The sequence below is a fragment of the Streptomyces sp. NPDC017056 genome (genome assembly GCF_044332485.1).
GTDB lineage: Bacteria > Actinomycetota > Actinomycetes > Streptomycetales > Streptomycetaceae > Streptomyces.
Genome location: NZ_JBIRPD010000004.1, coordinates 468,392 through 510,279, shown reverse-complemented (window position 1 = coordinate 510,279; position 41,888 = coordinate 468,392). Strand labels below are relative to the sequence as shown.

Below are 41,888 nucleotides of genomic sequence, written 5' to 3'. Positions count from 1 at the left end.
GCGGCGGCCGCCGCCGGCCGTTCCAGCAGCGGCAGCTCGGTGAACAGGATCGACAGGTTGACGTTGAAACGCGCGTCCGAGAAACCCATGAGGGAGAGCGCACCTTCCGTATTACGGAACTATCTTTCTGCTTGTTGGAACATTGCCCGCGGATCTCGTGACCTGTCAAGAGGCCGGGACGGAGGGCGGCCCGGCGGCGCTACTTTGGGGGCATGGTGCGATTGCGAGTGGAATTCACGACGGAACCGTTCGATCTGGACGAAGCGCCCGCCCACGCGGTCGTGGGGCGCGAGATCGTCACGGGCGCGGGGCTGGACGCCGTGGATGTCGGCCCGTTCGGCAACACCGCCGAGGGCGAGGGGCAGAAGGTGCTCGCCGCGGTGGACGCGCTGCTGCGCAGGTCCCTGGAGGCCGGCGCCACCCGGGTCTCCCTCCAGGTCAACGTGATCGCGCGGGACGCGGAGGACGCCACGTGACCGAGCCCGCCGACCACCCGTTCGTCCAGGCGGTCAAGCCGCTGGTGGACGCCATGGGCGCGGAGCTGGTCGCGCCGGAGCAGGCCCGGGGTGACGATGTGGTCCTGGCCTGGGAGGGGCAGGACCGGGTGGCCGTACGGCTGCCGCACCTGTCGGATTCCCTGGACCACCTCCTCGCCGAGCTCCGCCGCCGGCACGGCATGCCGCTCTCCGACCTGGACCGCAGGACCAAGCAGTCGGTGGTGCGGATCCTGGAGCAGCGCGGCGCCTTCTCCGTGCGGCACGGGGTCGAGACGGTCGCCGGCGCGCTCGGCGTCAGCCGCTTCACCGTTTACAACTACCTGAACAGGGACAACGCGGCGAAGGGTGCCGACTGACCCAGAAGTGGTGCCCGTTGGGCACTTGCGCACATGCCGCCGTCCGGGCGAACCGGACGGCGGCTTTCTTGTTGCCGACTTTTCAACAAAGTGTTGACGTGATGTTGCCGGAGGTCTTAGCTGTTTCCAGCCAAGCAGCGCCCGTTCAGCACCAGGCCACGGAGGCTTCCCGTGTCTTCGAATCCGACGCCGGGTCTCACCCGGTTCAACGCCGCCGCTGTCAGTGAGGCCCGTGCCGCACTGCGCGAGGCGTGCGCCAGCGAAGCGTGGGGGAGCAGGCTCCTCGCCCGGCGCCCGTACGCCACCACCGACGCCCTGTACGCCGCCAGCGACGCCGCCACGGCCGAGCTGACCGCGGCGGACCTGGCCGAGGCGATGGCCGGGCACCCGCCCATCGGCCGGCCCACGCCGGGCGACGCGACCTCCTCCCGCGAACAGCGGGGGATGTCCGAGGCCGGGGACGCCCTCAAGGCGGAGATGCTCGAACTGAACCTCGCCTACCAGGAGAAGTTCGGGCATGTCTTCCTGATCTGCGCCACCGGCCGCACCGGTGAGCAGCTGCGCGACGCCGCCCGTAACCGGCTGGACAACACGCCGGAACAAGAACGCGAGATCGTTCGCAGGGAACTGGGCATGATCAACCGCATCCGGCTGGGCCGCCTCGTCGACGACGCGGCGGACCCGGCAGACGCCGCAGAAGGAGCCAGACCATGAGCAGCGAGACGGCCGCGCACGAGACGTCGGTGTCCACGCACATCCTGGACACCAGCGTGGGCCGTCCCGCCGAGGGCGTCGCCCTCACGCTCTCGGTACGCGCCGGACGCGACGGGGACTGGAGCGCACACGGCGCCTCCAGGACCGACGCGGACGGGCGCTGCAAGGACCTGCCGGCGCTGCCGGAGGGCACCACCCACGTACGCCTGGACTTCGAGACCGAGGCGTACCTCGCCAGCAAGGCCGACCAGCAAGCCGAGGAACAGCAGGACGCCCCCCGCGTAAGGGACAGCGGAGCTTTCTTCCCGGAGGTGGCGATCACCTTTGCCGTCACACCGGGTGAGCACTACCACGTACCGCTGCTGCTCAACCCGTTCGGCTACTCCGTATACCGAGGGAGCTAGCACCGACATGCCCACGATTCTCGGCCAGAACCAGTACGGCAAGGCGGAAAACCGCGTCGTCCGCATCACCCGGGACGGCGACACCCACCACATCAAGGACCTGAACGTCTCGGTCGCGCTCTCCGGCGACCTCGAAGAGGTCCACCTCTCCGGCTCCAACGCCCACTGCCTGCCCACCGACACGACCAAGAACACCGTGTACGCCTTCGCCAAGGAACACGGCATCGAATCGGCCGAGCAGTTCGGCATCCACCTGGCCCGGCACTTCGTCACCAGCCAGGAGCCGATCCACCGGGCCCGCATCCGCATCGAGGAGTACTCCTGGGAGCGCATCGAGACCTCGGAGGCCAACGCCAAGTTCATCGGCGCCGACGAGGTCAGGCACTCCTTCGTCCGCAAGGGCCAGGAGACCCGGCTGACGCAGATCACCTACGACGGTGCGCGGTGGCAGGTCGTCTCGGGCTTGAAGGACCTGGTCGTGATGAACTCCACCAACTCCGAGTTCTGGGGCTACATCAAGGACAAGTACACGACGCTCAAGGAGGCGTACGACCGCATCCTGGCCACCGAGGTGTCCGGCCGGTGGCGGTTCAACTGGACCGACGACGACCAGCGCATGCCCAACTGGGAGCGCTCGTACGCCCAGGTCAAGAAGCACATGCTGGACGCCTTCGCGGAGACCTACAGCCTCTCGCTCCAGCAGACCCTGTACCAGATGGGCTCGCGGATCATCAACAACCGCGCGGAGATCGACGAGGTGCGGTTCTCGCTGCCGAACAAGCACCACTTCCTGGTGGACCTGGAGCCGTTCGGGTTGAAGAACGACCATGAGGTCTACTACGCGGCGGACCGCCCGTACGGCCTGATAGAAGCCACTGTCCTGCGCGACGGTGTCGAAGCCGAGATCCCCACGGATCTGACCAACCTCTGACGGCTCCCGACGCAGCGCCGTGCCTCGCCGCCCCCTCCCCGTCCCGCAGCGGGAGGGGCCCGCGAATCCTGAGGGGAACGACCCATGGCACAGCCACCGCACGTTGAGAAACACCCCGTCCCACCGGTCCACCCGGTGGACGAGAAGCCGGCCCCCAAGCGGCTCGTCCCCGCCGCCCTCCAGCACATCGCCGCCATGTACGCCGGCGTCGTCACCCCTCCGCTCATCATCGGCCAGGCCACCGGCCTGGACACCGCGGGCCGCACCCGGCTGATCGCCGCCAGCCTCCTGATCGCCGGGCTCGCGACCCTCCTGCAGACCCTGGGCGCCGGGAAGTTCGCCGGCAACCGGCTGCCGTTCGTCAACGCCGCCTCCTCGGCCGGCATCACCCCGATGCTCGCCATCGCCGAGACCACCGCCAAGGGCCACCAACTGCCCGCCATATACGGGGCCGTGATGGTCGCCGGCGCCTTCTGCCTGGCCGTCGGCCCGTTCTTCGGCAGGCTGCTGCGCTACTTCCCGCCGCTGGTCACCGGAGTCGTCATCACGCTCATCGGCGTCACCCTGATGCCCGTACCGGTCGGCTGGGCGCAGGGCGGCAACAAGGAGGCCGCCGACTTCGGCTCCATGAAGTACCTGGCGCTGGCCGCCTTCACGCTCGTGGTGATCCTGCTCATCCAGCGCTTCACCCGCGGCTTCGTCAAGCAGATCGCCCTGCTGCTGGGCCTCGTCGCCGGCACCCTCGCCGCGGTCCCGTTCGGCATGGCGAGCTTCGACGCGCTGGGCGAGGCCCCCGTCGTCGCGCTGCCCACCCCTTTCGCCTTCGGCGCGCCGGAGTTCCAGCCCGCCGCCGTGCTGTCCCTGTGCATCGTCATGCTGGTCCTGATGACCGAGTCCGCCGCCGGGATGCTCGCCCTCGGCGAGATCTGCGAACGGCGTACGACGGGGCCGACCATCACCCGCGGCCTGCGCACCGACGGCCTCGCCACCCTCGTAGGGCCGGTCTTCGGCGGCTTCCCCACCAGCGCCTTCGCGCAGAACGTCGGCGTGGTCTCGCTGACCCGGGTGCGCAGCCGCTACGTCGTCGCCGTCGCGGGCGCCACCCTGCTCGTCCTCGGCGCGTTCCCCGTCCTGGGCGCGGTCGTCAACCTCGTGCCGATGCCCGTACTCGGCGGCGCCGGCATCGTCCTGTTCGGCTCGATCGCGGTCAGCGGCATCCGCACGCTCGCCGAAGCCGGCCTCGACGACAGCTCCAACATCATCCTGGTGGCCGTCTCGCTGGGCGCGGGCATCATCCCGCTCGCCGCCCCGACGTTCTACGAGGACTTCCCCGCCTGGGCACAGACCGTGCTCGGCTCCGGCATCAGCGCCGGGGCGCTCGTCGCGGTCCTGCTCAACCTGTTCTTCCACCATCTCGGCACCCGGAGCACCAAAGGGGCGGCGGTACTGTCAGCCGCCGCACCCGGCTCCGGCACTCAAATCCCGTAGGGCCCTGCCGTGCCCGAACCCCTACAGGAAGCAAGAGGAAGCACCATGGCAGCCCCTGACCGCACGGTGAAGCAGCGCATCGTCATCGAGAACTGCGCCGTCGCGACCGTCGACGCCCGCGACACCGAGTACGCCTCGGGCCACGTCGTCGTTGCCGGCAACCTCATCGAATCGGTGGGCGCGGGCAAGGCACCCGAGGGCCTGGAGAACGTCGTCCGCCGTATCGACGGCACGGGCCACCTCGTCACCCCCGGCCTGGTCAACACCCACCACCACTTCTACCAGTGGATCACCCGCGGCCTGGCCACCGACCACAACCTCTTCAACTGGCTGGTGGCCCTCTACCCGACCTGGGCCCGCATCGACGCGCCGATGCTCGCCGCCGCCACCCAGGGCTCGCTGGCCATGATGGTCAAGGGCGGCGTCACCACCGCCTCCGACCACCACTACGTCTTCCCGCGCGGCTCCGGCGACCTGGTCGGCGCCGAACTGGCCGCCGCCCGGGAGATCGGCGCCCGGATCACCCTGGCCCGCGGCTCGATGGACCGCAGCCAGAAGGACGGGGGACTGCCGCCGGACTTCGCCGTCGAGACCACCGAGGGCGCGTTGAAGGCCACGGAGGAGGCCATCGACACCCACCACGACGCCTCCTTCGGCTCCATGGTGCACATCGCCGTGGCCCCCTGCTCACCGTTCTCCATCTCGACCGAACTTTTGCGGCAGGGCGCCGAACTGGCCCGCCGCAAGGGCGTGCGGATGCACACCCACGGCTCGGAGACGGTCGAGGAGGAGAAGTTCTGCCACGAGCTGTTCGGCATGGGGCCGACCGACTACTTCGCATCGACCGGCTGGCTCGGCGAGGACGTGTGGATGGCGCACTGCGTCCACATGAACGACTCCGACATCGCCGCCTTCGCCCGGACGAAGACCGGCGTCGCCCACTGCCCGTCCTCCAACGCGCGGCTCGGCGCCGGCATCGCCCGCGTCCCCGACATGCTCGCGGCGGGCGTACCGGTGGGCCTCGGCGTGGACGGCACCGCCTCCAACGAGAGCGGCGAACTCCATACCGAACTGCGCAACGCGCTGCTGATCAACCGGCTCGGCGCGCACCGGGAAGCCGCCCTCGACGCCCGCAAGGCGCTGCGCCTGGGCACCTACGGTGGCGCGCAGGTGCTGGGCCGCACGGCCGAGATCGGCTCCCTGGAGGCCGGCAAGCTGGCCGACCTGGTGCTGTGGAAGCTGGACGGCCTGGCCCACTCCACCATCGCCGACCCGGTCACCGCGCTGGTCTTCGGCGCCGCGGCGCCCGTCACCCTGTCCCTGGTCGACGGCGCGCCGGTGGTCGAGGACGGCCGGCTCGTCAACGTCGACGAGGAGACCGTCGCCCGCACCGCGCGGTCCGAGGCCCGGCGCCTGGCACGCATCGCCGCCGAGGGCTGATCCCCGCCCGGCGCTGCCCGAGACTCCGGCCGGGGGGACGGCCCCGGCCGGGCTTGTGGATCCGAGCGGGGACCCACAAGCGCCGTAACCCGGGGGCACGGAGGCCACTTCGTGCCCCCGGGCCGGCAACCCGCACCCACCCGTACACACATGACGAACCGTCATGCCGTATCACGCGCCACAAGCGCGGACCGCTGCCCCACCGCACCGACGCACGACCTCCGTGACAGCATCGCGCCGCCCCTCCCGGGCGGCGCAGGAATCGAAGGAGGCCCGCAGTGGCCGCAAGCCCAGGGCGGACGGCACAGGGCGACCGGAAGCATCCGGTCGACGCGACCCTCCCGCCCTTCAAGATGTTCACCAGCGGCCTGCAGCACGTGGCCGCGATGTACGCGGGCGTGGTGGCCCCGCCGATGATCGTCGGCCCGGCCTGCGGGCTCGGGCCCGCCGGGACCGCCTTCCTGATGGGCGCCAGCCTCTTCACCGCCGGCCTCGCCACCCTCCTGCAAACGCTCGGCTTCTGGAAGATCGGCGCCAGGCTGCCGTTCGTCAACGGCGTCTCCTTCGCCGGCGTCACCCCGATGGTCGCCATCGGCGCGGCGCAGGGCCCCGGGGACGCGCTGCCCGTCATCTTCGGCGCGGTGATCGTGGCCGGGGTCCTCGGCTTCCTCCTGGCCCCCTACTTCTCCAAGCTGGTGCGGTTCTTCCCGCCGGTCGTCACCGGCACCGTCATCACCCTGATCGGCGTGTCACTGCTGCCCGTGGCCTTCAACTGGTCCCAGGGCGGCAACGCGCGGGCCCGCGACTACGGTTCGCTGACCAACATCGGCATGGCGGCGCTCACGTTCGTGATCGTGCTCGTCCTGCGGCGGGTGCTGCGCGGCTTCCTCCGGCAGATCTCGATCCTGCTCGGCCTGGTCGCCGGCACGCTGCTCGCGATCCCCGTCGGCATCACCGACTTCGGCGCGATCACCCAGGCGGGCCCGGTCGGCTTCCCGACGCCGTTCCACTTCGGCGCGCCGCAGTTCGACGCCGCCGCCGTGATATCGATGTGCATAGTGATGCTCGTCTGCATGACCGAGTCCACCGCCGACATGCTCGCCCTCGGCAAGATCGTGGACCGGCCGGCGGACGAGCGCACCATAGCGGGCGGCCTGCGCGCCGACACCCTCGGCACCGCCGTAAGCCCGCTCTTCAACGGCTTCGCCAACAGCGCCTTCGCGCAGAACATCGGCCTGGTCGCGATGACCGGGGTACGCAGCCGGTTCGTCGTCGCCACCGGCGGGCTCATCCTGGTCGTGCTGGGCCTGAGCCCGGTCGCCGCATCGGTCATCTCCCTGGTCCCGCTGCCGGTCCTCGGCGGCGCCGGCATCGTGCTGTTCGGGTCGGTCGCCGCCAGCGGCATCCAGACCCTGGCCACGGCCGCCATGGACAAGGGCGAGAACGCGCTGATCGTCGCGGCGGCGGTCGGCATCGGCCTGATACCGATCGCGGCGCCGCGCTTCTACCACGACTTCCCCAAGGACATGCTGGTCGTCCTGGACTCCGGCATCAGCACCGGCTGCATCGTCGCCATCGTGCTCAACCTCGCCTTCAACCACCTCGGCAAGCGGCGCGGCGAACCTCCCCTGGAGGTGATCCCGCAGCAGCCGGAGCGCGGCACGCCGGACTCTCGACCGGCGCCCGCGCACTGACCGGGCCGCCGTCACCCGATGTGGAACGGCTCCCCGTACACCTTCCAGTCCAGCGGCGGGTTCAGGTTCAGGTTGCCCTTCTTGAGGAAGACGCGCTGCGCGGTGTCCACGCGGCTGGTGTCGCTGTGCGCCTCCTCCTGCTTCATCGCCCACACCCGGGCGTCCAGGAAGGCGTCGAGGTAGGTCTTCTCGTCGCCCCCCTGGGCGGGTGTCTTGGCCTTGGCCAGGGCCCGCTTGCGGATGTTGGAGAAGCTGGTCTTGTCGCTGCCGTCGCCGTGCATGACGAGCGCGTCGTAGTACGCGAACTGGCCGAGCACGCCGATCTTGTCGGCCTTGCCCTGCTTGACCGCGGGGTCGAAGTAGACCCGGTCGCGCTCGTCGTTCTGGGCCTGCTGGAAGGCCGGGTCCTGGGCGGCCTTCTCCCAGTCCTTCTTGAAGTTCGGGTCCAGGCCGGCGTGCGAGTCGCTGCCGTTGACCTTGCGCAGCGCGGGCAGGTACTTCGCGAGGATGTTGCCGGGCTTGCGCTTGGTGTACAGCTCGACGAGGTCGAGCATGTCGCCCGTACCGGAACAGAAGCCGATGATGCCGGCGGTGTAGCCGCGGCCGTCCTTGATGTCCTCGATGTACTTGTACTGCTTCTTCCACTCCAGCGAGGAGTTCTCGGCGCTGGAGACCAGCTGCATGGCGATCTCCTTCTTCGCCGGGTCGTCCAGCCCGGCCGCGGCTCTGGGGGCGCTGCGGGGCGCGGCCGCGGTCTGGCCGGTGGCGGGGGCCGCCGTGGCGGCCACGGCGGTCACCGGTACGGCGACCAGGGCGAGGCCGAGGGCGAGGCGGACGGCGGGCTTGCGGATCGCTTTGCCTATGGATCGGGCACGCATGGTGTCCTCCGGTCGGTAGCGGGCCGGGTGGCCGGGGTGACTGGGGAGGCTCCCCAATCGTTAGGAACCTTTCCTATCAGACTCCGCCGAGGACCGTAACCCGTCAGTTCCCGCCAACGTCCGGCGCGTTACCGGCCCTTGCCACCGCCGGCCGCCGGCTGCCAGGTGTACGGGACGGTCGTGGCGGCACCGACCAGCCCCAGCCGTTCGAGGATCGGGCGGCTGGACTCCAGGGCGTCGACCTGCACGTACCCGAACCCGCGCGCCAAGGCGAGCGCGGCCCGGTGCGCGACCAGGGCGCGGTAGAGGCCCCGGCCCCGCCAGTTGGGCAGCGTGGAGCCGCCCCACAGCGAGGCGAACTCGGTGTGCCGGTGGAAGCGCACCCACGCGGCCGACACCACCTCGCCCGCCAGCGACTCCGCCACGGTCACCGTGCACGGGTCGCCGTCCCGGCCCGCCACCCACTCCTCCATCGCCGGCGGCAGCCAGCTCCGGTCGTCGGCCCAGACCGTCTCGGACAGCTCCCGGATGCGCTCGAAGTCCTCACGCCCGGTCACGTCGCGCAGCCGTACGCCCTCGGGCAGCGGTACGCCCCCGTGCTGCGCGGCGACCGACGCCGCCTCGCCGACGACGACCGTCTCGCGCTCGCCCGGCGTGAAACCGGCCGCTGCCAGCCGCTCCGGCAGGTCGGCCGGCAGGTCGTGGCCGTGGTACTTCCACTCGACCGGCAGGCCGCGGGCGGCGAAGTGGTCACGCTGGGCGGCGATGAACGCGTCCAGCGCGTCCCCTTCCAGCCCGCCCAGGTCCCGGTAGAGGATCAGCCCGCCCTGCCCGGGGAGCGTTCTGCGCACGACGGGGCCGACCCGCTCGGTCCCCGGCGTGCCCGGCGCGAACCCGCGGCCGCGCAGCTGCTCGTCGTACGCCGCGCGATAGGCGGCGGCTCGTCCTCGCTCGGCTTCGTATGTGGTCACCGGCGCACTTCACCACAGGGGGCGGGCCGGAGGCCACGGAATTCGGCCACGGCGTGGCGCGGCGGCCGTCAAAGCTCCGCGGGCGGCTCCGCGGGCGAGCCGAGCAGTCGGGTGAGCAGTTCGCTGACGCCGGGCCCCGGGTCGAAGTCCGCTGCGGGGAAAGCGACTTGGTGGAAGGCGACGCCGTCGAGGTAGTCGAGGAGCAGCTCGCAGTGCCGCTGCGGCGTCGGCGACCCGAAGCGCCGCATCCACTCCGAGCCCCAGCCGGCGACGGCCTGCCGCCCGCGGGTGAGCGGCGCCCGCAGCTCGGGCCGGGCCGAAGCCTCCAGGTAGAGGGCGAAGCGGGCGGCGGTCCGCGCGCGCCCGGGGCCGGTCGCGTACCGGAGGAAGCGGGTGACGGTGTCGGCGAGTTCGGGTACGTCCGCCGGGTCGGCCTGCCGGGCGAACTCCTCCCAGTCGCGGCGCTCCCATGCCTGGAGGTGGTCGACGATGCCGTCGATCAGGGCGGCGCGGTTGCGGAAGTAGTTGGAGGTGGTGCCCGACGGCACTCCCGCCGCGGCATCCACCGCCTGATACGTCAGCCGCCGGGCCCCCTCGCCCCCCAGCACCCCGACCGCCGCGTCCAGCACCTGCTCCCGCCGTCGTGCCACCCTGCGCGCTCCCTTTACCGTGTTCGTAGTGGCGATCACTATAAACATAGTACCGCGTGGAAATGGAGCGGAAACCGTGTACGGCGGCCGTCGTCGGCGGCGGTACCGGCGGGAGTTGGGGTGCGCTCGGCGGGCGAGTCCCCACGTGGCGGCGGTGCTGCGTACGTATGATCATCGGCGGCGGACGACCGCCGGTCTGAGGGGCGTCGCGCCCTACGGGCAGCGGCGTTTTGCGCCGATATGCTGCCTTGGCCCTGAAAGTCAGTCAAGTGAGCGCCCGGCGCCACGGAGAGGGGTTCCGCGGTGGACCCGAACGCCCAGCAAGCGCACGACCGGCGGCCGGAGACCGGGCCCACGGGTGGCACGGTGCCGCCAGGAGCGGCCCACGACGACCTCGAAGCCACCGTCGAAGAGCTGATGTCCGACCTGTGCGACGACCTCAAGCGGCTCGCGGCGATTCCCTCGGTCGCCTTTCCCGGCTACCCGTCCGGGCCGGTCCTCGCGGCGCGCGACGAACTCCTGGCCCTGCTGCGCTCCGCCGGCGTCACCGACCTCGGCGAACTGAACCTCCCCGACACCGCGCCGGTCGTCACCGGCACCATCGCGCCGCCCACCCCGGACGCCCCCACCGTCCTCCTCTACGGCCACTACGACGTCCAGCCGCCGGGCGACCCGGCCCTGTGGGCCTCGCCGCCGTTCGAGCCCACCGACTTCGACGACCCGCACGGCGGCCCCGCCATCCGTGCCCGCGGCATCGCCGACTGCAAGGCCAACCTCCTCGTGCACCTCGGCATGCTGCGCGCGTACGGCGGCCGGCCCCCGGTCGGCATCAAGATCCTCTTCGAGGGCCAGGAGGAGTACGGCAGCCCCTTCGACGACTACCCGCCCACCGACCCCGAACGCTTCGCCTGCGACGCGATGATCATCGGTGACACCGGCAACCTCCGCGCCGGCACGCCCACCCTGACCACCGCGCTCCGCGGCGCCGCCGAGCTGACCGTCGAGGTCCGCACGCTGGACGAGGCCGTGCACAGCGGCGAGTACGGGGGTGCGGCGCCCGACGCGCTGCTCGCCCTCGTCAACGCCCTGGCCACCCTGCACGACGCGCACGGCAACGTCGCCGTCGAGGGCCTGCGCCGCGAGGAGTGGGCCGGCAGCGCCTTCACCGAGACGGAGTTCCGCGACCTGGCCGGCGTCCGGGCCGGCATGCCGCTCATCGGCTCCGGCGGCCTGGGCGAACGCCTGTGGAGCGGCCCCGCCGTCACCGTGATGGGCCTGGACGCGCCCTCCGTCGACCACGCCGCTTCGGCCGTCGTCCCCTACGCCCGCGCCAAGCTCAACCTGCGCATCCACCCTCGCCAGGACCCCGAGGAGGCCCTCGGCGCGCTCGTCCGGCACCTGGAAGGGCTGCGGCCGTTCGGCGTCGCGCTGACCGTGACGCCCGGCGACGCGGGCGCCGGCTTCGAGGCCCGCACCGGCGGCCCCGCCTACCGCGCGGCGGAGACCGCGCTGCGCCGCGCCTGGGGAGCGCCCGTCGCCCACGCCGCCACCGGCGGCTCCATCCCGCTCGTCAACGGCCTCGCGCGGGCCGTTCCCGGCGCCGAGATCCTGCTCTTCGGCGCCGAGGACAAACAGTGCAACCTGCACGCGCCCAACGAACGGGTGCTGCTCTCGGAACTGCGCGGCGCGGTGCTGGCGGAGACCGTCTTCATGCGCGAGTACGCCGCCGCGTTCCGCGCCGGGGGCGCCACATGAGCACACCGGCGCCCGACGGCGGAGCACCGGCGTCCCCCAAGCGCAGGTTCGCCTTCCCCAGCGCACTGACCGTCCTGGTCGTCGTGACCCTCGCGGTCTGGGTGCTGGCCTTCTTCATCCCCTCCGGCACCTACGACCGCGACGGCGAGGGCACCCCGCTCCAGGGCACGTACCACCGGGCCCCTTCCGGCCAGTCCTTCACCGACCGGCTGAACGACCTCTTCCTCTCCCCGGTCAACGGCCTGTACGGCGTGCAGGACGCCAAGACCGGGCAGGTCGGCCCGACCATGGCCGGCGAACTGTACGGCAGCGCCGGCGTGTTCCTCTTCGTCCTCGCCATCGGCGCGTTCATCACGGTCGTCTTCTCCACCGGCGCGCTGGACCGCGGCATCGGCCGCCTCGCCCACCGGCTGCGCGAGCGCGGCGCGCTGCTGATCGCGGGCGTGATGACGGTCTTCTCGCTCCTCGGCACGGTCGAGGGGTTCGCCGAGGAGACGCTCGGCTTCTACGGCCTGGTCGTGCCCCTGATGCTGGCGCTCGGCTACGACCGGATGGTCGCCACCGGCACGATCATCCTGGGCGCCGGGGTCGGGGTGCTGTGCTCCACCGTCAATCCCTTCGCCACCGGTGTCGCCTCCTCGGCCGCCGACATCTCGCTGGGCGACGGCATCGTGCTGCGGGTGGCGATGTGGCTGGTCCTCACCGGCGTCACCATCGCCTACGTCGTCCGCTACGCGCGCCGCGTACGGGCCGATCCGGCGCGCTCCCTCGTCGGCTTCCTGCCCGGCGACCGCGAGCACGCGCAGACCGGCGAGGACGCGGTGGAGCCGCCGCCGCTGACCGGGTTGCACAAGACCGTGCTGGTCACCGTGGCGCTGGTCTTCGCCTTCATGATCTTTTCGGTCATCCCGTGGGCCGGGGCCCTCACCGGGGATGCCGACGCCGCGCCGTACGCCTTCGAGCTGGACTGGTCCTTCCCCCAGCTGGCCGCCCTGTTCATCGCGGCCTCGGTCCTCGTCGGCATCCTCGCGCGGATGGGGGAGCGGCGGCTCAGCTCCACGTTCGTGCAGGGCGTCGGCGAGTTCGTCTCACCTGCCCTGGTGATCGTCCTCGCGCGGGGAGTGACGACGATCATGAACAATTCGCGCATTACGGACACCGTGCTGCATGCCGTCGAGGGCGTCGTCTCCGGTACCCCGTCCGCCCTCTTCGGCATCATGGTCTACGTCGTCAACCTGCCGCTGGCCTTCCTCATCCCGTCCACGTCGGGACACGCCACCCTCGCCATGCCGATCCTGGCGCCGCTGGCCGACTTCGCGCACGTCTCGCGCGCGGTGGTCGTCACGGCCTGGCAGGCGGCCAGCGGCTGGATGAACCTGTGGGTGCCCACCACCGCCGTCATCATGGGCGGCGTCTCGCTGGCCAAGGTCGGCTACAACAAGTACCTGCGGTTCGTCTGGCCGTTGCTGGCCCTGCTCGCCGTCCTCGTCTGCGCGTTCGTGGGGCTGGGAGCGGCGATGACGTGAACGGGGGCCGCCGGTCGCGGCCCCCGCGGCCCGGGCCGTCACATGAGGGCGGACGGCTCGGCCGAAGCGGGCCGCGGCCGGCAGGTGAACCCGAGCTGGCGCAGCGCCCGCACCATCTCACCGGCACTGAAATCCCGGGTGTCCTGGCCGGTCACGATCCGCCCGACCTGCTTGACGGGATAGGCGACCGATCCGATGAGCACGGAGTCGCCGGTGACGGGCTCCGGTACGACCGCGCTCATCTTCTGCTCCACCTCGTTCGGCTGGAGGTAGAAGAAAACGCCGGCGATGGTGACACGCATCATGCCTCGACAAGGGTGAGCAGGAATGGAGCCCGAGCCCCCACCCTCTCACGGGAACCGCGTGCCGGAGGGTCCCGATCACCGCTGAGTTCGCCGCCCGGGCATCCGTTCGGGTCACCGCGGCGGGTGCGCGTCCGCCTCGGACGTGCCGCGTATCCGCAGCCCGGCGATCTCGGTGCGCGGCGGGTTGTCACCCGCCAGGAGCAGTGTGGTGATCCGGTCGGCCGGGCCGGCGGCGAAGTGCACCCCGCCGCCGTCGAGCGGTACGACGGTGCCGTCCGCGTCCATCGGGACGCCGGTGAGCGCGCCCAGCCAGGCGGCGGACCGGCGCGGGTCGGGCGTCTCCACGACGATGCCGGCGAGGTCGAAGGCGCCGCGGTCGATGCGCCCGGACGCTTCGTGCTCGCGGCGGAGCGCGGGGTCGGTGTCGTACGTGATGAAGAACGGGGCCCAGGCCGGTGCGTCCTCCAGCATGGCTTCCTGGAAGGTGACGCGGCCTTCGAGGAACGAGAATGCGTGCACGTCGACCCGGTGGCCGTCGCGGCGCAGGCGTTCGGCGGTGGCGCGCGTGTCGGCGACCTTGACCGCGAAGTTCAACGGGCCGCCCCCGGCGGCCAGCAGCGCGTCGATGCGGGGCATCCACGCCGCGGTGGCCCGGCCGAACGCGGAGGGCGCGTAGGCCGCGCGGTCCACGACGGTGAGGATTTCGACGTACCGGTCGTCCAGCCGCCAGGCCCCGTTCTGGAAGCCCTCGTGCACCGGGTTGGTGTGCGCGGGCAGCCCGGCCTCCGTGTACTCCCGTACGACGGGGGACACTTCGGGGACGCAGTGCAGGAGATGGTCGAAGCGCGGCGCGGTCATGGACACCCTCCAGAGTAGGTTAGGTAACCCTAACTCAGGGTGGTGCGGGGCCCGTACGCGCGGAGATCCGGTACGCACGGGCCCCGGGGCGGGGAGCGGCGTCAGTCCAGCAGTTCGTACGCCGGCAGGGTCAGGAACGCCGCGTAGTCGGTGTCCAGGGCGACCTTCAGGAGGAGGTCGTGGGCCTGCTGCCACTTGCCGGCGGCGAAGGCTTCGTCGCCGAGCTCCGCGCGGATGGCGGCCAGTTCACGGGCCGCGATCTTGCGGACCAGGTCCGCCGTGGCCTGCTCGCCGTTCTCGAACACGACGCCCGCGTCGACCCACTGCCAGATCTGCGAACGGGAGATCTCGGCGGTGGCCGCGTCCTCCATCAGGCCGAAGATGGCGACCGCGCCGAGGCCCCGCAGCCACGCCTCGATGTAGCGGGTGCCGACCTGGACGGCGTCGACCAGCCCCTGGTAAGTGGGCCTGGCGTCGAGGGAGTCGACGGCGATGAGGTCGGCGGCCGAGACCGAGACGTCCTCGCGCAGCCGGTCCTTCTGGTGCGGCTTGTCGCCGAGGACCGCGTCGAAGGAGGCGCGGGCGACCGGCACCAGGTCGGGGTGGGCGACCCAGGAGCCGTCGAAGCCGTCGCCGGCCTCGCGGTCCTTGTCCGCGCGGACCTTGGCGAGCGCCTTCTCGTTGGCCTCGGGGTCCCGGCGGTTGGGGATGAACGCCGCCATGCCGCCGATCGCGTGCGCGCCGCGCTTGTGGCACGTGCGGACGAGGAGTTCGGTGTACGCGCGCATGAAGGGCGCCGTCATGGTGACCGCGTTGCGGTCCGGCAGCACGAACTTCTCGCCGCCGTCACGGAAGTTCTTCACGATGGAGAAGAGGTAGTCCCAGCGGCCCGCGTTGAGGCCCGAGGCGTGGTCGCGCAGCTCGTAGAGGATCTCCTCCATCTCGTACGCGGCGGTGATGGTCTCGATGAGGACGGTGGCGCGGATGGTGCCCTGCTCGATGCCCACGTAGTCCTGCGCGAAGACGAAGATCTCGTTCCAGAGGCGGGCCTCCAGGTACGACTCCGTCTTGGGCAGGTAGAAGTACGGGCCCTTGCCGAGGTCCAGCAGGCGCCGGGCGTTGTGGAAGAAGTAGAGGCCGAAGTCGACCAGTGCGCCGGGGACCGGCGTGCCGTCGAGCCGGAGGTGGCGCTCGTCCAGGTGCCAGCCGCGCGGCCGGACGACGACGGTCGCCAGTTCCGCCGCGGGCTTGAGGGCGTACGACTTGCCGCTGGCCGGGTCGGTGAAGTCGATCCTTCGCTCGTAGGCGTCGATCAGGTTGACCTGGCCGCCGATGACGTTCGCCCAGGTGGGGGCGGAGGCATCCTCGAAGTCGGCGAGCCAGACCTTGGCGCCGGAGTTGAGCGCGTTGATGGTCATCTTGCGGTCGGTGGGGCCGGTGATCTCCACCCGGCGGTCGTTCAGCGCGGCGGGCGCCGGCGCGACCCGCCAGTCGTCGTCGGCGCGGACCTGCGCGGTCTCCGGGAGGAAGTCGAGGGTGGCGGTGCGGGCGATCTCTGCGCGGCGCTCGCCGCGGCGGGCGAGCAGCTCGTCGCGGCGCGGGGTGAACCGGCGGTGGAGTTCGGCGACGAAGTCCAGTGCGGCCCTGGTGAGGATCTCGTCCTGGCGGGCGGGGGCGGCGGCGGGGTCGACGTCGACGATGGCCAGCGGGGACGGCGCTGGTGCGGACATGAGCTGTCACTCCGTTCGGCGGCGGTGCCCGGGGCCGCCGGGGCGTGTGCGCGGCACGGGGTGCCGCGGGCTCCGGCCGGCGGTCGCGGGCGCCGGTGGGGTTCAGGGCGCTTCTGACCAGTGGAGAGTAGTTTCCTTATCGCGGAACTTCAATGGTTTGTTGATGTCGAGATTCTCTTCGTCGACACAAGCGGTGATCGAATGACGCCGAGTGCCATCGCCGAGTGCCATCAGGTCACCGTCCTCCACCCGTCCCCGGCACGTCCGGCGATGCCAGCCGGAACAGGTCCTCCGGCGTGTCGATGTCGTACGGCTCGGCCACGTCCGAACACTCGACGAGCGAGACCGCCGCCTCGTGCTCCCGCAGATAGGCGCGCGCCCCGCGGTCCCCGGCCGCACCGGCCGCCACCGCCGCCCAGCGCCCGGCGCCGAACAGCACCGGGTGCCCGCGCCGCCCGCCGTACGCCGCCGCGACCAGATCGGCGCCGCCCTCGTACGCGGCGATCACGCGCGCCACCGCCGCCGCGCCGATGCCCGGCTGGTCCACCAGGGAGACCAGCGCCGCACCCGCCCCGGAACCCGCCAGCGATGCCAGGCCGACGCGCAGCGAGGAGCCCATGCCGTGCGCCCAGTCGGGGTTCTCGGCCGTCTCGTACGCCGCGAGGTCGGCCCGCTCCCGCACGGTCCCGGCCGCCGCGCCCAGGACGATGTGCACCGGACGGCAGCCGCCCTCGCGCAGCACCCGTGCCGCGTTCTCGACCAGCGGCCGTCCGCGGTAGTCCAGCAGGGCCTTGGGGCGGCCGCCCAGCCGCCGCCCGCCGCCCGCGGCGAGCAGCAGCCCGGCGACCGGGCGGGCGGGGGAGGTGCCGGGGGCGGAAGGTTCGGTGTGTGCCATGGGCCCTGCTTACCTCATGGGCCGGCGCGGCAGGGGGGTGGCGGGGCGGTGCCGGCCGGGATGCGGACGGTACCGCATGGCGGTGCCGTGCGCCCGTCGGAATTCGGTGATCCTGATTTCGCTCTCCGTGTGGCGCGGGCCGCACGGGGTGGCGTTAACTGGCCCGCGTCGCGGGGCGGGGTCAACGGCCATGGAGGATGCCGTCGTTGTGGAACAGAGGCAGGAGCACAGGCGAAGGACGGGGTTCGAGGAGGACCCGCTGGCCGTGGCGCTGCGCGGTGCGGTGGACCGGATGCGCCGCGAACTGGCCGTGCTGCCGGGCGAGTTGCCGGACCGTTCGGCCGCTGACGACGAACTGGCCGCGCTGGACGCCCTGGTGGGCGCGGGGGACCCGGAGGTCGCCCGGCTGCGCCGGTCCCTCCTGCTGATCGCGGGGGCGGTCGGTTCGGTCAGCGCGCTGGGGCCCGCCCTGAGGGACCTGCGGGAGCTGATCGACCTGTACAAGGAGCTGCCGCGCGGCCTCTGAGGCCCCGGCCGGAGGCCCGGACGGAACAGGACCCCGGACGGTGTCCGGGGTCCGGGTGGCGCCCGGGGCGTGTCCCGCTACGCCGGGTTCTGGTTGGCCAGCGCCACGGACAGCTCGGCCGCGATCTCCTGGAGCACCGGGACGATCTTGTCGGTCGCCGCCTCGGTCACCCGTCCCGTCGGGCCGGAGATGGAGATGGCCGCCGCGGTGGGGGAGTCGGGCACCGGCACCGCGATGCACCGGACGCCGATCTCCTGCTCGTTGTCGTCCATCGCGTACCCGAGCCGGCGGACCTCTTCGAGAGCGTCGAGGAACGCGTCCGGGTCCGTGATCGTCTTCTCGGTCGCGGCCGGCATGCCGGTGCGGCCGAGCAGCGCGCGCACCTCCTCCGGCGGGTGGCCCGCCAGCAGGGCCTTGCCCACGCCCGTCGAGTGCGGCAGCACCCGCCGCCCGACCTCGGTGAACATCCGCACCGCGTGCCGGGACGGCACCTGTGCCACGTATACGATCTCGTCGCCGTCGAGCAGCGCCATGTTGGCCGTCTCGCCGGTCTCCTCGACCGCGCGCGCCAGGTACGGCCGGGCCCAGGTGCCCAGCAGCCGCGAGGCGCTCTCGCCGAGGCGGATCAGCCGGGGGCCGAGCGCGTACCGGCGGTTGGGCTGCTGGCGGACGTAGCCGCAGGCGACGAGCGTGCGCATGAGCCGGTGGATGGTGGGCAGCGGCAGGCCGCTGCTGGTGGACAGCTCGCTCAGGCCCACCTCGCCGCCGGCGTCGGCCATCCGCTCCAGCAGGTCGAAGGCGCGCTCAAGGGACTGGACGCCACCGCCGCCGGCTGCTGGCCTGGCTGCGGCGGCGGAAGTGCTGGCGCTGGACGGCGGCACGACGCGTTCCTTTCGGGGCTGGTGGTGGCGGGCCCGGCGCAGGGCTCTGGTGTACGGGTGCCGGGACCGACCCGGAGCAGCCTACCGGTCTCCTGCGGCGTACACACGGCCTGTCGCACACTCGTTCGCGCCGGTCAAAGCCCGTGCTCAAGCCGGGGCGGGCCGCTACCGGCGAGGTGTGCCCGCTGCCAGTGGCCATAGCTACGTTCTGCTGAGCGAAACTCGATATCCATTCTGTGGAATCCTCCAAGCGCCGGGATGCCCGCGCAATCACGTCACGCGCCGGAGGGTCACGGGCGCCGCCGCGGCGTGTTCCGGGCCACCGCCACCCGGGTGGCGGGGTCTTGACGGGCTCGCGCCTCCGAGTGAAGACTCCTTCAACAGAACGTTGAATTCCGTGGTGCGGAACATCACGGCAATCCCACGAGGAGGGGACCGGGTGTCCGAGACCGAACTGGTGCTGCGCTCCACACGCGTCGTCACCCCGCAGGGGACGCGCGCGGCGACCGTCACCGTCCGGGACGGGAAGATCGCGGCGGTGCTCCCGCACGACGCCCCGGTACCGGCCGGGGCCCGGGTCGAGGACTTCGGCGACGACGTCCTGCTGCCCGGCCTCGTCGACACCCACGTCCACGTGAACGACCCCGGCCGCACCGAGTGGGAGGGCTTCTGGACCGCCACCCGCGCCGCCGCGGCCGGCGGTATCACCACCCTCGTCGACATGCCCCTCAACAGCCTGCCGCCCACCACCACCGAGGCGAACCTGCACACCAAGCGCGAGGTCGCCCGCTCCAAGGCGCACATCGACGTCGGCTTCTGGGGCGGCGCCGTGCCCGGCAACGTCAAGGAACTGCGCCCCCTGCACGACGCCGGAGTGTTCGGCTTCAAGTGCTTCCTGTCCCCGTCCGGCGTCGACGAGTTCCCGCAGCTGGACCGGGAGCAGCTGGCCGCCGCGCTGGGCGAGATCGCCGGCTTCGGCGGACTGCTGATCGTGCACGCCGAGGACTCGGACCACCTGGCCGCCGCGCCGCAGCCGCACGGCCCCAAGTACGCCGACTTCCTCGCCTCCCGCCCCCGCGCCTCGGAGAACGACGCCATAGCCGGGCTGATCGCGCTCGCCCGGCGGCTCGACGCGCGGGTGCACGTCCTGCACCTCTCCTCCTCCGACGCGCTGCCGCTGATCGCCGCCGCCAAGGACGAGGGCGTACGGATCACCGTCGAGACCTGCCCGCACTTCCTCACCCTGACCGCGGAGGAGATCCCGGACGGCGCCACCGAGTTCAAGTGCTGCCCGCCGATCCGCGAGGCGGCCAACCAGGACGCGCTGTGGCGGGGACTGGCCGACGGCACGATCGACTGCGTCGTCTCCGACCACTCGCCGTCCACCGCCGACCTCAAGACCCCGGACTTCGGCGACGCCTGGGGCGGCATCTCCTCCCTCCAGCTCGGCCTGCCCGCGATCTGGACCGCGGCGCGCGAGCGCGGCCACACGCTGGACGACGTCGCCCGCTGGATGGCGACCGCGCCGGCCGCCCTCGTCGGCCTGCGCCACAAGGGCGCCGTCGAGCCGGGCCGGGACGCCGACTTCGCGGTGCTCGACCCCGAGGCGGCGTTCACCGTCGACCCGGCCGGGCTCCAGCACCGCAACAAGATCACGGCGTACGCGGGACGGACGCTGCACGGCGTCGTACGGTCCACCTGGCTGCGCGGTCGGCGGATCAACGACGGCGGCGCGCTGTCCGAGCCGTCCGGCCGGCTGCTGGACCGGCCGGGCCCGCAGGGCGCCTGACCCGGCTGCCTTTACGGCCGCCAGCCGGTGGCCGCCGCCCACGGCTCCGCGACCTCCACGATCAGGTCGACCACCGGGTCCTTCACCTCCGCGTAGCTGCCCATGTCCGCCGTGCGGTGCGCCAGTTCGCGCTTGAAGCGGGCGTAGGCGGGCACCGCTTCGGGATGCGCGCGGAACCAGTCGCGGAACAGCAGCGCCAGCCGCTCGTTGGGCGATCCGGCCCGCCGGACGTGGAGGTTGACGTCCGGCCCCGGGCCGCCGCGCCGCGACCACATCCGCTTGGCCCAGCGGGCCGGGTCGTCGTCCCGGCCCGCCGGTACGTGGTCCGCCTCGTACGGCGAGCGTACGAACCCCCGGGCCGCCAGCGGCGCGTCGAAGGCGTCGGCCGCCGCCTCCAGGTCCGCGACGCTCACCTGGAGGTCGAAGACCGGCTTGGCGGCCATACCGGGCACGGACGTACTCCCGATGTGCTCGACGCGCCCGGCCGCCGGGGCGAGCGCGGCCAGCAACTCCGCGCACAGCGCCGCCCCGCCGGCCGCCCAGTCCGGATGCGGGTCCGCCAGAACCGCCCGGGCGTCGTGGCCCTCCCCGGAAGCGGCCACGATCTCCAGGAACTCGTCGTGCAGCGCCCCGTTCGTGATCAGCACCGAACCGTCCCCCTCCAGGACGGGCGCCCCGGTCAGGTCCGTGACCCGGCCGCCGCCCTCCGCGACGATCACGGGAAGCGGGGCGAGGCCCCCGTACCCCAGAGCGGGGCCCGCGACCACCAGGGCGTCCGCCCGCCCGGCGAGCACGTCCAGCACGCCGCCACCGGCGGGGACGAGGAACACCCGCCGGTGCAGCGCCGTCAGCAGGGTCTCCGGCCACTCCGCCATGTTGCGCGCCTGTGTCCTGGCCCCGCTCAGCTCGGTCCGGCAGCCGGCGCGCAGCCGCCCGTGGCCGGTCCGCAGCGCCTCCAGCGGGTCCGGGTCCTCGCCGAGCAGCAGCCGGCAGCCGATTCCGCGCCCGGCCGCCACCAGTTGCCGGCTCATCGGGAGGTTCACGATGCCGACGGCGGGCCCGTACGCGTCCTCGTAGGCCACGTTGCAGGAGAACGTCGGCATCCGGTCGGCGAACTCCCGGGCGCCGTCGACCGGACCGATCACCCAGCGCCGCCCGGAGGTCCCAGCCCGCTGCCCGGCCCCCTCGCCGGACACCGCGTCCTCGCCGAACAACACCGCGTCCTCGGGGAACGCCGCGGCCAACTCGCTTCGTACGAAGCTCTCCACGGCGCTCACGGCGGAGGCCACCTCGGTGCCGTCCGGCTTGCGCGCGGCCGGCCGGTCGCCGTGGAACGCCTCGGCGCTCAGCCGGCCGGCGCGTAGGGCCAGGCGGACGGCGAAGGTGAACAACTCCCTTGAGACGGGCGGGACGGACGGGGCTCCGGTGGTGTGATCCATGGCCCGAGCCTAACCAGAAGCCGGTACGGGCCGGAGGTGGCGGCGCTACCGTCGACGCATGGAACACGAAGAGCTGCGACGGCGGTTCGCGGCGCTGACCACGGCCCACCTCGCGGACGCGTGCCTGCGCGCGGGGACCCCGGTGCGCTGCGCGCCACCGCCGCTGCGCCCCCTGGAACCGGGCAGCCGGCTGGCCGGCCGGGTGCTGCCCGCCCGGCACGCGGGCAGCGTCGACGTCTTCTTCGAAGCGTTCGAGGACGCCGCGCCCGGCGATGTGCTGGTGGCCGACAACGCGGGACGGACCGACGAGAGCTGCGTCGGCGACCTCGTCGCCCTGGAGGCCGCGGCCGCCGGGCTCGGCGGCATCGTCGTCTGGGGCCTGCACCGCGACACGGCCGACCTGCGCGAGATCGGGCTGCCGGTGTTCAGCCTGGGCGCGACACCGACCGGCCCCCGGCGCCTGGACGCCCGGCCCGACGGCGCGCTGGACAGCGCGACGGTGGGGGAGTGGACGGTGCGCCGTACGGACCTGGCCCTGGGCGACGACGACGGGGTGCTCTTCCTGCCGGCGGCCGGCGCCGGTGACCTCTTCGCGCTCGCGGAATCGATCCGCGACACCGAGCGCCGCCAGGCCGACCGGGTCAGGGCCGGCATTCCCCTGCGCCGCCAGCTGGGATTCCCCGCCTACCTGGAGCAGCGCCGGCGGAACCCGGCGCTGACATTCCGCGAGCACCTGCGGGCCGTGGGCGGGGCCGTGGAGGAATAGCGGCCCCGCAATCCGGCCGGCGGCCCCGCGCCGGACCGCGTGTTAGTTCTTCGGACACAGATGGGTGTGCACCGCGGCCAGAATCTTCTCCGCCTGCGCCGCGTTGAATTGCGTCGCGCCGGAGAAACGCTGCCGGGTCTGGTCCACCTGCTTCGCGTGGTCCTTCGGGAAGGAGTGGATCGTGCCGCAGGTGCTTCTGCCGCGGCTCACCGCCCGTTCCGGCTTCTCGCTCACGATGTCCGGGGAAATGGCGTTCAGGGCGGCTATGTAACGTGCCTGCGTCGTGGCGTCCGGCTTCGGCGGAATGCCCTGCCGCGCCTCGGCGTCGGCGATCGCCTTGGCGGGCGGTGCCTCGGCCGAGGCACCGGCCGTCGGCGCCGAGGAGGCCGCGCCGGGCTCCTGTTTGGTTCCGCCGCCGCACGCGGTGAGGCCCGCGGCGGCGGCGAGGGCGGCAGACAAGGCGATGGCGGTGCGGTGGTTCACGATGCTCCCCTGACCAGTGGACATGAGCGGCCATTCTGGCAGCAAGGAGACCCGTTGCAGAGGGAATTGGAGAAAGGAATTCCCCTTTCCGCGAACCGGCGGCCCGGCCTCATACCGAACGGTTATTACGCTATCGCCTTCCAGAACATCAGCTCGTACGCCTGGAGGAGCCGGCCGTAACGCCGGGCGAGGCCGGGCGTCACCCGTCCGGCGCCGAGGCCGTGCCGGACGGCTTCGCGGGCCAGGCCCGCGACCTCCCCGGCGGGCTCGGCGAAGAAGTCGAAGAACGCGCACGCCTGATCGGCGAATCCGTAGCGGGTACGCAGCGCGTGCGCGACGGTGGCGCAGTAGCCGCCCCAGGCCGCGAAGTTGGCGGCCAGGGCGATCACCACGTCGGCGGGCTCCGCCTCCAGCGCCAGCCGCGCCACGTACGAGGGGTACGCCTGGCACCCGGGCCGCGGCTCGTACTCCCGCACGGCCGCCTCGTCCAGCCCGCAGGCCGCCGAGAGCCCGCCCAGCGCGTCGAGCGCCTGCGTCTCCCCCTCCACCAGCGCCGCGAAGAAGGCCCGCACCGGCGGCTCCCCGTCGGCGCGCCGTGCCAGGTGCCGGAAGCTGTGCCGGTCGGCGGCGATGATCTGGTGCTGCTCCAGGGCGAGCACGGTGAACACCCCGCGCGGCGCCTCGCCCGCGGCGATCCGCGCCACGAGGGGGTTGTCCGCCGCCCCGGGCGCCAACTCCCGTACGGCCTCTTCCAGGAGAGCCGCGGGGGTGTGCGCGCCCGGCGCGTCGTTCTCGCGAGCCATGGTCAGGACCTCCCGGCGGTGCGGTCGTACTCGGCGATCGCGTCGTCGACGAAGGTGTCCACGACGCCGTTCGCCACCAGTACCGGTACCCGTTTTCCGGCCATGTCGACATAGACGTGCGATGTCGCCGCCTTGACCAGGGCCGGGAGCTGCTGACGCAGGTGCCGTGCGGTCTCCTCGTCGCCCGCGCGGGCCGCCCGCACCATCCGCAGCGCCGTGCGCGCGGTACGGCCCCACGCGGCGGTCGCGTCCAACCACGGCCCGCTGTCGGCGACGAAGCCGCGGTCCGGGAGGGCGGCGCGCAGCACGTCAGGGGCTCCGGCGAGCGCGCGGAGCGCCGCGTCCAAGCGGTCCGTGTCGCCGTCGTCCCGGAAGCGCTCGATCGCGGCGGCGAGTTCCGGTGACTGCCGCGGGTTCAGGGCGGAGCCGTAGTGGGCGTCGGCGAAGGCGCGCAGGGCCCGTTCGGTGCGCGGGGCGCCGCCGGACAGTTCCCTGAGCGCCGCCGCCCAGGAGGCGCGGGGGTCGTAGGCGCGGTCGTTCCAGGCGTAGTCGGCGACCGTGAACAGGGCGATCTTGGAGGCGGCGGGCTGGATCATCGGGTTGGCGGTGATCCCCGCCAGCCCGCCCGGCAGCCCCTTCTCCCGGCCGTTGAACGGGCCGAGCAGCAGCCGGCTGGTCACGTAGTCGTTGACCGGGTAGTTGTCCCAGGTCAGGATCGGGTGGCCGAAGACCCGCCGGGCCGTCTGCGCCTGGGCGGCGGTCATGACCGGCGCGACGACACCGACGCCGGTCCACTCCACGAGCACGTCCGGGTCCAGCCGCGTCGCCAGCGCCGCCTTGTAGGGCGTCTGCCGTACGTCGTAGTACTCGGTCGGCACCATCTGGAGCCGCTGCGCGCCCTCGCCCCGGTGCGTGGCGATGAACTCCCGGTTCACGCGGTTCAGGAGGTGCGCCTGAGCCATACCGGCGGCACCCCCGCCGGTGCCGAAGCGCTCCTTGTCCGCCGCACAGTTCCAGTCCGTATAGCTGATGTCGTCCAGCGGCACCGCGAAGGTCCGTACGCCGATGTCCCACAGCGCCTGGAACTTGCCGGTCAGAGCCTTGAGGTCGGCGTCCGAGCCGTAACAGACGGACAGGCCGGGGGAGAGCGCGTAACTGAACTCCACGTGCCGGGCCCGCGCCCGGTCCACCAGCTCCTTGAGCTGTGCCAGCCGGTCCGCCGGGTAAGGCGAGCGCCACTTCTCGCGCAGGTACGGGTCGTCCTTCGGCGAGTACACGTAGGTGTTCATCTTGTGCGCGCCGTAGAAGTCGAGCTGGTCCAGGCGCGCCGCGTGGGACCAGGGGGTGCCGTAGAAGCCCTCGATGACGCCGCGCAGCGGGGTGGCGGGCCAGTCGCGTACGGCGGTGCCGCGGACCTGGGCGCCGGGGCGGTCGCGGTGCGGGAGGAGCTGGCGCAGGGACTGGGCGGCGTAGTACGTGCCGGTGGCGTCCGCGCCGGCCAGGGCGATCCGGCCGCCGCCGACGGCGAGCGCGTACCCCTCGGCGGGCAGCCCGGCGCTGCCTTTCTCGCCCAGGTCGGACAGGGCCCGCTCGGCGCCCGCGCCGTCCACGTACACGGTCAGCCCCGGGCCGCCGGGCGCCCGCCGGTCCCGTACGACCCGCTCGGCGCCCGCCCGTCTCAGCGCGTGCTCGACGACCTCCAGCGCAGGTCCGTCGGCGTTCGGACCGGCCACGACGGTGACGGTCGGTGTGATCGTGACGCGGCCGCCGAGGCCGCGCACGTGCTGCGGCGCCGGAGTGATGGCGGGCCCGGCCTGCGGCCGGTCGCGGGCGCCCGCGGGCCCGGGTACGGTCAGCGGGGCGACGGCCAGGGACAGGACGAGGGCGGTGGCGGCCGCCGTGCGCGTACGGTGCATCCTTCGGTCCTCCTCGGTACGGCGAGGTGCGCGGAACTCCCGTGGTGCGTGCGCGACGAGCGACAGCAGGGTTCACCCGGCGGGGCCGGAGGGCAATGGACTTTTGCGCCGGGTGGGCCGCCGTTCCGGTGGCAGCGCCCCCTCAGCGGTTCTTCGCGATGATGAAGATGATGCTCATGAAGGCCAGCAGGACGTGGGTGGCCACGACGTATATGAAGACGCGCACGTAGACGCCCCGCGGGGGCTTGTTCTCCACATACCTGCGCGCGGGCGCGGTCTCGGGGGTCGGTTCGTCGGACATGGCAGGGGTTCCTTCCTCGGTCACAGGCCGCGGCGTGGTGCGTTGTCGCCGAGGCACAGCTCGGCCGCGCCGCTCTGGAGCAGGGTGTGCACGAACAGCAGCTCCGTGCCGCCGCGCGAGGCGGCCGCGATGCGGTGCGGGGTCAGCGAGTCGAAGTGAGCCGCGTCACCCGGGTCCAGTACGTGTGCCGTCTCGCCCAGCGTGAGCCGCAGCCGGCCCTTGAGGACGTACAGCCACTCCTCGCCGGCGTGCACCCGTACCAGGTCGCCCTGCGCGCGCTGCGGCACGTGCACCCGCAGCGCCTGCATGGCCCGCCCGGCGCCGCCCAGGGTCCGGTACGTCCAGCCGCCCGCCTCGGACGGCTCGGCGCGGCCCGCCCGGACGATCGGGTCCCGTTCGGGCGCCGTCTCGCCGAGGAGGTCGGATACCGTTGTTCCGTACATGCGCGCGAGGGCCAGCAGCATCGGCAGCGACGGCTGGCGCTGGTTGGTCTCCAGCCGGGACAGGTGCGCGGGCGACAGCCCCACCCGCCGGGCGGCCAGCTCCAGGGTGAGGCCGGTGCGCCGCCGCAGCTCGCGCAGCCGGGGCGCGACGGAGGGCAGTTCGTCGGGCAGCTCGTCCGAGGGCGGCTCGGCGGCGGTGTCGCTCATGTACCCGGTATAGCCAGGTTTCGCCTCTCGGGCAAAAGTTTTGCCCCACAGGCAAAAAGCCCTCACCGGGGCATTCCGATCGTTCAGGCGCCCGCCGCCCGGTGAACTCCCGGGAAACATCCGCCCCTTGGCATTGACAGGTACCTGTCTACGCGCGTCATGCTGTGTCCATGAAGATCCCCCCACGCATCACCCGTTTCGGCGCCGCCGGCGCCCTCGCCGCGGCCCTCCTCGCCGGCGGGCCCGCCCTCGCCGCCACACCCGCAGCGACGGCCGCCGCCCCCGTGGCGCACCCGGCCACCGCACGCCTCGCCGCGCACGTCGCCGCGGTCGGCGACATCTGCTACTCCAAGCTCCCCTCGCAGGCCCACGACACCCTGGACCTGATCGCCAAGGGCGGCCCCTTCCCGTACCCGAAGGACGGCACGGTCTTCAGCAACCGGGAAGGCATCCTCCCTGCTCAGGGCAGTGGTTACTACCACGAGTACACCGTCAGGACGCCGGGCTCCCCGGACCGCGGGGCCCGGCGCATCGTGACCGGTGAGAAGAAGGACGAGGACTACTACACCGCCGACCACTACAAGTCGTTCGACCTGGTCGACCGGGGCTGCTGAAGCGGCACGGAGGACCGGACGGCGGAGGCCGGGGCGGCGCCCCGGCCTCCGCCGCTGCTTTGGCGCACCCCCGCGGCAGAATTGTCGGTGGTCCCCGGTAGCGTTTCGGTAGAAACGACGAATGGGCGGGCAACGGTGGCAAAGGGACCAGGAGGTGGTCACCTGCTGCGCGGCACGGCCCAGGAGGCGCCGTGTGCCCGGCTGTTCCGCGGGAGTACGGCGACGGGTTTGGCGATTGAGACAAGGAAGGCGGCGAACTGCCGTGTACCGCTGGGAGATCACCCGGGCCGCTCTGGCGCAGCGTGTTTTCGCCATCGTCCGCAGTGAGACCTACGACGAGGCCAGCGCCACCGCGGACACCCTGCTGTCCGCCGGGATCACCAGCCTGGAGATCTCCCTGACCACGCCGTTCGCGCTGGAAGCCGTCACCACCCTCAGCCGCGAGCTGGGCGACGACGCCGTCATCGGCGCGGGCACCGTCCTGGACGCCGTCTCCGCCCGGATGGCCGTGGACGCCGGCGCCCGCTTCCTGGTCTCCCCCAGCCTGGACGCCGAGGTCATCCGCACCGGCCACCGCTACGGCGTGCCCGTCTTCCCCGGCGTCGCCACACCCACCGAGATGGTCCGCGCCCTGGAGCTCGGCGCCGACGCGCTCAAGCTCTTCCCCGCCTCCGCCCACCACCCCGGCTGGCTCCGGGACGTCCGCGCCGCCCTGCCGCAGGCCCCCGTGCTGCCGACCGGCGGCGTGACGGTGGAGAGCGCGCCGGAGTGGATAGCCGCCGGCGCGGTGGCCGTGGGCATGGGATCGGCGCTCTCGGAGGGCGACCGCGAGACCGTCGCCAAGCGCGCCTCCGACCTGCTGGCCCGTCTGGCGGACGCCGCCCCGCCGCACCCGGCAGGCCCCGGGGCGGGCCTCTACGAGGTCTGAGGCCGCCCCGGGATACGGCAGGCGGAGCACTCCCCACGGAGGAGACACCGCCCCCGGCCTCCTCCGCGGGGCCGATGTCCCGCGCCCCCGGTGTACGTACGGTGACGGGAAACGTTACGAGGGGCGGACAGCACCATGGCGGAAATCATCGACCTGAGCGCGTACGGACCGGACTTCGTCGCCGACCCCCACCCGTACTACGCCAAATTACGAGCTCAGGGGCCGGTCCACCACGTCCGTATCCCCGACGGCCAGGAAGCGTGGCTCATCGTCGGGTACGAGGAGGCGCGGGCCGCGCTGGCCGACCCCCGCCTGGCCAAGGACTGGACCCGGGCCGGCATCACCCTCTCGGGCCCCGTGGAGCCCGACGAGTGGGAATTCATGAACATGCTCGACGCCGACCCGCCGCAGCACACCCGGCTGCGCAAGCTGGTCGCCAGGGAGTTCACCACCCGCCGCGTCGAAGCGCTGCGCCCACGCGTCCAAAAGATCACCGACGACCTGCTGGACGCCATGCTCGCCGCCCCCGACGGCCGCGCCGACCTCGTCGAGGCGCTCGCCTTCCCGCTGCCGATGACCGTCATCTGCGAACTGCTCGGCGTGCCCGACATCGACCGGGAAGCCTTCCGCGCCTGGTCCAACGAGCTGATCTCGCCGACCGGCGAGGAGGAAGCCGCGGCGGCCGCCCGGGACATGAGCGGGTACCTGGCCGGCCTGATCGAGGACAAGCGGCAGGCGCCGGGCGAGGACCTGCTGAGCGCCCTGGTGCGGACCAGCGACGAGGACGGCGACCAGCTGTCCCGGCAGGAACTGCTCGGCATGGCCTTCCTCCTCCTGGTCGCCGGCCACGAGACCACCGTCAACCTGATAGCCAACGGCGTCCGCGCGCTGCTCCGGCACCCCGCGCAACTGGCCGCCCTGCGCGCCGACGCCTCCCTCCTGGACAACGCCGTCGAGGAAATGCTGCGCTACGAGGGCCCGGTGGAGAACGCCACCTGGCGGTTCACCACCGAACCCGTCGAAATCGGCCGCACGGTCGTCCCGGCCGGCGCGTTCGTCCTCGTCGGACTGGCGGCGGCGGGCCGCGCCGCCGAACGCTTCACGGACCCCGACACCTTCGACATCACCCGCGAGACGCGCGGCCACATGGCCTTCGGCCACGGCATCCACTTCTGCCTCGGCGCCCCGCTGGCCCGTATGGAAGGCCGCATCGCGGTCCGCACCCTCCTGGACCGCTGCCCGGAACTCGCCCTGGACACCGGCGCCGACGCGCTGACCTGGCGTACGGGCATGCTGATGCGCGGCCCGCATCACCTGCCGGTGCGCTGGAAGTAGGCAGCCGGTGCGCGCCGCCGCGGCCGCAGCGGCGCGCCCGCAAGGCTCCGGGTGCCCGGGCGTGATTGTCCGGACAATGTGACCTCCGGACTTCCCGTCATCTGTTCGGCCGGATACCCTCGCGCCGTGGGCAAACGCGATACAGAGTCCAAGGGCGCCGAGAGCCCCGTGCAGTTCAGCGTGGACCGGAGCAGCCCGGTGCCGCTGTACTTCCAGCTGTCCCAGCAGCTGGAGGCCGCCATCGAGACCGGCAAGCTCGCTCCCGGCAGCCTGCTCGGCAACGAGATCGAGCTGGCGGGGCGCCTCGGGCTCTCCCGGCCGACCGTCCGCCAGGCCATCCAGTCGCTGGTCGACAAGGGGCTGCTGGTACGGCGCCGCGGCATCGGTACGCAGGTCGTCCACAGCCAGGTCAAGCGCCCGCTGGAGCTGAGCAGCCTCTACGACGACCTGGAGGCCGCCGGGCAGAAGCCGGCCACCCGCGTGCTGCTCAACACCACCACCGAGGCCACCGCCGAGGTCGCCGCCGCGCTCGGGATCGCGGAGGGCGCCGAGGTGGCGCTCGTCGAGCGGCTGCGGCTCACGCACGGTGAGCCCGTCGCCCACCTGCGCAACCACCTCCCCGCAGGGCTGCTCGCGCTCGGCACCGAGCAGCTTGAGGAGACCGGCCTGTACCGCCTGATGCGGGGGGCCGGGATCACGCTGCACAGTGCCCGCCAGGCTGTCGGTGCCCGTGCCGCCACGGTCGAGGAGGGGGAGCGGCTCGGTGAACCTGAGGGCGCTCCGCTGCTGACGATGCAGCGCACCACTTTCGACGACACCGGCCGCGCGGTGGAGTTCGGTTCGCACGTCTACCGGGCCTCGCGGTACGCCTTCGAGTTCCAGCTGCTCGTGCGGCCGTGAGGCCGCCGCGCCGACCCCGGTCGGGTCAGAATGTTCTGACAAAGTATTGACGGGGCTCGGCGCCCGCCGCTAGAACTCCTCCAGCCGCAGTCGGGCGGCGCGGGAGAGAGGGCGGCTCCACGATGCGTACCGTGCGCAAGACCCGTACCACCGAACGCCGTACCACCGAATGCCGTACGGCCGAACGCCGTGCCACCGGGGCCGTGGCGGCCGCCGTCGCCGTGCTCGCGCTCGCCGCGGGGTGCAGCGGCTCCGGCGGCAAGGGGGCCGAGGACAAGGCGGGGAGCCCCGGCGGCCGCCCGGTCGACACGCCCCGCCTGACCATCGGCATGGTCAGCCACTCCGGCGAGGGTGACACCTTCTGGGACATCGTGCAGAACGGCGCACAGCAGGCCGCCGACAAGGACAACGTGAAGTTCCTCTACGCCAACGCCAAGGAGGGCGGCCGGCAGGCCGAGCTGGTGCAGTCCTACCTGGACCAGAAGGTGGACGGGCTGATCGTCACCCTGGCCAAGCCGGAGGCGCTGGCGGCGGTCGTCCGCAAGGCCGTCGCGCAGGGCACGCCGGTGATCACCGTCAACTCCGGCGGCCGGTTCTCGGCCGCGTACGGCGCGCTGGCCCACATCGGCCAGGACGAGACCGTGGCGGGCCGTGCCGTCGGGGAGGAGCTGAACCGGCGCCACCTCAAGAAGGCCTTGTGTGTCATACACGAACAGGGCAACGTGTCCCTGGAAGACCGCTGCGCCGGGGTGCGCGCGACGTTCACCGGCCGGGTGGAGGACGTCAGCGTCGACGGCACCAATGCGCCGGCCTCGCAGTCCTCCGTGCAGGCCAGGCTCCAGTCGGACGCGGACGTCGACTCCGTCGTCACCCTCGGCGCGCCGATGGCCGCGATCGCCGGCAAGGCCCGCGACGAGGCCGGCAGCAAGGCCCGGATCGGTACCTTCGACCTGAATCCTTCGGTGGTCGGGCTCCTCAAGAAGAAGGACGTGGACTTCGCCGTCGACCAGCAGCCGTACCTCCAGGGGTACGAGGCGGTGGACCTCCTGTGGCTGTACAAGGTCAACGGCAACGTCCTCGGCGGCGGCAAACCGGTGCTGACCGGCCCGGCGATCGTCACCGCCAAGGATGTGCCGAAGCTGGAGGAGTACACCGGGCGCGGGACCCGATGACCCCACGCGGAACAGGCGTAACGGATACTTGGGCGGCCGGGACCGATCATTTTCGGCCCAAACCCGGCACAGCGCCCCAGGCGCACAGTGACAGCAACGACAGCAACGAGAAGGGCACGACCTCGTGGCAAGGGTTCGGACAGGGGTACGCGCGGTGACCGCGGTGCTGGCAGCGGTGCTCGCCGCGTCCCTGGCGGGGTGCAGCAGCACCGGCGGCAAGCGCGCCGAGGACGCGCGCGCCGCCCAGACCGCCGGCGGCAAGGCGGCCGTCAACACCCCGAGGTGGACCTTCGCGATGGTCACCCACTCGGGCGATGGCGACACCTTCTGGGACATCGTCCAGAGCGGCGCCAAGCAGGCCGCCGACAAGGACAACATCAAGTTCGTCTACGGGCACGACAAGGAAGCGCAGCGGCAGAGCCAGCTCGTGCAGTCCTACATCGATCAGAAGGTCGACGGGCTGATCGTCACCCTGGCCAAGCCCGACGCCATGAAGGACGTGGTCGCCAAGGCCGAGAAGGCCGGTATCCCGGTGATCACCGTCAACTCCGGCGCCGAGGTCTCCAAAGCGTACGGGGCGCTGACGCACGTCGGCCAGGACGAGACCATGGCCGGCGAGGCGGTCGGCGAGGAGATGAACGAGCGGGGCCGCAAGAAGGCGCTGTGCGTCCTGCACGAACAGGGCAACGTCGGCCACGAGCAGCGGTGCGACGGCGCGAAGAAGACCTTCAAGGGCGAGATGCAGAAGCTGTACGTGGAGGGCACCAACATGCCCGACGTCCAGTCCACCATCGAGGCCAAGCTCCAGTCGGACCGGGACATCGACTCGGTCGTCACCCTGGGCGCGCCCTTCGCGCCGACCGCCGTCAAGGCCAAGGAGCAGGCCGGCAGCGACGCCGAGGTCGACACGTTCGACCTGAACGCGAAGGTCGCCGACGGCCTCAAGGACGGCTCGCTCGGCTTCGCCGTCGACCAGCAGCCGTACCTCCAGGGCTATCAGGCCGTGGACCTGCTGTGGCTCTACAAGTACAACGCCGACGTCCTCGGCGGCGGCAAGCCGGTCTTCACCGGGCCGCAGGTGATCACCAAGAAGGACGCGGCGGCCCTGCAGGAGTACACGAAGCGGGGGACCCGATGAGCACCGCGGACACACCCGTGAAGGACAGCGGACCGCGCGGCGGCGCGGGTACCGACGAGCGGCTGGTGCACCGGTCGCTGGCGCGCCGCCTGATGAGCCGCCCCGAGCTGGGCGCGGTGGTCGGCGCCGCGGCGGTCTTCCTCTTCTTCTCCTTCGCCGCCGACACGTTCCTGCGCGCGTCCAGCCTCTCGACCGTGCTGTACGCGTCGTCGACGATCGGCATCATGGCGGTGCCGGTGGCGCTGCTGATGATCGGCGGCGAGTTCGACCTGTCGGCCGGTGTCATGGTCGTCAGCTCGGCGCTCGTCTCGTCGATGTTCAGCTACCAGATGACCGCGAACGTCTGGGTGGGCGTCGGGGTGTCCTTGCTGGTCACCCTGGCCATCGGGGTCTTCAACGGCTTTCTGCTGACCCGGACGAAGCTGCCCAGCTTCATCATCACGCTGGGCACGTTCTTCATGCTGACCGGCCTGAACCTCGGCTTCACCAAGCTGATCAGCGGCACAGTCTCGACGAAGTCCATCGCCGACATGGAGGGCTTCGACTCGGCCCGGGCGCTCTTCGCGTCGCACCTGAGCGTCGGCGGCGTGGACATCCAGGTCACGATCCTGTGGTGGATCGGCCTGGTCGCGCTCGCCACCTGGATCCTGCTGCGCACCCGCGTCGGCAACTGGATCTTCGCGGTGGGCGGCGGCGCGGACGCCGCGCGCGCCGTCGGCGTGCCGGTCACCAAGACGCGGATCGGCCTGTACATGGGCGTCGCGCTGGCGGCCTGGATCTCCGGGCAGCACCTGCTGTTCTCGTACGACGCGATCCAGTCCGGCGACGGCGTCGGCAACGAGTTCCTCTACATCATCGCGGCCGCGGTCGGCGGCTGCCTGATGACCGGCGGTTACGGCTCGGCGATCGGCGCGGCCGTCGGCGCCTTCATCTTCGGGATGGCCAGCAAGGGCATCGTCTACGCCCAGTGGAACCCGGACTGGTACAAGTTCTTCCTCGGGGCGATGCTGCTGCTGGCCACGCTCCTGAACGCATGGGTCCGCAAGCGCGCGGAGGCGACGAAATGAGCAACCCGGACAGGCCGGAGAGCACGGCGGGCGCCGGGGGCGCGGACGCGCCGGAGGCCGTACCGCCCCTCGTCGAGCTGACGGACGTCAGCAAGTTCTACGGCAACATCAAGGCCCTCGAAGGCGTCTCGCTGGAGGTGCACGCGGGGGAGATCACCTGTGTGCTCGGTGACAACGGCGCGGGCAAGTCCACCCTCATCAAGATCATCGCGGGGCTGCACCAGCACGACGCGGGCCGCTTCGCGATCGAGGGCGAACAGACCCGGCTGTCCTCCCCGCGCGAGGCGCTGGACCGCGGCATCGCCACCGTCTACCAGGACCTGGCCGTCGTCCCCCTGATGCCGGTCTGGCGCAATTTCTTCCTCGGCTCCGAGCCCACCAAGGGCGCCGGTCCCTTCAAGCGCCTCGACGTGCGGCTGATGCGCGAGACCACCCGGGCGGAGCTGCTGCGCATGGGCATCGACCTGCGCGACGTGGACCAGCCCATCGGGACGCTCTCGGGCGGCGAGCGGCAGTGCGTGGCCATCGCCCGCGCCGTGTACTTCGGCGCGAAGGTGCTGGTCCTGGACGAGCCGACGGCGGCGCTCGGCGTCAAGCAGTCCGGCGTCGTCCTGAAGTACGTGGCGGCCGCGCGGGACGCCGGCCTCGGCGTGGTGTTGATCACCCACAACCCGCACCACGCCTACCTCGTGGGCAACCGTTTCGTCCTCCTCAAGCGCGGCACGATGGCCGGCAGCCACACCAGGTCCGAGATCGCCCTGGACGAGCTGACGCGCCAGATGGCGGGCGGCAGCGAGCTGGAACAGCTCAGCCACGAGCTGGCCCGCGCGCCCGAACCCGGCCACCTCGGCGGCCACCCGACGCACTGAGCGGGCCGGTGGCGCGGGTTCCGGCGGGCCCGCGCCGCCATGCGCCGCCCACCGCGGGTAGGGCACAATCGCACCGGACCGTGCACGTCACCGCCGCCGGCACGGCTCACGCACTCCGGGGCCCGGCCCCGGGGACGCGCCCGTACGCGTACGACACCGGACGGGCACGACACCGGACCACGCACGCCCGAGGCCCCGGCCTCCCGACACCCGCAGGGACGAGACGACTCTTGCGAGCACGCAGCCGCCGCCACCACAACGGCGAAGAGGTGGGTCGATGAGCACGTACCGGGACCGGGTGCACCGAGGATCGGCCAGAGCGACCGTGCTGCGCACGGTGGGCACCCGCGAGCGGCGTTCCCACCTGAGCGCGCCCCGCGTGCCGACCGTCGGCATCGACATCGGCGGCACGAAGGTGATGGCCGGCGTCGTCGACGCGGACGGCACGATCCTGGAGAGGGTCCGCACCGAGACGCCCGACAAGTCCAAGAGCCCCAAGGTCGTCGAGGACGTCATCACCGAACTGGTGCTGGACCTCTCCGACCGGCACGACGTGCACGCGGTGGGCATCGGCGCCGCCGGCTGGGTCGACGCCGAGCGCAGCACCGTGCTGTTCGCCCCCCACCTGAACTGGCGCAACGAGCCGCTGCGCGACCGCCTGGCGGGCCGCCTCGCGGTGCCTGTCATGGTCGACAACGACGCCAACACGGCCGCCTGGGCCGAGTGGCGCTTCGGCGCGGGCCGCGGCGAGGACCACCTCGTCATGATCACGCTGGGCACCGGCATCGGCGGCGCGATCCTGGAGGACGGCGCGGTCAAGCGCGGCAAGTACGGGGTGGCCGGCGAGTTCGGCCACATGCAGGTGGTGCCGGCCGGGCACCGCTGCCCGTGCGGCAACCGCGGCTGCTGGGAGCAGTACAGCTCCGGCAACGCGCTGGTCCGCGAGGCGCGCGAGCTGGCCGCCGCCGACTCCCCGGTCGCGTACAACATCATCGACCGGGTCGGCGGGCGCGTCACCGACATCACCGGGCCGCTCATCACCGAGCTGGCCCGCGAGGGCGACGCGATGTGCGTCGAGCTGCTCCAGGACATCGGCCAGTGGCTGGGCGTCGGCATCGCCAACCTGGCCGCCGCGCTGGACCCGTCCTGCTTCGTGATCGGCGGTGGCGTCAGCGCCGCCGACGACCTGCTCATCGGCCCGGCCAGGGACGCCTTCCGGCGGACCCTGACCGGCCGCGGCTACCGCCCCGAGGCCCGTATCGCCAAGGCGCAGCTGGGCCCCGAGGCGGGCATGGTGGGCGCGGCCGACCTGGCGCGCCTGGTCGCCCGCCGCTTCCGGCGCGCCAACCGGCGGCGCGTGGAGCGCTACGAGCGCTACGAACGGTCGGGCCGCCGATGACGGAGCAGGTCAAGCCGGCCATGACCGAGGAACGCGAGCCGGAGCCGGCCGCCGAGCGCGGGGACGGGCCCGGCGGGCCGCCGGAAGAGCCGGAGGCGGAACGTTCCGGGGGGCCGGCGTCCCGCCCGGGGCGGCGGCGCCGCTGGCTCACCGCGGTGGTCGTATGCCTGCTGATCGCGATCCCGGCGGGCTACATCGTCATCTCCGCCGAGCAGAGCCGGGACAGCGGCCAGAGCAAGGAGGAGGAAGCGGCCTCCACCGGCCTGTACAACGACTTCCCCTCCAAGGTGCAGCAGCGCATCTACAACGTCCGTATTCCGGCCGGTTCCACGCCGGTCTACTACTACGAGGCCAACGGCTGGCACCGCAGCTCTCTGTACGTACAGTTCCGTACGAACGACTGGGGCCTGGACCACTACCTCCGCTGGGCGGGCACCAGCCGCGACGCCCTCAAGGACGGCGAGATCACCATCACCGGGGCGCAGGCGGCGAAGGTCGGCTGGGACCTGGCCGCCGGCGGGCAGTGGGCCGGCACCTCGGTGAAGGCCGGGGACCCGCACCCCAGCCAGAACATCAGCGTGAACTTCGACGAGCCCGGACACCCGGTCGTCTACGTTGTCTCGACGGTCGCCTTCAAGCGCTGAGCCCCCGCCCGGCACCCCGCACCCACGAAGCCCCGCCGGAACGCTCCGGCGGGGCTTCGGCGTGCGGCGGCCGTCAGAGGGACTTGCCGTAGAGCTGGGTACGGGACGTGATGCCCAGCTTGGGGAAGAGCTTGTACAGGTGGTAGGCGACGGTACGGGGGCTGAGGAAGAGGCGCGCGGCGACCTCCCGGTTGCTCATGCCCTCGGCGGCCAGCCGGGCTATCTGGAGCTCCCTCGACGTGAGCCGGCCGAGTTCGGCGGACGGGTCGGGGGCCGGCTGGTTGCGGCCGCGGTCGCCGGCCGCGCGCAGTTCGTGGCCGGCCAGCTCCGTCCACGGCCGGGCGCCGAGCGTGCGCAGATACGTCTCGGCCTGGTGCAGGTGCTCCCTGGCCGGTTTGATGCGGCGGTTGCGGCGCAGCCACTCGCCGTAGAGCAGATGCGTACGGCCGGTGTCGAAGGCCGAGGGGTGCGCGACGTTCAGCGCCTCGGCGTACAGCTCGTCGGCGTCCTCACCCGGCGCCAGCAACGCCCGGCACCTGAGCCACATGGCGCGCAGGTGCGGCAGCTGGGCGGGCATGGCCTGGACCTCGAAGCGCCGCAGTGCCGCGCGGGCCTGGTCCGGTTTCCCCGCCCGTACCGCCGCCTCGACGAGGTCGGGCAGCACCAGCCAGCTCACCATGAAGTGCCCGGCAGGCCCGCCGGGGGAGGCCACCTCGTCCAGCAGCCGGGCGGCCCGGTCCGGGAGGCCCTCGGCGAGGTCCTGCAGCCCCAGTGCCCACTGCGCGAGCCCCACGGCGGAGGTGATGCGGCGCGGCACCGAGACGGCGAGGGACGCCTCGGCCAGGGCGCGGCAGCGCTCGCCGTCCCCCTGGGCGGCGGCGAGCCAGGCCAGCATCGCCCGCAGGTGGCTCGCGGCGCCGAGCTGGCCGGTGTCGTCGGCCAGGGTGAGGGCCTCCGTGCCGTGGGACAGCGCCGCCGGCCACTGCCCGGTGACGAGTTGCAGCGCGACCAGCGGGGCCAGTGACATCGGCAGCGCCCCGGCCGCGCCGACCTTGCGCAGGCTGTCGACCGCGCGCTGGTGCGCGTGCAGCATCTCTTCCGTGGACCCGGTCAGGTAGGGGAGGAACACCGGCGGCCAGACCCAGGGCTTGAGGTGCCCCGGCGACAGCCAGGCCATCCGGGCGTCCGAGATGTCCTGGGTGTACGGGCGGCCCCCGTGGGGGTTGTCGGGGGCGAGGCCGCCCAGGTAGTGGAAGCAGTGGGAGAAGTAGTCGGTGATGCCGGCGTCGGTGGCGGTACGGGGGCCGTCCGCCGGGGCGGTACGGGCCGGGTCGGCGGGGGCGGGGCGCAGGCGGCCGATCAGGTCGCCGATCTCCGTCAGTTTCGCCGGGGCGCCCGCCACCCAGGCCGAGCGGGCCGCCATCACCAGCAGCTCCCCGGCCAGTTCCGCGTCCGTGTCGCACACCAGCCGGGCGCCGTCCAGCAGGATGCGGCAGGCGATGGCCGGGTCGCTGCTGGCGTGCGTGATGGCACCGCGCACCCGGGCCGAGCGCGCCCGCAGGGCCGGGTCGTCCGTCAGCGCCTCGGCGCGGTCCAGCAGCTCCTCGGCCTGGGCGGTCTTCGCGGCCGTCCACGCGCACTCGGCCGCGTCCACCAGCCACCTGGCCCGGCTGCGGTAGTCGGAGGCCAGCGAGGCGGCCCGGCACAGCGCCTGGGCCGCGGTGGCCACCCCGCCGGCACGCCGGTTGCGTTCGGCCAGTTCGGCCAGCAGCTTGGCCACGGTGTCGTCCGTGCCGACCGCTGCCGCCGCCAGGTGCCAGACGTACCGGTCGTCCTCGCTGCCGACGGTCTCCGCCAGTGCCAGGTGGGCGGCGCGCCGGTCGCTGAGCGAGGCCCCCTGGTAGATCGCGGAGCGGACCAGGGGGTGGCGGAACCGCACCTGGTGCTGGTCCAGCATGATCAGGCCCTCGGACGCGGCCGAGGACAGCACGTCCATGGCGGCTTCCGCGTCCTCGGCGGCGCCGAGCAGGGTGGCCAGGTCGCCCTTGCTCTCCGTCGCGGCCAGCAGCAGGACCCGGTTGTAGCCGGCCGGCAGGCCCAGCGTGCGGTGCCAGAAGACTTGCTGAAGACGGTCGCTGAGGGGCAGGTGCGCGGGCAGCGGCGCGGTGCCGTCCAACTGCTCGGGGCTGAGGACGGTGGGCAGTTCGACCAGCGCGAGCGGGTTGCCGCCGGCCTCGTGCAGCAGCCGCTCGCGGGCGGTCGGCGCGACGTGCGGCAGCTTTGCTGCCAGCAATCGTTGTGCCGCGTCCTCGCTCAGCGGCGCCACCTGGAGTTGGGGGACGCCGGGCGCGGGGAACGGGCGGGAGCCGTCGCGGGCCGCGAAGACCAGGGCCACGCCCTCCATGTCCATCCGCCGGGCCACGAACATCAGCGCGTCCGCCGTCGCCGAGTCCAGCCAGTGGGCGTCGTCCACGACCAGCAGCAGGGGCGCGTCCTCGGCGGCATCGGAGAGCAGGGTCAGCGCGGCCAGCGCGACCAGGAACGGGTCGGCGGAGGCGGTGCTCATCCCGAACGCCCCCCGCAGGGCCTCGGCTTGTGGCACGGGCAGCCGGGACACATACGGCAGCAAAGACAGCAATAGCTGGTGCAACGCAGCGAAGGGCAGCTCGACCTCGCCCTCGACGCCCACCGCGCGCAGCACCCATACGTCCGGCTCGGCCCGTTGCACCAGGTCCGCCAGGAGCGAGCTCTTGCCGATCCCGGCCGGGCCGCGCAACACCAGAGTGCCGCTGCGCCCCGCGCGCGCATCGTCGAGGAGCCTGCCCAACTCGTCCCGTTCCTGCTCTCGCCCGACCAGCATCCGATGTCCTCTCATGGTGGATCCACGTCGTATGACGGATGCTTATGTCAGTGGGTTGCTGATAGGGCGGTGCGTTCTGTGTGCGGAACGCGCCATGATCCGGAAAGTCACCGACCGGTAACTGTTCGTGGACGGCGAGTCGCCCGACGGATGCCGCGGTATCGGTTTCTCGCGGAGACTGGTGCTCCGCGACCACGACACCAGCAGGAGGCGTCGGCCGAATGCGTAGAGGCGATCGAATGCCTCTGAAGCGAGGAGCAGTTATGCAGGTCGGAGCGCCTTTTCCGCCGGACTGCCACGAGGAGCGGAAGCCGGTGGGGGAGTACGTGCCCGACGTGCTGGAGAGCTGCGAGTACCCCGGGCGCGGCCGCATGCGGGCCGCCGCGCCGCCGGCCGGTCCACTGCGCACCGTCAAGAGACGCTGCTGCCCCATCTGACGGGTGCCCCCCGGACGGGGGCCGTAACACCGTCCTGCCCACAGGGCGTCCCCGGCGTACGCTCCGTCACCCGAAGCCGCGCCCGTACGACCGGGGTTGACACCCTCCGGTCCGCCTCGCGGGCCGGGGCGCGGCCGGCAACGGTGCCGTTTCGCGTGTTATCCACCCGGACGACTTGGGGAGTGAACGGGGTGCGCCGTCATTCCCGGACGACTCCTCACGCCTGTCCTTCCTGTTTCCGATCGGGCTTCCGGTCTCGCAATGGTCACTGACAATCCGTCGGTAGTTTGCTTCGCATGCCCCTCCGCCACCACCCTCAGCCGGGAGGCACGATGAACGACGATGTACTGCGATTCGAAATCCTTGGCCCTTTGAATATGCGTACGGGCGAGAAAAAAGTGGACCTCGGCGCGCCGAGGCAACGCGCGCTGCTCGCCCTGCTGTTGATCCATGTGGGCAGCGTGGTGTCGCTGCCCGTGATCATCAAGGCGATCTGGGGGTTCGACCCACCGAACCAGGTCACCAGGACGCTACAGGCCTACGTTTCCCGGTTGCGGAAACTGCTGCACGCCCACGACCGCTCCATACGGCTCGTCCACCATCTCCAGGGTTACGTCCTGGAAGCCGATCCGCTGCTGGTCGACGCGGCGGTCTTCGAGGCGAAGGTCAAGGACTGCCGGGAATTGTCGAAGGCCGGCGACCTCGAAGCCGTTCGTGCGACGGCCTGGTCCGCCCTGGAGTTGTGGAAGGGAGCTCCGCTGGGCGAGCTGTACGGATACGAGTTCGCGGTGGCGGAAGCGGACCGCCTTGAGCATATCCGTTTACGCGTCCTCGAAATGTGGGGTCAGGCGAGCCTGGAACTGAGCGCCTATGAGGAAGTGACGGTCCGGCTCGGCGAGGAACTCCACCGCAATCCGGGACTGGAGCGGCTGGGCGGCCAGTTGATGACGGCCCAGTACCACTCTGGCCAGTCGGCGGAGGCACTGCTGACGTACGAGCGGATGCGCAAGGCCGTGGCGGAGGACCTGGGCGCCGACCTCAGCCCGGAACTGCAGGCCCTGCACGGGAAGATCCTGCGCCAGGAACTGGCGACGACGGCCCAGGAGCCGGCGGAGCACACCGTGCCCGTACCCGCCCCCTCTCCGGTACCGGCCCGGCCGGAAGCGGCCGAGGACCCGGCGCCCCCGGTCACCCCGCCGCCGGTCACCCCGCCCCCGGCCTCCCCGCCGCCGGGTGACCGGATCACCGGCCGGCAGGCGGAGATGCGGCGGCTGGAGACCCTGTTGGCGGGCGCCCGCGACGGCCACGGCCGCGCCCTGCTGGTCTGCGGCGAGCAGGGCATCGGCAAGACGTGGCTGCTCCAGGAAGCGGAGCGCCACCTCGCCACCGACGAGTTCCAGGTGGTGCGCTCGCACTGCGTCGGAACGCTGTCGGCCCCCGGCTACTGGACCTGGGACCACGTCGTACGGCAGCTGGAGCCGGGCAGCGACGCCGGCGAGGCCGCCGCCGACCTCGCCTCCCGTGCCGACTGGCCGCCCGAGCGGCACCTCACCCACCAGATGCGGATCTGCCAGGCCGTGCTGTCCGCCGCGGAGCAGAAACCCGTGATCCTCCTCCTGGAGGACGTGCACCTCGCCCACGTGCCGGTGCTGGAAGTGCTGCAACTGCTCGTCAAACAGATCTGCCGCGCCCGCGTCGTCGTCCTGGCCACGCTGCGCGACAACGAACTGGCGAAGGACCCGGCGGTACGGCGCGCCGTGGGCCGCATCCTCCAGGAGGGCAACACCGGCATGCTCCGCCTGGAAGGGCTCACCGAGGAGCAGAGCCGGACGCTGATCACCTCGGTCTCGGGAGAGGTGCCCTCGTCCGACGAGGTACT

The 41,888-nt window shown here is 72.3% G+C and carries 40 protein-coding genes and 1 pseudogene (1 of these 41 cut by a window edge); 25 read left to right on the top strand and 16 right to left on the bottom strand.

Going from position 1 to position 41,888, the window contains the following annotated elements; translation table 11 throughout:
* A pseudogene (locus ACH4OW_RS10725) lies at positions 1–89 on the bottom strand (hydroxypyruvate isomerase); the annotation flags it as partial.
* A gap of 126 nt (positions 90–215) precedes the next feature.
* On the opposite strand from ACH4OW_RS10725, the gene ACH4OW_RS10720 reads away from it, so the two are divergent.
* The 8 genes from ACH4OW_RS10720 to ACH4OW_RS10685 all read left to right on the top strand — a co-directional run bounded on the left by ACH4OW_RS10720 (position 216) and on the right by ACH4OW_RS10685 (position 7,524).
* A complete protein-coding gene (locus ACH4OW_RS10720; RefSeq protein ID WP_398026653.1) occupies positions 216–476 on the top strand; it encodes a hypothetical protein in 261 nt (86 codons plus the stop codon).
* The gene (locus tag ACH4OW_RS10715; RefSeq protein ID WP_360140464.1) at positions 473–853 is read left to right on the top strand and encodes a helix-turn-helix domain-containing protein; all 381 of its coding nucleotides are present in this window, start codon (positions 473–475) and stop codon (positions 851–853) included. The genes ACH4OW_RS10720 and ACH4OW_RS10715 overlap by 4 nt, the downstream gene beginning before the upstream one ends.
* Before the next feature lie 171 nt (positions 854–1,024).
* Positions 1,025–1,567 (top strand): 2-oxo-4-hydroxy-4-carboxy-5-ureidoimidazoline decarboxylase, encoded by a 543-nt coding sequence (uraD, locus tag ACH4OW_RS10710; protein WP_398026622.1) that lies wholly within the window; start codon positions 1,025–1,027, stop codon positions 1,565–1,567.
* Positions 1,564–1,971, top strand: coding sequence for a hydroxyisourate hydrolase (gene uraH, locus ACH4OW_RS10705; RefSeq protein ID WP_398026620.1), 408 nt, complete (start codon positions 1,564–1,566; stop codon positions 1,969–1,971). Before uraD ends, uraH begins: the two co-directional genes overlap by 4 nt.
* A 7-nt stretch (positions 1,972–1,978) precedes the next feature.
* Positions 1,979–2,902: a factor-independent urate hydroxylase gene (gene pucL / locus ACH4OW_RS10700; protein ID WP_360140473.1), complete on the top strand. Its 924-nt coding sequence runs from the start codon at positions 1,979–1,981 to the stop codon at positions 2,900–2,902.
* A gap of 84 nt (positions 2,903–2,986) precedes the next feature.
* Entirely contained in the window at positions 2,987–4,390 is a 1,404-nt protein-coding gene (locus ACH4OW_RS10695) for a nucleobase:cation symporter-2 family protein (protein WP_360140476.1), read from the top strand.
* Between the two features lie 45 nt (positions 4,391–4,435).
* Complete coding sequence (locus ACH4OW_RS10690; protein WP_398026617.1) at positions 4,436–5,830, top strand: 8-oxoguanine deaminase; 1,395 nt, start codon at positions 4,436–4,438, stop codon at positions 5,828–5,830.
* 278 nt (positions 5,831–6,108) lie between these two features.
* On the top strand, positions 6,109–7,524 hold the full coding sequence (locus ACH4OW_RS10685) for a nucleobase:cation symporter-2 family protein (protein WP_398026615.1): 1,416 nt from the start codon (positions 6,109–6,111) through the stop codon (positions 7,522–7,524).
* 11 nt (positions 7,525–7,535) lie between these two features.
* Here the strand turns inward: ACH4OW_RS10685 and ACH4OW_RS10680 are convergent, their stop codons facing one another.
* The 3 genes from ACH4OW_RS10680 to ACH4OW_RS10670 form a co-directional block, all read right to left on the bottom strand.
* Complete coding sequence (locus ACH4OW_RS10680) at positions 7,536–8,402, bottom strand: chitosanase (RefSeq protein ID WP_360140485.1); 867 nt, start codon at positions 8,400–8,402, stop codon at positions 7,536–7,538.
* Positions 8,403–8,530: 128 nt separating this feature from the next.
* Positions 8,531–9,373 (bottom strand): GNAT family N-acetyltransferase, encoded by an 843-nt coding sequence (locus ACH4OW_RS10675; RefSeq protein WP_398026613.1) that lies wholly within the window; start codon positions 9,371–9,373, stop codon positions 8,531–8,533.
* A gap of 68 nt (positions 9,374–9,441) precedes the next feature.
* Positions 9,442–10,023: a TetR/AcrR family transcriptional regulator gene (locus tag ACH4OW_RS10670; RefSeq protein ID WP_398026611.1), complete on the bottom strand. Its 582-nt coding sequence runs from the start codon at positions 10,021–10,023 to the stop codon at positions 9,442–9,444.
* Positions 10,024–10,326: 303 nt separating this feature from the next.
* On the opposite strand from ACH4OW_RS10670, the gene ACH4OW_RS10665 reads away from it, so the two are divergent.
* Both ACH4OW_RS10665 and ACH4OW_RS10660 read left to right on the top strand, forming a co-directional pair.
* A complete protein-coding gene (locus tag ACH4OW_RS10665) occupies positions 10,327–11,778 on the top strand; it encodes a M20/M25/M40 family metallo-hydrolase (RefSeq protein WP_398026609.1) in 1,452 nt (483 codons plus the stop codon).
* Positions 11,775–13,304: a YfcC family protein gene (locus ACH4OW_RS10660; RefSeq protein WP_360140494.1), complete on the top strand. Its 1,530-nt coding sequence runs from the start codon at positions 11,775–11,777 to the stop codon at positions 13,302–13,304. The genes ACH4OW_RS10665 and ACH4OW_RS10660 overlap by 4 nt, the downstream gene beginning before the upstream one ends.
* A gap of 38 nt (positions 13,305–13,342) precedes the next feature.
* Here ACH4OW_RS10660 and ACH4OW_RS10655 read toward each other — a convergent pair whose 3' ends face one another.
* The 4 genes from ACH4OW_RS10655 to ACH4OW_RS10640 all read right to left on the bottom strand — a co-directional run bounded on the left by ACH4OW_RS10655 (position 13,343) and on the right by ACH4OW_RS10640 (position 17,092).
* Positions 13,343–13,609 (bottom strand): SCO5918 family protein, encoded by a 267-nt coding sequence (locus tag ACH4OW_RS10655; protein WP_398026606.1) that lies wholly within the window; start codon positions 13,607–13,609, stop codon positions 13,343–13,345.
* Positions 13,610–13,720: 111 nt separating this feature from the next.
* Complete coding sequence (locus tag ACH4OW_RS10650; RefSeq protein ID WP_398026604.1) at positions 13,721–14,467, bottom strand: VOC family protein; 747 nt, start codon at positions 14,465–14,467, stop codon at positions 13,721–13,723.
* 101 nt (positions 14,468–14,568) lie between these two features.
* Positions 14,569–16,197 (bottom strand): malate synthase A, encoded by a 1,629-nt coding sequence (gene aceB, locus ACH4OW_RS10645; protein WP_398026602.1) that lies wholly within the window; start codon positions 16,195–16,197, stop codon positions 14,569–14,571.
* 235 nt (positions 16,198–16,432) lie between these two features.
* Positions 16,433–17,092 carry an NTP transferase domain-containing protein gene (locus ACH4OW_RS10640; protein ID WP_398026600.1) on the bottom strand — a complete coding sequence of 220 codons (660 nt, stop codon included), beginning with the start codon at positions 17,090–17,092 and terminating at the stop codon, positions 16,433–16,435.
* Between the two features lie 208 nt (positions 17,093–17,300).
* Between ACH4OW_RS10640 and ACH4OW_RS10635 the strand changes: the two genes are divergently transcribed.
* Entirely contained in the window at positions 17,301–17,618 is a 318-nt protein-coding gene (locus ACH4OW_RS10635) for a DUF5955 family protein (RefSeq protein WP_360140506.1), read from the top strand.
* Positions 17,619–17,695: 77 nt separating this feature from the next.
* Here ACH4OW_RS10635 and ACH4OW_RS10630 read toward each other — a convergent pair whose 3' ends face one another.
* Positions 17,696–18,499 carry an IclR family transcriptional regulator gene (locus ACH4OW_RS10630; RefSeq protein ID WP_398026598.1) on the bottom strand — a complete coding sequence of 268 codons (804 nt, stop codon included), beginning with the start codon at positions 18,497–18,499 and terminating at the stop codon, positions 17,696–17,698.
* A 439-nt stretch (positions 18,500–18,938) separates the two neighbouring features.
* Here ACH4OW_RS10630 and allB point away from each other — a divergent pair, with 439 nt between their 5' ends.
* Positions 18,939–20,288 (top strand): allantoinase AllB, encoded by a 1,350-nt coding sequence (allB, locus tag ACH4OW_RS10625; RefSeq protein ID WP_398026596.1) that lies wholly within the window; start codon positions 18,939–18,941, stop codon positions 20,286–20,288.
* 11 nt (positions 20,289–20,299) lie between these two features.
* On the opposite strand, the gene ACH4OW_RS10620 is transcribed toward allB, so the two are convergent.
* Positions 20,300–21,727 carry an inositol monophosphatase family protein gene (locus ACH4OW_RS10620; RefSeq protein WP_398026594.1) on the bottom strand — a complete coding sequence of 476 codons (1,428 nt, stop codon included), beginning with the start codon at positions 21,725–21,727 and terminating at the stop codon, positions 20,300–20,302.
* A gap of 58 nt (positions 21,728–21,785) precedes the next feature.
* Here ACH4OW_RS10620 and ACH4OW_RS10615 point away from each other — a divergent pair, with 58 nt between their 5' ends.
* On the top strand, positions 21,786–22,493 hold the full coding sequence (locus ACH4OW_RS10615; RefSeq protein WP_360140518.1) for an RraA family protein: 708 nt from the start codon (positions 21,786–21,788) through the stop codon (positions 22,491–22,493).
* 42 nt (positions 22,494–22,535) lie between these two features.
* Here ACH4OW_RS10615 and ACH4OW_RS10610 read toward each other — a convergent pair whose 3' ends face one another.
* The 5 genes from ACH4OW_RS10610 to ACH4OW_RS10590 all read right to left on the bottom strand — a co-directional run bounded on the left by ACH4OW_RS10610 (position 22,536) and on the right by ACH4OW_RS10590 (position 26,646).
* Entirely contained in the window at positions 22,536–23,000 is a 465-nt protein-coding gene (locus ACH4OW_RS10610; protein WP_398026592.1) for a hypothetical protein, read from the bottom strand.
* A 101-nt stretch (positions 23,001–23,101) separates the two neighbouring features.
* Positions 23,102–23,779, bottom strand: coding sequence for a transcriptional regulator (locus tag ACH4OW_RS10605; RefSeq protein WP_398026590.1), 678 nt, complete (start codon positions 23,777–23,779; stop codon positions 23,102–23,104).
* Positions 23,780–23,781: 2 nt separating this feature from the next.
* Positions 23,782–25,695, bottom strand: coding sequence for a beta-N-acetylglucosaminidase domain-containing protein (locus ACH4OW_RS10600; protein ID WP_398026588.1), 1,914 nt, complete (start codon positions 25,693–25,695; stop codon positions 23,782–23,784).
* 142 nt (positions 25,696–25,837) lie between these two features.
* Positions 25,838–25,996, bottom strand: coding sequence for a DUF6126 family protein (locus ACH4OW_RS10595; RefSeq protein ID WP_360140530.1), 159 nt, complete (start codon positions 25,994–25,996; stop codon positions 25,838–25,840).
* Positions 25,997–26,016: 20 nt separating this feature from the next.
* The gene (locus tag ACH4OW_RS10590; RefSeq protein WP_360140533.1) at positions 26,017–26,646 is read right to left on the bottom strand and encodes an XRE family transcriptional regulator; all 630 of its coding nucleotides are present in this window, start codon (positions 26,644–26,646) and stop codon (positions 26,017–26,019) included.
* Between the two features lie 170 nt (positions 26,647–26,816).
* Between ACH4OW_RS10590 and ACH4OW_RS10585 the strand changes: the two genes are divergently transcribed.
* The 10 genes from ACH4OW_RS10585 (at position 26,817) to ACH4OW_RS10540 (ending at position 36,712) form a co-directional block, all read left to right on the top strand.
* Positions 26,817–27,260, top strand: a complete 444-nt coding sequence (locus tag ACH4OW_RS10585) for a ribonuclease domain-containing protein (RefSeq protein ID WP_398026585.1) — start codon at positions 26,817–26,819, stop codon at positions 27,258–27,260.
* 262 nt (positions 27,261–27,522) lie between these two features.
* On the top strand, positions 27,523–28,188 hold the full coding sequence (locus ACH4OW_RS10580) for a bifunctional 4-hydroxy-2-oxoglutarate aldolase/2-dehydro-3-deoxy-phosphogluconate aldolase (protein ID WP_360140619.1): 666 nt from the start codon (positions 27,523–27,525) through the stop codon (positions 28,186–28,188).
* Positions 28,189–28,323: 135 nt separating this feature from the next.
* Positions 28,324–29,523 (top strand): cytochrome P450, encoded by a 1,200-nt coding sequence (locus ACH4OW_RS10575; protein ID WP_360140622.1) that lies wholly within the window; start codon positions 28,324–28,326, stop codon positions 29,521–29,523.
* A gap of 180 nt (positions 29,524–29,703) precedes the next feature.
* Entirely contained in the window at positions 29,704–30,423 is a 720-nt protein-coding gene (locus ACH4OW_RS10570; RefSeq protein ID WP_360140676.1) for a GntR family transcriptional regulator, read from the top strand.
* A 122-nt stretch (positions 30,424–30,545) separates the two neighbouring features.
* A complete protein-coding gene (locus ACH4OW_RS10565; RefSeq protein WP_398026582.1) occupies positions 30,546–31,595 on the top strand; it encodes a sugar ABC transporter substrate-binding protein in 1,050 nt (349 codons plus the stop codon).
* A gap of 124 nt (positions 31,596–31,719) precedes the next feature.
* On the top strand, positions 31,720–32,733 hold the full coding sequence (locus ACH4OW_RS10560) for a sugar ABC transporter substrate-binding protein (protein ID WP_398026580.1): 1,014 nt from the start codon (positions 31,720–31,722) through the stop codon (positions 32,731–32,733).
* Entirely contained in the window at positions 32,730–33,800 is a 1,071-nt protein-coding gene (locus ACH4OW_RS10555) for an ABC transporter permease (RefSeq protein ID WP_398026578.1), read from the top strand. The genes ACH4OW_RS10560 and ACH4OW_RS10555 overlap by 4 nt, the downstream gene beginning before the upstream one ends.
* Positions 33,797–34,669 carry an ATP-binding cassette domain-containing protein gene (locus ACH4OW_RS10550; protein ID WP_398026576.1) on the top strand — a complete coding sequence of 291 codons (873 nt, stop codon included), beginning with the start codon at positions 33,797–33,799 and terminating at the stop codon, positions 34,667–34,669. The genes ACH4OW_RS10555 and ACH4OW_RS10550 overlap by 4 nt, the downstream gene beginning before the upstream one ends.
* A gap of 277 nt (positions 34,670–34,946) precedes the next feature.
* Complete coding sequence (locus ACH4OW_RS10545) at positions 34,947–36,068, top strand: ROK family glucokinase (RefSeq protein WP_398026574.1); 1,122 nt, start codon at positions 34,947–34,949, stop codon at positions 36,066–36,068.
* A complete protein-coding gene (locus ACH4OW_RS10540; RefSeq protein ID WP_398026572.1) occupies positions 36,065–36,712 on the top strand; it encodes a hypothetical protein in 648 nt (215 codons plus the stop codon). Before ACH4OW_RS10545 ends, ACH4OW_RS10540 begins: the two co-directional genes overlap by 4 nt.
* Positions 36,713–36,785: 73 nt before the next feature.
* Here the strand turns inward: ACH4OW_RS10540 and ACH4OW_RS10535 are convergent, their stop codons facing one another.
* A complete protein-coding gene (locus ACH4OW_RS10535; RefSeq protein ID WP_360140640.1) occupies positions 36,786–39,572 on the bottom strand; it encodes an AAA family ATPase in 2,787 nt (928 codons plus the stop codon).
* A 263-nt stretch (positions 39,573–39,835) separates the two neighbouring features.
* On the opposite strand from ACH4OW_RS10535, the gene ACH4OW_RS10530 reads away from it, so the two are divergent.
* Both ACH4OW_RS10530 and ACH4OW_RS10525 read left to right on the top strand, forming a co-directional pair.
* The gene (locus ACH4OW_RS10530; protein ID WP_360140643.1) at positions 39,836–40,009 is read left to right on the top strand and encodes a hypothetical protein; all 174 of its coding nucleotides are present in this window, start codon (positions 39,836–39,838) and stop codon (positions 40,007–40,009) included.
* A 377-nt stretch (positions 40,010–40,386) separates the two neighbouring features.
* On the top strand, positions 40,387–41,888 hold the beginning of the coding sequence (locus tag ACH4OW_RS10525; protein WP_398026570.1) for a BTAD domain-containing putative transcriptional regulator. 1,588 nt of this gene lie beyond the right edge of the window; the window shows 1,502 of its 3,090 coding nt (coding positions 1–1,502); the start codon lies at positions 40,387–40,389; its stop codon lies off the right edge, out of view.

Excerpts from the sequence above, each read along its gene's own strand:
- uraH (WP_398026620.1), top strand. The coding sequence starts at position 1,564 with ATGAGCAGCGAGACGGCCGCGCACGAGACGTCGGTGTCCACGCACATC.
- pucL (WP_360140473.1), top strand. The coding sequence starts at position 1,979 with ATGCCCACGATTCTCGGCCAGAACCAGTACGGCAAGGCGGAAAACCGC.
- ACH4OW_RS10695 (WP_360140476.1), top strand. The coding sequence starts at position 2,987 with ATGGCACAGCCACCGCACGTTGAGAAACACCCCGTCCCACCGGTCCAC.
- ACH4OW_RS10690 (WP_398026617.1), top strand. The coding sequence starts at position 4,436 with ATGGCAGCCCCTGACCGCACGGTGAAGCAGCGCATCGTCATCGAGAAC.
- ACH4OW_RS10680 (WP_360140485.1), bottom strand. The coding sequence starts at position 8,402 with ATGCGTGCCCGATCCATAGGCAAAGCGATCCGCAAGCCCGCCGTCCGC.
- ACH4OW_RS10660 (WP_360140494.1), top strand. The coding sequence starts at position 11,775 with ATGAGCACACCGGCGCCCGACGGCGGAGCACCGGCGTCCCCCAAGCGC.
- ACH4OW_RS10655 (WP_398026606.1), bottom strand. The coding sequence starts at position 13,609 with ATGATGCGTGTCACCATCGCCGGCGTTTTCTTCTACCTCCAGCCGAAC.
- ACH4OW_RS10650 (WP_398026604.1), bottom strand. The coding sequence starts at position 14,467 with ATGACCGCGCCGCGCTTCGACCATCTCCTGCACTGCGTCCCCGAAGTG.
- aceB (WP_398026602.1), bottom strand. The coding sequence starts at position 16,197 with ATGTCCGCACCAGCGCCGTCCCCGCTGGCCATCGTCGACGTCGACCCC.
- ACH4OW_RS10640 (WP_398026600.1), bottom strand. The coding sequence starts at position 17,092 with ATGGCACACACCGAACCTTCCGCCCCCGGCACCTCCCCCGCCCGCCCG.
- ACH4OW_RS10620 (WP_398026594.1), bottom strand. The coding sequence starts at position 21,727 with ATGGATCACACCACCGGAGCCCCGTCCGTCCCGCCCGTCTCAAGGGAG.
- ACH4OW_RS10615 (WP_360140518.1), top strand. The coding sequence starts at position 21,786 with ATGGAACACGAAGAGCTGCGACGGCGGTTCGCGGCGCTGACCACGGCC.
- ACH4OW_RS10610 (WP_398026592.1), bottom strand. The coding sequence starts at position 23,000 with ATGTCCACTGGTCAGGGGAGCATCGTGAACCACCGCACCGCCATCGCC.
- ACH4OW_RS10605 (WP_398026590.1), bottom strand. The coding sequence starts at position 23,779 with ATGGCTCGCGAGAACGACGCGCCGGGCGCGCACACCCCCGCGGCTCTC.
- ACH4OW_RS10600 (WP_398026588.1), bottom strand. The coding sequence starts at position 25,695 with ATGCACCGTACGCGCACGGCGGCCGCCACCGCCCTCGTCCTGTCCCTG.
- ACH4OW_RS10595 (WP_360140530.1), bottom strand. The coding sequence starts at position 25,996 with ATGTCCGACGAACCGACCCCCGAGACCGCGCCCGCGCGCAGGTATGTG.
- ACH4OW_RS10590 (WP_360140533.1), bottom strand. The coding sequence starts at position 26,646 with ATGAGCGACACCGCCGCCGAGCCGCCCTCGGACGAGCTGCCCGACGAA.
- ACH4OW_RS10585 (WP_398026585.1), top strand. The coding sequence starts at position 26,817 with ATGAAGATCCCCCCACGCATCACCCGTTTCGGCGCCGCCGGCGCCCTC.
- ACH4OW_RS10575 (WP_360140622.1), top strand. The coding sequence starts at position 28,324 with ATGGCGGAAATCATCGACCTGAGCGCGTACGGACCGGACTTCGTCGCC.
- ACH4OW_RS10565 (WP_398026582.1), top strand. The coding sequence starts at position 30,546 with ATGCGTACCGTGCGCAAGACCCGTACCACCGAACGCCGTACCACCGAA.
- ACH4OW_RS10555 (WP_398026578.1), top strand. The coding sequence starts at position 32,730 with ATGAGCACCGCGGACACACCCGTGAAGGACAGCGGACCGCGCGGCGGC.
- ACH4OW_RS10550 (WP_398026576.1), top strand. The coding sequence starts at position 33,797 with ATGAGCAACCCGGACAGGCCGGAGAGCACGGCGGGCGCCGGGGGCGCG.
- ACH4OW_RS10545 (WP_398026574.1), top strand. The coding sequence starts at position 34,947 with ATGAGCACGTACCGGGACCGGGTGCACCGAGGATCGGCCAGAGCGACC.
- ACH4OW_RS10540 (WP_398026572.1), top strand. The coding sequence starts at position 36,065 with ATGACGGAGCAGGTCAAGCCGGCCATGACCGAGGAACGCGAGCCGGAG.
- ACH4OW_RS10535 (WP_360140640.1), bottom strand. The coding sequence starts at position 39,572 with ATGCTGGTCGGGCGAGAGCAGGAACGGGACGAGTTGGGCAGGCTCCTC.
- ACH4OW_RS10530 (WP_360140643.1), top strand. The coding sequence starts at position 39,836 with ATGCAGGTCGGAGCGCCTTTTCCGCCGGACTGCCACGAGGAGCGGAAG.